We start from the raw sequence: 57,154 nt of genomic DNA, 5'->3' as shown, positions 1-57,154 counted from the left end.
AGATCCTCAGGGAGTTTGTCCGGCAGCGGCGGCAGGCTGGATGCGTTCGCCGAAGTAACGGCTACACAGACGATGTCGTCGAAGCCGGCTTTGTATTTGACGGACGTATCCAGCACCTCGATCTTGAGATAGCGGAAGCAGTAGCGTCTAGGAAGCTTGACGACCGCCGGCAAAATGTCGACGAACAGCAGCTCCTCCTGCAGCCAAGAGCTGCTGAGCCATCCGTCGTAGGAGGAGAACGGCTCCGCGACCTCGCAGGGCATCTCGCCGAAGGTCAGCTTCAGCTTCATTGGAGCATCCGGAGGACTTCCCATGCTTCTCAGCGACAGCTGCATATAACCGACCCAATGGTCGCCGAAATCGAGAATGAAGCTGTCTCCTTTGCCGTAGGCCTGGTTTTTCCACTCCTCGATGGTGCCGCCGGTGCGGGTCGCCCACCCTTGGAAAGCGTTGTCATCTTGATGCACTTCAATTACCCGCACAGGCCTCTTGTCCTCGTGCGCCAATGCAGGTGTCAGCGCTTCCGCTTTGTCCACCCAATCCTGACGTATGTTCATCATGGAGATCCCCTCTTCCGGGCAGCTTGTCGAACTATCTCTCTCATTGTAAAGTGCGGAGACCCATTCGCATAACCGCCTATTTTTTCGGATGTCCGGCTGATTTTTCAGGTAAAGGTACAGGAACCTTCTGCTTGTAATACAATTGTAATATTTCCTTCAGCTAGGGTTCAGTAAGCGGTTTTATACTACTAACAGACCCCCCTTATTCATATATTCTCTCTGGGCCCGCGAGCAATCGCGGGCCTCTTTTTTTAGTTGGCGAGGCGGAGCCTTCGTCCATCGGTATTGCCGCCCCCTTCTCCCAAACCCCTAAAACCCGTCTGCATCGATCCGATCCATTCCATACGGCATTGACTCTCCTTCCATCAGCCTCTATCGGACTCTTCCGGCGCTCCACCTCTATGTTCCTCTCTATCTTTTCAAACACGCGCCGGACGGGTATTCAATTGGAACGGGACGGGAATGCCTGTAAGAGGCATCGCGGAGCAATGAAGGAGGCAGAGCAATGGAATCCATCAAGCCGTTTCCAAAAGAAGAAGGATTGGACCACAGCCTGAGCCTGCTCAGGGAAGGTTATCTGTTCGTGACGAGCAGAGCCGATGCTTTCCAGTCGGATCTGTTCGAGACCCGGCTGCTCGGCGAGCGGGCGGTATGCATGCGCGGGGAAGAAGCCGCGGAGCTGTTCTACGACAACAGCAAGTTCAAAAGGCATGGCGCGGCTCCGAAGCGCGTCCTCAAAACGCTGCTCGGAGAGACCGGCGTGCAGACTCTGGACGGAGAGGAGCACCGCCATCGCAAGGCCATGTTCATGTCTCTCATGAACCGCGGCGCGCTCGTCCGGATGCGGGCCATCGTCGGCAAGCAGTGGATGCTCGCTGCGGGGCGATGGGAGGCCGAACAGGAGATCAATCTGTATGAAGAAGCGCAGCTGCTTCTGTGCCGCGCCGCCTGCGAATGGGCAGGAGTTCCGCTCGACGCCGGGGAAGCCGGCCAGAAGGCGGAATGGCTTGCCGCCATGTATGAATCTCCCGCCTCGCTCGGGATGACCTACATAAAAGGGAGAAGAAGCCGCCGCAAAGCCGAGAAATGGATCGGGGAGCTGGTCGATTCCGTCCGTGCCGGCACCCTGCATCCGCCTGAAGGAGCCGCGCTCCATACGATTGCCCTGCATCGGGATCTGAAGGGAGAGCTGCTGGAGACGAAGACCGCTTCGGTCGAAGTGCTCAATATCCTTCGGCCCATCGTCGCCGTCGCGGTATACATCGCCTTTGCGGCGCTCGCCGTCATCCAGCAGCCGCAAGAAAAGGCGAGGCTCGCATCCTCCGACGAAGACGCGTTGAAAAACTTCGTCCAAGAAGTACGCCGCTTCTACCCGTTCTTCCCGTTTTCCCCTGCTAGGGCCGTCAAGGATTTCGAATGGGGCGGTTACAAGTTCCACGAAGGCATGCTTGTGCTGCTGGATTTGTACGGCACGAACCATCATCCCCGTTTATGGAGCAGCCCAGCTCTCTTCCAGCCGGACCGCTTCAGGGAATGGAGCGGCAGTCCGTTCCGCTTCGTCCCCCAAGGCGGAGGCGATCATGATGCCGGACACCGCTGTGCGGGAGAATGGATCACGCTTGAGATCATGAAGGAAAGCCTGGATTTCCTGGCGAACAAGCTTCGTTTTGAAGTTCCCGAGCAGGATGTCAGCTTCAGCTTCGGCGAAATGCCGTCCCTGCCCCATAGCCGGATCCGGCTGCAGAAGGTGAGGGCATTATAGACCGGGCCTTCAACATCCAGGATGGATTCTATCCAAAAGAAGAATGGGAACCAAAAAAGGCAGCGGGAGGCTTGAGCCTCAACCGTTGCCTTTTTTTCGTCAACTCCGCTGTGCCCGCACCGCTTCCGCGAACTGCCGCGCCCGCTCCTCCATGAGGTCGAACCGGCCTTCCCGGGCCCACTGCAGGTTGACGATCTTGCTGCCCAAGCCTACGGCATCCGCGCCCGCCCGCAGATAATTCCCGATATTGTCCAGATCGACGCCGCCGGTCGCCATCATGGGGATATGATTCAGCGGAGCTTTCAGCTCCTGCAGGTAGCGGTGGCCGAGGGAGGCCATCGGAAATAGTTTGACCGCTTCCGCCCCCGCCTTCCAGGCTCGGACGATCTCGGTCGGCGTCATGACTCCCGGCCATACGGATATGCCTTGGGACGCGCCGTAAGCGACCACTTCCTCGTCCAGGTTCGGAGAGATGAGGAACTGCGCGCCGGCATGAGCGGCTTCCCTCGCCTGCTTGAGGTCCAGCACCGTGCCGGCCCCGATATAGGCCTTGCCGTCGTAAAGCTCTCTCCAGCGGGCAAGAATCGGCAAAGCTCCGTCCGTATTGAGCGTTACCTCCATCAGGGATATGCCGCCGCGGATCAATGCCCCTGCCGCAGCATCCGCCTCCTGCGCTCCGATCCCCCGGAATATCGCGACAATCTTTTCCTCCAGAAGGACATCAAGCAGCCTGCTCATCCTCGTTACTTCCCTTCCCCGTCTTCGGCTTTGTCCCAATAGTCGTACAGGATCTTGGCAAATAAATTCGGAAAGGCATAGTGGCGCATATCGCCGGGGCCGATCCAGCGATATTCGGGCGGCAGCCCAGGTGCAGCTCCTTCAGCCGCGGCGCTCTCGCCGACCGGCGAGCTCTGCGCCGCTGCCGCTGTCTCCACGGAAGCCGCATAAGCCTCTCCCGTCTCGGCCGCGGCGCTTGATTCGCGAGGCCAGGCTGCCATGCCGGCTCCGCCTGAGCTTACGGACGAATCCAGCTCCGCCAGATAGACGCGCATCGTCCAATGAAGATGGCTGAACGTATGCTCCTCCGCTCCCCACCAGCGGCGGAGAACGGCCGTCAGTCCGCTCTCCTCGCGCAGCAGGCGCCGCAGGTCGCCCGCATCGGCCGCCTGGCGCTCCACCGGCGGCTCCGCGAGCAGGTCCGGCTTGCGTCCTCGCTTGGCGGGACCGGCTCCGGGCTCGTCCAGCAGCACATGCGGCAGCTCCCACAGGCTGGCCAGCAGGCCGGTATCCGGACGCTGCCGGATAAGGACGCGTCCGGCATGCTCGCCGATGCCTTCGATGACAGCGGCCAGCCGTACTTGGGGCTTGGGCGGCTTGGCCTTCGTCTTGACCGGCAGCTCCAGCTCGCGCCCGGCGATGCGGCCCGCACAGTGGACCATGACGGGACAGGTCAGGCAGCCGGGCGTCCTCGGGGTGCATACGAGCGCGCCCAGCTCCATCAAGCCCTGATTGAAATCGCCGGCGGCTCCGTCCGGGATGAGAGAAGCGGCAAGCTTTTCCATGCCCGCGCGTGTAGAAGGCTTGGCGATGTCCTCGTCGCGGTTGAAGTAGCGGGACAGCACGCGCATGACATTGCCGTCGACGGCAGGCTCCGGACGGTTGAAGGCGATGCTCATGATCGCCCCGGACGTATAGGGCCCGACACCTTTCAGAGAAGATACGGCCGTTTTGTCATCGGGAATCGAGCCTCCGTGGACGGCCATGACTTCCTTGGCTCCTGCCTGCAGATTGCGGGCTCTGGAATAGTAGCCGAGCCCCTCCCAGTGCTTGAGCACGTCCGCTTCCGGAGCCTCGGCCAGATCCGAAAGCGTCGGAAACCGGCTCATAAACCTCTCGTAATACGGAATCACCGTATCCACTCTCGTCTGCTGCAGCATGATTTCCGACACCCAGATCCGGTATGGGTCCCGATTGCGCCGCCATGGCAGCACCCTTCGATTCTGGCGGTACCAGATCAGCAGCTCCCTGCTGAAATATGCGGATGGACTTGCGCCCGTTCCGTCCTGGAGGGCGGCTTCGTATTCTGTCATTCTTGATTTGTCTCTCCTTATTTGAAGCTGTTTCCGCTTTTCCGTTGAACAATGGAATAGATGGCTGCCGTCCTCCCGCATCCGACCGCTTCCTCCAGCCAGCCGAACTCTTCGTTGAGGGGGGGGAAGCAGCCCGGGACCGAGCTGCTGTCCGGGTTTCCCTTCTTGATGGAACAACCCATGTGGTTGTCCTCACCCGGATTTTCCATCTTGATGGAACAACCCATGTGGTTGTCCTCACCCGGATTTTCCATCTTGATGGAACAACCCATGTGGTTGTCCTCACCCGGATTTTCCATCTTGATGGAACAACCCGCTTGGTTGTCCCCACCCGGGTTTTCCATCTTGATGGAAGAACCCGCTTGGTTGCCCTCACCCGGGTTTTCCATCTTGATGGAAGAATCCGCTTGGTTGTCCTCACCCGGGTTTTCCATCTTGATGGAAGAACCCATGTGGTTGTCCTCACCCGGTTTTTCCATCCTCAGCATCCGGGTTTCCTCCATCAGCTGCCTGTAGCGCCGCGGCGAGGTCCCGATCAGCTGCTTGAACATGCGGGAGAAATAAGGGCCTGTCAGGCCGACCTCGCCGGCGATGTCCCGCACCGGCAGCGCGCTCTCGTCCAGCAGCCTGCGGGCATGCTCCATCTTGCGCTGGTTCACGTATTGAATCGGCGTGCAGCCGGTGAAGCTGCGGAACAAGGAAATGAAGTAGTTCGGATGCAGATACATCTGCCTGGCGAGGTCGTCGACCGACAGATTGTCGGCCGGATGCCGCTCGATATAATCGAGAATTTCGGAGAATAGGCTCAGCTCGGTGGCGACGGAGGCGCTTGAATGCCCTTCCAGCCCTCTTTGCAGATAAGCGGCGACGAGCTCCATAATGATGGCTCTCGCCCTCAGCTCGTCCGTGATGTTCCCGGACAAGGAGATCAGGCGCCGGTATCGCGCTTCGAGCTGATCGGGCTCGTCCACCGCTGCCGACAAGGGAAGCTGCAGCGACTTGAAAAACTCCGTGCTGCCGGCATCCAGCTCGAATCTCACCCAGTAACAGCGGAATGGGCCGCCTTTGTCGACGGTATAAGTATGCTTGCTTCCCGGAGGGATGCAGTACATGCGTCCGGGACCGGCCTGGAAGTGCCCATCGGACGCATTCAAGCTCACGGAGCCGGTAATCGGCAACGCAAGGCAGTGATGCCCCTGGCTCGAATTTTCTATGACGCTCCCGGGCTTCCATTCGCTTCGCGCAGCCATGGCGTAGATGACCTGCATTTGCCGAAGCCGGGTTTGAAGGATTAGATTCATTGGTTTGTCCATTGCTGATGCTCCCGGAACTCGTGTTGGGCCGTCAGGTCCATGAAGCTGTTCCATTTCTAATTATACGGAAATCTTCCTTGGAGTGGAATCATTCTGGGAAAGGAAACGTCTGACAGCGATGGCTGGCCGTGCTTCGAGACGTTATAATGGAACCGATAAGGAGGAATGCGCCATGCGCCTGACCGGCCTGGCGGCCATAGCCGCCGCGCTGCTGCTGTTGTCCGGATGCGGGAGCTCCGGAAGCGGCAGCTCGGGCACCGCTCTGCAGGGCCCCAAAGAGACCATCACGCTGTACAAGTCGCATTGCCTTTCCTGCCACGGAGCGGATCTCAAGGGCAGGATGGGTCCCGAGACGGATATTCATGACGCGGGAAGCCGCCTTGCGCCGGAGAGGATCGCGGAGCAGATCGGCAGCGGCGGAAGCCTGATGCCCCCCTTCAAGGACAAGCTTACCCCGGAGCAGATCGACAGCTTGACCCAATGGCTGAAAGACAAGAAATGAGGCAAGAGAAAAAACGCCTGCCGTCCCGATCGGGGCGGCAGGCGTTTGCGGTCTAAAACGCAGGACGGAGGAGAAGCTGGGCACTCTCCAATACGGCAACGGCGGAGGCGAGCCCCCGCTCATGGGTGATGCTCGCATGCAGCAGCGGCTGTGCCTGAAGTCCGAGCGCCTGCAGCGTATGCGGCGACAGCTCGCAGACGGGCCTGCCCGCGGAGGAACGCAGCACGGAGATGTCGCGGAAGCCGCAAATGCCGCCGATGCCGCAGCCAAGCGCCTTGGAGACAGCTTCCTTGGCGGCGAAGCGGCCGGCGACGAACTCGGCGCGTCTGCGGCCCGCCAGCTCCGCCGCCAGCTCCCGCTCGGCAGGAGCGAGAATCCGCTCCTCGAAGCGCCTTCCGGACGCTCCGTTCAAAAGAGCCTCGATCCGGTCGACATCGCATAGGTCGTGGCCGATTCCGATAATCATGGAGGCAGAGCCTGTCCCTAGATTCCCGGAATCGTCGTGCGCTTATGCTCGGTCTTCAAATACTGCTTCTCCAGCAGCTCGCGGACTTCGGGAGCCACTTCCCGGCCTTCGAGGTAAGCGCTGTTGTCGTCGTATTTGATGCCGAGCTCGTCTTCGTCCGTCTGGCCTTCCCACAGTCCGGCTGTAGGAGCCTTCTCCTGGACGCTGGCCGGAACGCCGAGCGCGGCCGCAACCTGGCGTACCTGATGCTTGTTCAGCGTGCTGAGCGGCGTGATGTCGACCGCTCCGTCGCCCCACTTGGTATAGAAGCCGGTAATCGCTTCGGAAGCATGGTCCGTGCCGACGACGAGCAGGTTCAGCTCTCCCGCCAGCGCATACTGGGCCACCATGCGCGTGCGCGCCTTGATGTTGCCTTTGACGCCGCGGTTCACATGCCGGGACATGCCGATGGATTTGAGCCCGTGCTCCACCTCAAGCGCGATCTCGTCGACCGCTTCCTGGATGTTGGTCTCCATGCGGTGAGTGAGCTGGAAGGCATCCGCGACCTCATAGCTGTGCGAAATGTCGGCTTGCTCGCCGTAAGGCTGGAACACGCCGAGAGTGATGTACTCCCGGCCGGATTCCTGCGACAGCTCGTCGGTCGCTCTTTTGCACAGTCCCGCCGCGACGGCGCTGTCGATGCCGCCGCTGATGGCGATCAGCAGTCCCGAAGCGCCCGCTTTTTTCACGTAATCCTTCAGAAAGTCAACCCTGCGGCGGATTTCCTGTTCCGGATCGATGCTTGGCTTGACGCCCAGCTTGGCAATGATTTCCTGCTGAAGACTCACGGGAATTCCTCCTGGCGTAAGGGAAATGGATTAGCGGCAGAAACGGTCGAATGCGCTGGCGAGATCCGCGGAAATTTCAGCGGCGGAGCGGTTCTCGATCTGATGCCGTTCGATGAAGTGCACGAGCTCGCCGTCCTTGAGGAGGGCGATGGAAGGAGAGGACGGCGGGTAAGGCGCGAAGTATTCGCGGGCCTTGGCTGTCGCTTCCTTGTCCTGCCCGGCGAACACCGTGTACAGGTGGTCCGGAGTGATGTCATGATTCAGAGCGTCGGCAACGCCTGGACGGCATTGTCCGGCCGCGCAGCCGCAGACGGAGTTGATGACGACAAGCGTGGTGCCCTTGGCATCCGGAAGCTTCTCCTCCACTTCCTCGGGCGTGCGCAGCTCCTGGATTCCCAGACGGGTCAGCTCGTCGCGCATCGGTTGAACCATATCGAACATGTATCTTTCAAAAGACATTGACATCTTTGTTTACCACCTTTCGGAGAATAATAACCTTCTCCGCTATTATAGCGCATCCTGCGCCGATTGGGAAAACCCGCTCCTTGGCCTGCGTCTGCCGGCGCCAATAGGAAAAGGCCGCTTCGGCGGCCTCCATGCTCACAGCTCCGAAGCGGCGGGCAATCCCGGACTCCGGCGTTATTGTTCCTTGCCGGCATCCTCGTCGATGCCGCTCCGAACGTTGTGCTCCGGGTGCCCGAAGCTGCCCGGACGCGGCTCGATGCCCCGCTCGAAATAGTCCCGGTTCTCCTCCGTCAGGAAACCGACGTCCTTGAACGGATGCACCCATTCGTCCCCCGCCATCACGGACGGGTCCGTCTCCTCCGACCACTGTTCGAGAGGAGAAGCCGCCGACACGTACTCGTGGTCCCCGATCACGACTCCGTGCTCGTTGACGAACGGCTCCCGAGGTCCGCGGCCGCTCTTGAATTCGGGACGGAACTCCAGCTCGTAAGGATCGAGCTCCGGCCGGTCCTTGCCTGTCATGGCATCAAATGGAAGGACGGTTCGGCCCGTCCAGCTTTTTATCGTAGCCGGCCGCTTCCGGGGACTTGCTGGAGCGGTTCTTTGCCGCAGCGCTCTCCTGCTGCAGCTTTTCCTTGGATTCGTTCTCGTTCTTGCTCATGGCATCTCAGCTCCCGTCTCATGATGGGCAGCCCGCCTCAGGCCGGCCGCCTTCGGCTTATGATGCATCAAAGCATGCCGTGTTATGCCGTAGCGCCGCCGCTGTGGACGGATTCGGGAATTTCGAAGGTGATGATGAAGGAAGTGCCTTGCCCCGGCACGGAGTGGACCTCGATCCTGCCGTTGTGGCGCTCCGCGATGCTGAGGCACAGCGGAAGACCGAGTCCGGTGCCGCGGGCCTTGGTCGTATAGAACGGCTCGAACAGCCGCTCTCTCTTGTCCTCCGGAATGCCTTCGCCGGTATCCTCGACCCGCAGCTCGATGTTGCTGCCGCTCTGCCGGGTGCTCAGCGTCAGGACCCCTTTCTCGCCCATCGCCTCCATGCCGTTGCGGGCCAGATTCAGGATCAGCTGCTTGATCTCCTTGTCATTGAGCTCCAGCGGCGGAATCGTCTCGGCAAAATCCAGCTCGATGGACTGGCCCCTCAGATTGGCGTCCGCCCACAAGAGAGGAAGAAGCTCGTTGATGACATGATGCAGGGAACCGACCTCCTTGGCGATGACCCGGTTCTGGGCAAGCGAGAGGAAGTCGTTGATGATGGAATTGGCCCGGTCAAGCTCCTCGATGATGATCCGGAAGTATTCCTGCTGGCTGTCGGGGCTGCGCTCGCGCATCAGCTGGACGAATCCGCGTATGACGGCCATCGGATTGCGGATTTCATGCGTGATGCTCGCGGCCATCTGTCCGACGAGGCTGAGCCGCTCCATCTTGCTGAGCTCGTTGCGCAGCTGGTTGAGCTCGGATATGTCCTGGATCATCATCGCTGCGCCCGGAGCGTCTCCCGCCTGCAGGTCCAGGATGGGGAAGGCTGTCAGCAGGTAGACGCGTTCGCTCTCCTGGTGAATCTGGGAAGGAACCGGGGTTCCGTCCAGAGCCGAATCGAAGAGGCTGCGGCAGCTGTCGTGATCGCGGAAAAAGGATTCATAGCTGATTCCCGCAAACTCCAGCTTGTCCCTGCCCTTCATTGCTTGCCCGCTGAAACGTATTGCCGCATCATTGAGATGCGAAAGCCTGCCGTCACGATCTACGATGACGGTTCCCATGGACATCTGGTCGACGAATTGCTGGAGCTTATGGACTTCGTTCCTATAATTGGAGGACATCCGCCTCAGCTGGATCTGCAGCTGATGATGCTCCACGATGCTGCTGATCGTATACAGCGTCATCGCCGTCACGATGACGTATATGCAGGCGATTCCGGCGAGAGTCGCGAGCCCGCTGCTCAGCCCGTCCGGGTCGTATGTCCGCAAATACCCTATGTATGTGCCGGCATAATAAAGAAAAGCCAGCGCCATCAATGTAAAGGCGATGCGCAGCTTGTCCTTCATCCGCGCTCGCTGGAACGGGCGGACCGTGAGGAGAATGACCGGGATGAACAAGCCGATGAACAGGATGAAGCTGGTCGTTTCGTACGGGCTGTCCAGAATGGGGATCTGCAAGCTGCCATAAATCACGCTCAGCACCGCGACGGCGGGATAGCCGCCATACAGCGATCCCAGAAACAGAGGGAGCAAGCGCAAGTCGAGGTCAAATCCGTATTCGGTGCGGATGGACAGGGCAAAACATCCGGCAAGGGACAAGCCGTAGGCTGCGCAGAAGTAAGCGGCAGACTTCCGTTCGTGATTGATCCGGTACATCCACAGCTGGTAGACAAATATCGGCAGCAAGGAAACGAATGCTTGCAAAATTAGTTTGTCCCACATCAGAGCACGAGTTTCCCCCTTCCGCACCTTCGATAACTCCGATTAAAGCACAGGTGGCGATATTTGACAATCGACGATTGTAAGATTCTGGCTCATGCCGTCGATTTGAAGCATCGGCTTCATTTATTTGAGGCAAAATGGAGCTTATTTCATAGGAACTGCCGTCCTGCCCCTGGACTGTTTTCCAACTGATCGGGGAATCTGTTAGAATCAGTGAGAATCTGCGAACAGATTGAATACCCTGTCCGCATGCGGCAGAGAAGAAGGAGCTTTCATCAAGCCATGTCCAGCCAGGAATTTTATGAAGTCATCGTCATCGGGGGCGGTCCTTCCGGACTGATGGCCGCGGCGGCGGCCGGACACGCGGGAGCCGGCACGCTCCTGCTCGACAAGGGAAGCAAGCTCGGACGCAAGCTCGGCATATCCGGCGGAGGCCGGTGCAACGTGACGAACAACAAGGAGCCGGAGGAGCTGATCCGCTATATTCCGGGCAACGGAAAATTCCTCCACAGCGCTCTCTCCAGCTTCGGCAGCCGGGAAATCGCTGCCATGTTCGAGGGGCTCGGCATCCGTCTGAAGGAAGAGGACAGAGGCCGGATGTTTCCGGTATCCGACAAAGCCAAATCGGTGGTCGACGCCCTGATCCGCCATGTAGGCGAAGGCGGGGTCGCCGTCCGCATGAACGAGAAGGTCGCCGGGCTGCTGTTCAAGGACGGCAAGGTCAAGGGCGTCAAGCTGACGGATGGCCGGATCATCCGGTCGAGAGCCGTCATCGTCGCCGCCGGGGGCAAATCCGTTCCCCATACGGGATCGACGGGAGACGCGTATCCATGGGCAGAGGACGCCGGGCATACCGTGACGGAGCTGTATCCGACCGAGGTGCCCCTCACCTCGTCCGAGCCGTTCATCCGCAGCCGGGAGCTGCAAGGGCTCTCGCTTCGCGGAATCGTCATGACGGTGTGGAGCGCCAAGGGCAAGCGGCTGACCGAGCAGGAGGGCGACATGATCTTCACCCATTTCGGCCTGTCGGGTCCTGCGGCCCTCCGCTGCAGCCAATATGTCGTCAAGGAAAGGAAAAAAACGTCCGGTCAGCCGGTCAAGGTGACTCTGGACCTGTATCCGGACCGGTCCGCCGACGCCCTTTACGGCGAGCTGCTCGGCCTGGCGGCAAGCGAGCCGAAGAAGGCGGTCAAAAACGTGCTGCCCGCCGTCATGCAGGACCGGATGGTGGAATATGCCCTTGCCTGCGCGGACATCAATCCCATGACGACCTACGACAACCTGAACAGAGCGGCGTGGCTGGAGTTCGCGAGGCTGCTCAAGCAGCTGCCCGTCATGGTGGACGGCACGCTCTCGATCGAGGAAGCCTTCGTCACCGGCGGCGGAGTCCATGTGAAGGAAATCAGCCCCGCCACGATGGAGTCCAAGCTGCAGCAAGGCCTTTACTTTTGCGGAGAAGTGCTCGACATCCATGGCTTCACCGGAGGCTACAACATCACCGCCGCCTTCACGACCGGGTACCATGCCGGCCGCAGCGCGGCGGAAGCGGTGCTGCGGCAGCGCTGATGGTCTTGAATCGCCAAAAAGGCCGTTCCGCTCTCCGCCGCATTCGCGGGCAGAGATCGGTGACGGCCTTTGCTGACTGCGCCTGACGTGAAGTCTAATCCAGGGAATCCTTCATCCGCTCAGATGTGGACATCCCCCGAAAAATAGCTGAGCGAGGCGTCCTGTTCAGGAAATGCCTCCTCGCCTTCCGCCGCTTCGTCTCGGTTGCGGAGGCCGGAATCGGCGCTGCCGCCGGGCAAGGAGGAGCTCAGGGAGAAGCCCTCCTCCCAAGCGACCAGATCTTCATTGACCATATGCGCCGGAATGGTGATCGTGTCTTCCGGGACGTCCAGCTCGCCTCCATGGGCGAAGGCGATCTCAAGAGCGGACGTCAGGTCGTTGCCGTGGAGAGACAGGCGGAGTTCCGCGTTGTCCGCAGCGACGGCGTCGTATCCAAGCTCGCGAAGCGTCGATACGGCGACGGAAGCAGAGGCTGGATCCGTGAAGCGGAAGAGCAGGGAATGGTCATGGCGTTCGGTCATCGGGATCGGGTCTCCTTTTGGGTTGTTGCCGGGCAGCATTACGATAACCAATTGGCGATGAAAATATGAATGCTGCCGGGACAGCTCTCCGCCCGGCCGGTCCCTCGGGCCGTTCAGCCTGCTATTCGCCCCGATCCCGATCCGCAGCAAAAAGCCGCCGCTCTGGAAGATCGCATCTTCCAGAGCGGCGGCTATAGGCGCATCCAGCGCGTTCAGCTTCTGAACGTCATGAGCGCCTCGCTCAAGGACCGGGTCGCTCCGTACACCTGCTGGTATACCGGGAACAGCCGCTCATAAACTTCGGCTGCAGCGGCATTCGGCTCGTATGTCCGGCCTCGGCGTACGAAAGCCGCGGCGCATTCCCGCAGATCGCCGTACCAGCCGCAGCCGGCCGCAGCCAGCATCGCAGCTCCCATGCCGGGCCCCTGCTCATTGGCCAGCGCCGTTACCGGCACCTGGAAGATGTCCGCCTGGATCTGCAGCCACAGCGGATTGCGGGCGCCTCCGCCGATGGAGATGACGGCGCTCATCTCTTTCCCCGCCTCGCGGTACATATGAAGCGTCTCGTTCAAGGAGAACGTGATTCCCTCCATGACGGCCCGCGCCATATGGGAGCGGCCATGCGAGCCGTCCAGCCCGATGAAGCTGGCCCGGATGGCCGCATCCGCATGCGGGGTCCGCTCGCCGGCCAGATAAGGCGCGAACAGCAGTCCGCCAGCGCCCGCCGGCACCTGATCCGCGCCCTCGAGCAGCTCCTCGTAAGGCAAGCCGCCCATCAGCCGGCGGAACCAGCTCATGGAATATCCGGCGGCAAGCGTTACGCCCATAGAATAATAAGCGTCCTTCTCGCCATGGTTGAAGAAGTGAACCTTGCCGCCGTAATCGCGTCCGCGATTCGATTCGTAGGACAGCATGACGCCGGAAGTGCCGATGCTGCACAAGGCCTCCCCTTCCTGCAGAATGCCTGCGCCGATGGCGCCGCAGGCATTGTCCGCGCCGCCGGCGAATATCGCCAGCGGCCCTCGAAGCCCTGCCTCTTCGGCCAGCTTCGGCAGCAGCACTCCCGTCTGCTCGGCAGACTCCGCAAGCGGCGGGCATAGCGATGCGTCCAGACCGAATGCTTCCAGAATCTCCGCGCTCCATGCGCGCTCCGGCACGTTCAGCAGCAGCGTTCCGGCGGCGTCGGAGTAATCCATGCGGATCGTTCCGCACAGCCGGTAGCGGACGTAATCCTTCGGCAGCAGGAACAACGCCGCCTGCCCGAAGATTTCCGGCTCCTGCTCGCGCACCCACAGAATCTTGGGCAGCGTGAAGCCTTCCAGGGCCGGATTGCGGGCAATGTCCAGCAGCTTGCCGCCGAGCCTGGCCTCGATCTCCCGGCATTGCGCCGTCGTGCGCGTGTCGTTCCACAGAATGGCCGGCCGCAGCGGGCGATTGTCCTTGTCCAGCAGCACAAGGCCGTGCATCTGTCCGGAGAAGCTGATGCCATCGACAACTCCTGTCTTCAAAGCATCGGAAGCTCCGAGCTCGCCCAGCACAGCCAGCGTTCCCTCGACCCATTGCTCCGGATCCTGCTCGCTCCAGCCGGCCTTCGGGCTGTGCAGCGGATATTCGCGAGAAGCCTCTGCCGCTACATTTCCTTCCCGGTCGACCAGCAGCGCCTTGACGCTGCTGGTTCCCAGATCGATGCCGATGACGTACTCAGACACGGAAGATCACTTCGTTCAGCTTCGCTTTGATCGCTTCCAGACGTCCGGAGGCGTTGACGATCGGGTTGTTCTGGAGCGCGTACTGCTCCAGCGAGGCCAGCGTCGCCCGCCCCGATACGATCTCGGCGCCGATGCCTTCTCCGAAGCTGGCGTAACGATCCTCCACGACCTTGTCGAGAACCTTGTCCTCGATCAGCTTGGCGGCCGCCTTCAGCCCCCATGCGAAGCTGTCCATGCCGGCGATATGGCCGAGGAACAGATCGTCCAGCTCGAAGGAGCCGCGGCGCACCTTGGCGTCGAAGTTGACGCCGCCGCGTCCGAGTCCGCCTGCCTTCAGCACCTCGTACATCGTCAGCGTCGTGCTGTACAGATCCGTCGGGAATTCGTCCGTGTCCCAGCCGAGCAGCAGGTCGCCCTGGTTGGCGTCCAGCGAGCCGAGCGCGCCGTTGATCGCCGCGACGCGGACCTCATGCTCGAACGTATGGCCGGCCAGAGTCGCATGGTTCGCCTCCAGATTCAGCTTGAAGCGGTCCTTCAGGCCGTACTTCTGCAGGAACGAGAGCGTCGTGGCGGCATCGAAGTCGTACTGGTGCTTGGAAGGCTCCTTCGGCTTCGGCTCGATCAGGAACTGGGCGTCGAAGCCGATCTCGTCGGCGTAGGCGATCGCCATCTGGTACAGGCGGGCGAGGTTGTCGAGCTCAAGCTCCACATCGGTATTGAGGAGCGTCTCGTACCCTTCGCGGCCGCCCCAGAACACGTAGTTCTGGGCTCCGAGCTCTTTGCCGATCTCCAGGCTTTTCTTCAGCTGAGCTCCCGCATAGGCATATACCTGGGCGTTCGGAGCCGTGCCGGCGCCATGCGTGAAGCGCGGATTGGTGAACATGTTCGCGGTGTTCCAGAGCAGCTTGCGGCCGCTCGATTTCATGCCGTCCTTCAGCAGGGCGACGATGACGTCGAGGTTTTTGTTCGTTTCCTGGAGCGTGTCGCCTTCCGGAGCGATATCCCGGTCGTGGAAGCAGAAGAAAGGCAGATCCAGCTTGTCCATGAACTCGAAGTTCGCTTCCGCGCGCGCCTTGGCGCGGTCCAGGCCGGCGAATTTGTCCCATGGACGAACCGCCGTGCCGGAGCCGAACGGATCGGATCCGTCGGCTACGTACGTATGCCAGTAAGCGACGGCGAAGCGCAGATGCTCGGCCATCGTTTTGCCCAGCACGACTTCATTTGCGTTGTAATGCCGGAAAGCGAGCGGATTGTCCGTGTCCCTGCCTTCGTAGCGAATGCTGCCGATCCCATCAAAATATCCCATGAATGATTGCCTCCCCGAATGCGGAAATGTAAACGCTCTACGGAATCTAATTTACCATCGTTCAACTTAGTTTGTCTACTAAACAAACTAAGTTATTTTTGGTATACTTAAGCGGATTCGCATCCGGGCAGGTTTTGTTTCCTTTCTCATCCGATATATACTTGTCTTGACCAGCAACCGGCCGCAGGCCGCAACATAGAAGGAGAGCTGCACCTATGAAACCGACTACCGCCACCGGAGATCCGGCGATGATCCGGCGCATCAACACGGGCATCGCGCTTGAAGCCGTTCTGAGGCACGCCCCCTTGTCCAGAGCGGCGATATCCGAGAAGACCGGCCTCAACAAAGCGACGGTGTCCTCCCTCGTGCAGGATCTGCTGGACCAGCAGCTCGTCCTCGAAACCGGGCAGGGACAATCGAGCGGCGGCCGCAAGCCGGTCATGCTTGTATTCAACAACCGGGCCGGACATACGGTCGGCGTCGACGTCGGGACGAACTACATCCTCGGCGTGCTGACCGATCTGGAGGGCGCTGTCCTCAAGGAAATCAGACGCCCTCATGAAGCCCGGTCGGCGGCATCCATCATGAAGCTGCTGTTCGGGCTTATCGAGGAGCTGGCAGCTGCAGCCGAAGCCAGCCCTTACGGCCTCGTAGGCATCGGGATCGGCCTTCCCGGCATCGTGGACGAGACGGGATCCCTCCTGTTCGCCCCGAATATGGACTGGGAGCCTACCGAAGTGGCCCGGCTGACGGAAGCCGCCTTCGGCGTGCCGGTGCGGGTCGACAACGAAGCCAACTTCGGCGCCCTCGGCGAGCAGGTGTTCGGAGCGGGCTCGGGCATCCGCCATCTGGTCTACGTCAGCGCGGGCATCGGCATCGGAACGGGCCTCGTGCTCGACGGCAAGCTGTACCGCGGCTCCACCGGTCACTCCGGCGAGCTCGGGCATCTCTCCGTCGATTATGCCGGCCCGCCTTGCCGCTGCGGCAACCGGGGCTGCTGGGAGCTGTACGCCTCCGAGCAGGCGCTGCTGGACAACGCTCTTCCTCTTGGCTGCCGCACGCTGGATGGGATCCTGGAACGGGCCAACGCAGGCGACAAGGCGATCGTCGACGTCCTGGAGCGCACGGGAGCCATGCTTGGAGTGGGCATCGCGACCATCGCCAATGTCTTCAATCCGGAAGCCGTGCTCATCGGGAACAGGCTGAGCCGGGCCAAGCGCTGGCTCGAAGGCCCGCTCGCCCGGGAGCTGGAGAGCCGCGCGCTCCCTTACCACCGCAGCCGCCTGCGCGTCCTGTTCGCGGAGCTTGGCGATGCGTCGGCGGTGAGGGGAGCGGCGCACTTGGCCGCGAGCGCCTTTTTGGACCGGGTCAAAGCCGGCAGGGCCCAGCTTCTTCCTTCCATGTGAGCGAACTTCATGCCCGATGAACACCTGGTTTCCCGATGATCAAGCTCCTGCTTTTCCTGAAGCTCCAACCCATATAAAGAGGCTGCGCCCTGCGTCGATGGAATGACGAAGGGCGCAGCCTCTTTTTTTTCATTGCCGTTACACCGGCTTGACGAACAGCGAGTAGAGCAGCACCACCAGGATGAGGAGAGGAGCGACATAGCGCAGCGTGACCATCCACGCCTTGTACCAGAAGCCCGTAAGGCCGGCTTCTTCCCCGGCCCGCTTCCAGGCATACCCGGTGAACAAGGTGACGACGAGTCCCCCGATCGGCATGAGCAGATATGCGGTGGAGAAGTCGAACCAGTCGAACACGGTCTTGCCGAAGATCAGGAAGCCGCTCAGGGAGCCCGTCACGGACAGCGCCGCCGGAATGCCGAGCACGAAGCAGACGGAAGCCACGATCGCGGCGGCCTTCCGGCGGGACCATTTCCACTGGGTCATGGCGAAGGCCACGGGCACTTCAAGGATGGACACCGCCGACGTCAGCGCCGCGATGGCCAGCAGGATGAAGAACAAGCCCCCGAAGAAGGCGCCGAAAGGCATTTGCGAGAAGGCGGCCGGCAGCGCCATGAATGCGAGGCCGACCCCCTTGTCCGGCTGCAGTCCGTATGAAAAGACGGTCGGGAAGATGATCAGGCCGGCGATGAAGGCGTACCCGAGATCGCCGATGCCGATCGCGATCGTCGCCTTGCCGAGGGACTGCTCTTTTTTCACATAAGAGCCGTAGGTCAGCATGCATCCCATGCCCAGAGACAGGGAGAAGAAAGCATGTCCGAGAGCGACCAGCACGGATTCGCTGTCCAGCTTGGCGAAGTCCGGCTTCAGGAAGAACTCCACGCCTGCGGAGGCTCCCGGCAGCGTAAGCGAACGGACCATCAGAATCAGCAGGATGATCAGAAAGCCCGGGATCAGTATTTTGTTGAATTTCTCGATGCCGCCGGAGATGCCTCTGGCGACGACATACCCGCAGATGAGCATGACGGCGGCTTGCCAGAAGATCGGCATGAGGCCGCCGGCGAAATCGTTGAAATGCGCTTCGTAGTCCATTCCCTTGTGCGAAAGGCCGCCGGTAAGGGAATCGAGCGTATATTGGAACGTCCAGCCTGCCACGACGGCATAATAGGACATGATCAGGAACGCTGTCAGAACGGACAGGGCGCCGAACCATTTCCAATACTTATTGCCGGTCAGATTGAACAGCGACGTCGCCGCGTTGCCCCGGCCGCCGCGTCCGATCGTCATCTCCGCCAGCAGGACAGGCAAGCCGACCGCAATCAGGCAGACGATGAACAGAAGGAAGAAAGCCGCCCCTCCATGCTCTCCGGTAATGTACGGAAACTTCCACATATTGCCCAGCCCGACCGAGCTGCCGATCGCTGCCAGAATGAACCCTGACGAGGAGAAGCGCTCCGCCTTTTTCAAGGAGCCGCCGGGGGAGTTGCTTGATGACTTGCTCATGGATGATTTGCCTCCAGCTTTTCATGTTGGGAAGAGATTATTAATTTATCGAAAAAACGCTTTAATGTCCAGAAGCAATTGGTCTCATCTTTTTTTAGGCGGATCAACGTTTCCCTTATCTGGTATAGAAAGAGGTCAGATGGAAAAGGTAAGCGGGAACGAATAGATGAACACAGGAAGGAAGTTCTACATAATGAGTTCCCCTACCGAAAACAACGATCCGAAGGATATCTTGACCAACAGGCAAGGCCATCCCGTCACGGACAACCAAAACATCCGCACCGTCGGAAACCGCGGACCGTCCACGCTGGAGAATTATCATTTCATTGAAAAGATTTCCCACTTCGACCGGGAAAAGATACCGGAACGGATCGTGCATGCCCGAGGCGCCGGTGCCCACGGGTATTTCGAAGCGTATGGCAAGGCGGGCAGCGAAGCCGTATCCAAGTATACCCGCGCCAAGCTGTTCCAGGAGGCGGGCAAGCAGACGCCCGTATTCGTCCGCTTCTCGACTGTCGTGCACGGCGGCCATTCCCCGGAGACGTTCCGCGACCCTCGCGGCTTCGCCGTCAAATTCTATACCGAGGACGGCAACTGGGATCTCGTCGGCAACAACCTGAAAATCTTCTTCATCCGCGATCCGCTCAAATTCCCGGACATGGTGCATGCGTTCAAGCCCGATCCGGTCACGAGCCTGGGCAACCCGGAGCGAATGTTCGACTTCGTCTCCAATTCCCCGGAAGCGACGCATATGATTACCTTTCTCTTCTCTCCGTGGGGTATTCCGGCCAATTACAGGCAAATGCAAGGCTCCGGCGTCAATACCTACAAATGGGTCAACAAGGAAGGGACGGGTTATCTCGTCAAGTACCACTGGGAGCCTCTGAAGGTCGGCATCAAAAACCTTACCCAGAAGGAAGCCGACGAAATCCAAGCCAAAAATACGAGCCATGCGACCCAGGATCTGTACGAGGCGATACAGCGCGGCGACTATCCGGAATGGGAGCTGAACGTGCAGATTCTGAGCGACGACGAGCATCCCGAGCTCGACTTCGATCCGCTCGACCCGACCAAGCTATGGGACCAGGACAAGTTCCCCTTCCTTCCGGTCGGCAAAATGGTGCTGAACCGCAACCCGGACAACTACTTCGCCGAGGTGGAGCAGGCGGCCTTCGGAACCGGCGTGCTCGTCGACGGCCTCGACTTCTCCGACGACAAGCTGCTGCAGGGCCGGACATTCTCGTATTCCGACACGCAGCGCTACCGGGTCGGCACGAACTACTTGCAGCTGCCGATCAACGCGCCGAAAACGACGGTGGCGACGAATCAGCGGGACGGCCAGATGGCCTTCAATGTCGACAAGGGACAGCATCAGAATCCCCATGTCAACTATGAGCCCTCCTCGCTTGGCGGACTGAAGGAAGCGGCCCCTGCGGGCAAGGAGCATGAGCCGATGTACAATGCCGCTCTGGTGCGGGAGAAGATATCCCGGCCGAACGACTTCCAGCAAGCCGGAGAGACGTACCGGAAGTTCGAGGAGTGGGAGCGCGAGGAGCTCATCTCCAATCTCGTCGATGCGCTCAAGATCAGCGCGCCCGTTATTCAGCAGAACATGATCGCCCACTTCACCGAGGCGGATGCCGACTACGGCCGCCGCGTAGCGGAAGGGCTCGCCAAGGCGAAGGCCGACATGGAGCATGTCGGATCGTCCGGCATGCGCGAGGGAGCCGAGAAGGCGGAGCGCTCCGGACACAAGACAGACGGATACTGAAACAGAGCAAAGCGGCGGTCAGCCCGGCATGGAATGCCGGACGGACCGCCGCTTTTTCTTTCGGCTGACCGGGATATGGCTGCAACCGGCATCTGCTTGCATGCGGCCGCAATCGGCGCCATGCCTGCCGGCATCATGGCTGGAATCGGACCTTGAGGGCTAAGCGGACTCTTTCTCAGCCGCCAGCTCGCGCAAGGCTTCCTCCGATTGCTCGATGCGCTCCTGCAGCTGCGCATTCTGCCTCGTCAGCGTCTCGACCGTAGCCAGCAGCTCCTCCAGAGTAGCCGACGATTGCTGCATGACAGCGGCGAAATTCTCCACCTGCTCCTCCACTTCCTTGCTGGAGGCGCCGACATTGTCCATCTCTCCGCCGACCGTCCTCGCGTCCTCGTGCAGCCGCTGGACGGATTCCCCGATGCCGGCGAACGCGCTGCGCGTAAGGTCGACGAGCGCGAAGCTCTCCTCCATCTTCTGCACATTGGCATCCATGGACGAGGCCGAGCTTTCCGTGCGCGCGGCCGCCAGGTCGAGGCTGGCCGTTATGCGCTCCGCGGCTTCGCCTGCCGTTACGGCAAGCTTGCGGATCTCGGAGGCGACGACGCCGAAGCCGGCTCCGTGCTCTCCCGCCCGGGCCGCCTCGATGCTGGCGTTGAGGGAAAGCAGGTTCGTCTGCCTCGCGACCTCCTGGATGGAGGCGGTCATAGGCAGGACATCCCGTATCGTCCCGCTCAGCTTCTCGAAGTCGCTCTTCGACTCCTTCAAGCTGTCCTGGAAGCGCTGAATCGTATCCGTCAGCTGTTCCATGACTCCGGTGCCGCTCACGGATGCCTCTCTTGTCCGCTCGATGTTGCCGATCATCTCTCCGAGCGTGCCCATCATGCTCCCGAGCTGGCTGGTGGAATCCGATACTTTGGCTGCGATGTCGGAAATGGATTCGGCCTGGCTGTTCACGCCTGAGGACATTTCCTGGAAGGCGGTATTCATTTCCTGGAAGGAGGCCGCATTGTCGTGGCCGTTCATCCGTATCCCCTCCATGCCCTCGGAGAGGGTCCGCACGGACACCCGCATGACCTTGTCCCGCTGCCGCTCGCGCTCCAGAGTGCGCTCCGCCTCCAGCTGGAACTGGCTTACCCGCTTCAGGATGGAGCGGCCGACCTCGGACTGGCTGACCATCAGCCCGGCCACGATGATGTAGTAGAACAGGTAATAGACGAGATCGTTGGCATCGGTTCCCGTGCCGCTTGGGTAAGCCGTGAATTTGATGACGATCATTGCGGCTCCGCTAAGGCTGCCGTACAGCAGCGCGGGCCTGCTGTTGTACATGACGCCGAGCGCAAGCAGAAAGAACGCGGGCAGAGCCGACAGGACGCTGACGCTGTCGTATTGGAAGTTCGTAATCGTCATGTAGCCGATCAGGGCGATGCTCAGGTAGGAGACGACCCCTTCCAGCTTGCGCAGCACATGCCCCGCCCATAACAGGACGAGGATGGTGCCGGAAGGAATCAGCATCGTCCGCGTATACGAGGATCCCAGCCCGTATGAAGCCATCAAGCCTGCGATCAGGGCGAAATAGACGGTCAAGGTGGTCAATACGATGGCATTGCGCTTTCTTCTGTCCTTGTAGGCGAAGCGGCTCTGCTCGGCTGAACCTGTCTCGGCCGCCTTTCCGGAAGCCTTTCCGGAAGCCCTCCTGCCAGCCTCCTCCTTGCCTTTGCCGTCCTGAGACCGCATGCCCTGTTCTTTCGCTTGATTTGTTTCCGGCTGTCTGAATGCCATCTGATTGCCCCCGTCTTCAATATCGATAATCACTACTTGCCGTACAGTACACATCGACATTTTAGAGAGAGACGATTAGGGCGCATGTCTAAAAATCGCATAAAAAAAACGGGCCCGCAGACCCGCTTGTTTCTCGCAGAGCTTAAATTCTGCCTGCGGCCCACAGACTCGCCGAGCGGATCAGCCGCTGCACCTGGCCGCTCTCGAAGGAAGCCCGGTCATGGCCCGGCATGAGGACGGCGATCCGGCCTTCGCCGTACCGCTGCACCCAGGCTGCGGGGTAGCAGCAGCCTTCCAGCCAGTACTCCAGGATGACCTCGCGGTCCTTCGACCTGCTGAAGGAATAGCGGTAGGGCTCGTCGGGGGAATCGAAGGGCTCGATATTCTGTACGATCGGATGCGCGCCGCCCTTGCCTACGACCGGCTCGAAGGACAAGGTCTGATAAGGGGGATGCCCGAGGAACCGCGCTCCGATCATTTGCTCGAGCAGGGGATCGGCTGCGAGAGAGATCCCGGAATGGATAAGGACGAGTCCCCCTCCTTCGCCGACAAAATCGATGATGCCCTTGGCCTGCTCCGGCGTGACGGGATCTTTCCAGCGGTCGGTATACGCCGCTATCAATCCCGTTCCGGAAGGAGGTGCTTCGAGAACGCTGTAATCCTCCGTCGCTTCCGCATCGAAATCATCCTTCAAGGCGCCGAGAATCATTTCCTGCACAGCCTGCAAGGGATGATAAGAGGCGCCGGCGCCGTCTCCCAGCAGCACGGCGCCTCTTGCAGGCCGGGGCTTGACGCGCCCGGCGGCCAGCTGCCTCCCCATCGAGATGCCCATGCGTGGGCTACCGTCCCCCGCCATCCCTGTATCCGGCACATAGACTGTGCCTCCCCTTCCGACTTCGACAACCATGCCCTGTCTCTCCCTTCAGGTCGATTGGATGAAATAAAGCGATAAGCGTTTAACGGATCTTTTATCTAATCTATTCCACTTTTTGAAGCAAATCCCTTCCTGCCCCGCCAACATCTTGAAGCCGGTCCATAGGGACGACAAACCGGCAGCCGGCCGCAAAGCAGACATGCCCTGCGGCGCTGCCGGAATCCGGCAGGAACGCCGGAAGCTCGAACAACAATACGGCTTTTTACCCGCTTGGGCGCAAGGCGAAACAGGATTCCGGAGCGACGAGCGAGAAGTGGTCCCTGCGGCCGGCTACAAATGCCGTGTTCATGCATACTTGCCATATCTGCGAGGAGGAATAGAAATGGAACCGAAGTGGCTCGAATGGGCAAAGCAAATCCAAGCCATCGCCCAGACTGGTCTTGCCTACGGGCGCGACGTCTATGACATCGAGCGTTTTGAAGCCTTGCGGGAGCTGAGCGTGGAGATTATGGAGTCGCATACCTCCGCGGGCAAGGAAGAGATCCGGCTCGCTTTCGCCAGCGGCTCCGGTTACGCCACGCCAAAGGTGGACGTGCGGGGAGCCATTTTCCGGGAAGGCCGCATTCTGCTCGTCCGGGAAAGATCGGACGGCGCCTGGTGCCTTCCCGGCGGCTGGGCGGATATCGGCCTGACCCCGAGTCAATGCGTGATCAAGGAGATCAGGGAAGAGACGGGCTTCGAAGCCCGGACGGTCCGGCTGCTTGCCGTCATGGACAAGATCCGGCACGGGCATCCTCCCGATGCGCAACATATCTACAAGCTTTTTTTCCACTGCGAGATCACGGGCGGGCATGCTTCCGGCGGCGTGGAGACGAGCGAGGTCGAGTTCTTCGGCGAGGACGAGCTGCCTCCCCTGTCGCTCAGCCGCAACACGGAAAGCCAGCTGCGCATGATGTTCCAGTACGGTCGGAAGCCGGACATGCCGGTCTATTACGATTAAGGAGTGAAATTCCTCTTTCGCGAAGCGCAAAATCTGCTATACTGGCGGAAGTTGATTTCCAAAGGTAAGTCATTTCCTGCTATTTACAGTCAGCGCTTTCAGAAAGAAGGTCATACATTCATGCACCAGGATCAACCGTCGATCGCGGCCTCGCAAACCGACAAGGAACGATACCCGCTCTCTCTCTACTCCCTCACGGTCGGAGCCTTCGCGATCGGCTTGACGGAATTCGTCATCATGGGCCTGCTTCCCGAAGTGGCCGCGGACCTCGGCGTAAGCGTGCCGAAGGCGGGCAACCTCATTACCGGCTACGCGCTCGGAGTCGGCATCGGCGCCCCCGTGCTTGCGCTCGCAACGGCACGCTTCCCCAAGAAGCTGCTTCTATCCCTGCTGATGGTGCTGTTCATCATCGGCAACCTGGGCGCCGCGCTGGCTCCCAACTACGGCCTCCTGCTGGCGGCCCGCATCTTCACCTCGCTTGCCCACGGCACCTTCTTCGGCATCGGCGCCGTGCTCGCGGCGAGCCTCGTCTCGCCCAGACGCCGAGCCGGAGCCGTGTCGGTCATGATGGCCGGCCTGACGATCGCCAACATTCTCGGCGTGCCGTTCGGAACCTTCATCGGACAGGAGCTTGGATGGCGGATGTCGTTCTTCGTCGTCGCGGCGATGGGCGCCGTCACGCTGGTCGGCCTGATGACCATGATTCCTTCGATCAAGCAGACGGACGACACCAACGCGGCCAGGCAGATCAAGGCTCTCCTTCAGCCCAAGCTGTTCCTCGTGCTGATCACGGGCGCCTTCGGCTGCTGCAGCCTGTTCAGCCTGTTCAGCTACATCAAGCCGCTGCTCACCGGCGTAACCGGCGTCGCCGAGGGCATCGTGCCCTGGATCCTCGTCCTGTTCGGCTGCGGCGTCACGATCGGCAACATCCTGGGAGGCAAGCTGGCCGACCTCAAGCTGATGCCGACGGTCATCGTCTCCTTCCTGGCCCAAGCGGTCATTCTGGCGCTGCTCGGCTTCGCCGACGTTTCCTTGCCCGCTACGCTCGCCCTCATCTTCCTGTGGGGAGCGGCGAGCTTCTCCGCCATGCCGGGGCTGCAGGTCCGCATCATGAACCTGGCCAAGGACGCGCCCGCCCTGGCTTCGACATCCAATCACGCCGTCCTGAACTTCGGCAACGCCTTCGGCGCCTTTTTCGGCGGCTGGATCGTGCTGTTCTTCGAGACAGCTCCCGGAGCTTACGACTACGGCGTGCTGCCGTGGACGGCGTCGGCATTCTCCGTGATCGCCCTGCTGCTCGCGCTCTGCCTGGCGGCATGGGACCGACGGAGCGCCGCCGCCCGCTGAACCTGAAAGGACTGCTCCCGCCGTTGCAGCAACGGTACGGGAGCAGTCCTTTTTTTTTGCCATCTCAGCTGATCGGCCCCGATCATCGTTCCGGTATCTCCGGCATCCTTAAGAGCGATTTTCGAGATGGTCCAGCATCCGTCCTTCTCGAACCGCTCCGCCGTCAGGACAGCCTTGCCCGTGTCGATGGATTCATTCATGACGATGAGCGGATACTCAAAGCTGATTTGCGTCTTATCCTCTCCCAAGACCTTGAACTCGAGCTTGCCGGCCTCTCCCATATGGGGACTGGAGCCCCCCGTCACCTCGTAATGATCCTTGAACTCCTGCAAGGCAGCTTGTCGCGGAGACGGCGACATGATTGCGTACTGCATCGCTCCGCTGCGCTTCTGCACGCCCCGTATCCAAGTCCGGACCGCTTCCTCCGGCGTATCCGCCTGGAGAGCTTCTTCCCGCCTGTCGACCTGATGGCTCAAATCCGTCGCATCCGGCATCGCAATGCTTTTCCTGCTTCCGCCTTCCGGTTACTCCTAGGCATTTCCATATGGGAAAAAGTTTCGTCCATCGCTATTTTCTCGACAAAAAAACGGCATGCTGGCCGCATGCCGCTGACGCGATTGGAATAAGTGGGATCGGAAAAACGTTTACAGCAATTCCATACAAGTCTGAAGGAAGCCTCGCTCGGCGTCCTTCAGAGAAGCGGTTCCCGGCGTCCTCCGCAAGCAGGAGGCTTTACGCCGCCGCTTCCTTCCGGTCGCGGGGGAGCAGGAACGCAAGCGCGCCTGCGACCGGCAGCACGCTGGTCCAGTACATGACGCTCTGCAGGCCGTAGATGTCTCCAAGCTTGCCCAGAACGACGGCGCCGAGCGCGCCCATCCCGAAGGCGAAGCCCGTGATGAGTCCGGATGCCATGCCGACCCGGCCCGGCATCAGCTCCTGCGCGTAGACGACGCTGACCGAGAAGCTGGCCTGGATGATCAGGCCGATCAGCGCGGCGACGGGATACATCCACACGAGCGGCAGATGCGGCAGCAGCAGCGTGAACGGCGCCGCTCCCAGGATGGACAGCAGCATCGTGCGCTTCGCCCCGATCCGGTCCGAGACCATCCCGCCGAAGAAGGTTCCGACGACTCCCGCGATCATGAACAGCAGCAGCGGCACCTGAGCGGCCTGCTTGCTGAGGCCGTAGTCGTGGATCAGGTAGAACTGGTAGAACGTGCCGATCGCCGCGCCGTACCAGGAACGGGCGAACACGAGAAAGATGAGCACGGACAGCGCGAAGGCGACGACATTTTTGCGCTTCCGCGCATCGAAGGACAGCTCGCCTCTGGGCACAGCCGCTTTCTTCACCGGCTTGCCATGCTGCTCCAGCTGCTTGCGGTACCACGGCACCACCTTCAGCAGGATGATGATCGCCGCGACTGCCAGCAGCGTGCCCCAGACGGCGCCGCGCTGGCCGAGCGGGATGAAGATGAAGATCGTCATGAGCGGCGCCAGAGACTGGCCGAAGTTGCCCCCGACCTGGTAGATCGACTGGGCGAAGCCGCGCCTGCCCCCGGCGGCGAAATAAACGACGCGCGAGCCTTCCGGATGGAAGACCGCCGAGCCGAGCCCGACGAATACGATGAAGAAGATAAGCATGCCGAAGCTCGGGGCGAACGCCATGCCGGCCATGCCGATCATGCTCATGAGCATGCCGACCGGCAGCATCCAGGGAGAAGGCTTGCGGTCGGAGACGAGTCCGACGACCGGCTGCATCACCGATGAGGTCATCTGCAGCGTGAACGTCAGCCACCCGATCTGGGTGTAGCTGATGTTCAGCGTATCCTGGAAGATCGGATAGAGGGCGGGAATGACGGATTGCATGGAATCATTGAGCATGTGGACGGCGCTGATGGCGATCAGAATCGCATAGATGGTCCCGGTGCGGGCTGCGCCGATCCGGGCCGATTGCGAAGCGGACATGGACAGGACTTCCTTTCGTCGCTTAGATGGAGGCAAGAATGGAACATTCGGCAGCCCTATGAGGGGAACGTGGGCATGCAGCGCCGTCTGGGCAAGGTCGGCGCGCCGCCGGCGCCCAGAGAGAGGTCAGTCCCTCAGGCGAAGCAGACGCATACCGGGGCCGGAATCCGCAAGGAAGCAGGCGCGGGAGCCAGCTTGCCGCTGTCCGCATCCCTCCGGAAGGAATGGATCGTGCCGCTCTCCTGGTTGGCGGCGAGCAGCCAGCTGCCGTCCGGAGAGATGGCGAAGTTGCGCGGCGTGCGGCCTCCGGTCGGGCAGTGTCCCGCCGCCGTCAGCGTCCCGTCGCCGGCGTTGACCGCGAACACGGCGATGCTGTCATGGCCCCGGTTGGACAGGTACAGGAACCTGCCGTCGGGAGAGAGATGGATATCCGCCGCCCAGCTGGTGCCGTCGAATTCCTCCGGGAGGCCGGAAATCCGCTGCACGATTTCCAGCGCGCCCGTTTCCTTGTCCATCCGAAGCACGTTCACGTACGAATCCAGCTCTCCGGCTACATAGACATAGGGAAGGCCGGCTGGAATCGCCGCATGGCGGGGGCCGGTTCCCGGCTCCAGTCTGGCGGTCCCGGTCTTGAGCAGGGAGCGCCCGTCGGCGGACTGCCGGTACATATAGACCGAGTCGGTGCCCAGATCGCATATGTATACAAAGGGAGTGCCCGGAACCGGTCCGGCGCTGTGGATATGAGGCTTCTCCTGCCGGTCGGCTGCCGGTCCGAGCTCGCCTTCCCCGGATATCAGCGCCGAAGCCGGCTCCGACAGCTGCCCGTCCGCTTCAAGCGGAAAGACGGCCGCATTGCCTCCGCTGTAATTGGAGACGTACAGGCTTTGACGGTCAAGGGACAGGCTGACATGGCAGGGATGCTCACCGTGGGTCAGCTGGTCGCCGAGCACCTCGAGCTCCCCGCTCTGCGGATCGATGGCCAGCGCATGGACGGAGCCGCCGGGCTGCCCTCTCGTCTCGCCGGTTTCGCTGGCGGCGTATAGCATGTTGCCTGCGGGATGGACGGCCAGGAACGAAGCCTGCTCGATTCCGGCGAGCTTCTGGAATACCGACAGCTCTCCCGTGACGCCGTCGAGCCGGCATGCATGGACGGTCGGATCCTGGGCTTCACCGTAAGAGCCTATGTACAGCGTATAAGTGGTGGATGCTTCTGCCATTTTCTCTCCTCTTTTCCGGCCTGGGCCTTTTTGTCAGTGAATATACCTCATTTCCTCCGTTCAGACAATGCCGCCCAGCAGTCGTAAGCGGCGCCAAACCATTCGATTCGTTGTCTTTTCGAGCTCTAGAACGACATCTCGCAGCAGCAGGATACGGATAAGCGCTCTGCAAGGTCCATGATATTCCGACAACTGTCCCCAGTCTCTTACAGCAGCATCCGACTCTTGCTATACTGGGTAATAGATCGTGAAGAGCGCCGGAAGAGGGGATGGGTCCATATGAGGTCGAAACGGATCAAGCGGACAAGCCTGGCTGCCGCAATACTCATCGTCGCCTTGGCCGGAGCCGGCTGGCCCGGGCAGGCGCATGCCGGCATCTGGGACAATCTCAAGGACATCTATGACACGCCGGCCAAGGTGGACGAGCTGCAGAAGCAATATACGGAGTCGATTGCCCGTCTGGAGCAGCAGCAGGACCGGCTGAAGCAGGACTACGAGCTGAAGCAGGCGGAGTTCGAAGCGAGACAGCAGGAGCTGCAGCGGCAGAACGAGGACTTCCGCAAGCAGAACGAAGTCCTGGCGGAGCAGAACCGGCAGCTGGAGGAGAGCATGGCGGCCGCAAGGCAGAAGCAGGCTTCGCTGAAGCACGGCATCGCGGTCGCCGTGCTTGTGGGAGCTTCCGCCCTGCTGGCCTATATCGCGGCCGTACGGGTATGGCGCTACCGCGTCTACCGCGCCCAGCGGCGCGACCAAGGGAAGGCAGCGGGCTTATGATCGTGACCGCCCCGCCGCCACACGGGCATGTGCGGATCGAGCTTGAAGAAGCCGACAAGCTGCAGGTGCTGCACCCGAAGGCCATCATCGCGTTCCGCGGCCCGGCCGGTGCGCGCGAGGACCGATTCATGGATGTCGCCGGCGTCTACCGCAAGCGCAAATGGATCCGCTCCCGGATCCAGGGACCGAGCGAGTTCCTGCTCGGCCTGCCGCCCGGCTGCGGCCTGGAAGCGGTGGCGCTGCCCGAGGACAGCGACCTGCTGTTCGACTTCCGCCATATCGTCTTCTACAGCGACGGCATGGCGATGAAGACGCGCATCCACAAGCTCAAGACCGCTTGGATCACGCGGGAGCTGACCCGGATGCGCTTCACCGGCCCCGGCACGCTCGGCATCCTTACCGCGGGCGGCCTTGCCTCCATGAAGCTGTCCGAGGAGCAGCCGCTCTACGTCGATACCGCCTCGCTCGTCGCTTTCCCGGAGTCGGCGCGGGTCAAGCTCGCCGTCTACGGCAATCCGCTGGCTACCCAGCATATGAACGTGCAGTGGGAGCTGCGGGGCCGCGGCTCCGTGCTGGTGCAGACCGGATCGCTGGATCCGGGGCTTATCGAGCCTCTGCAGCGGGACGGCTTCCTGCGGAGGACGCTGCGGGAGCTGCTGCCGTTCGGAGGCGTCTACATCAAATAAGACCGGAACCATCCGCCCATGGGCAGGATGGTTCCGGTCTTATTCGCATTCTGGATACGTTCCCGATCTCTCCGGACGCGCTACCGCTGCACCCGGACCTCGGACGGCGCCAGCCCCCGATAGCGGCGGAATGTGCGGCTGAAATAGCTGAGGTCGTTGTAGCCCGCCGCCATCGCGATCTCGGCGATCGTCTTCTCCGTATTGCGGAGCAGATCCTCGGACTTGTTGATCCGGATCCGGTTGACGTAGTCGGTCACCGTGCGCCCCGTCAGCTGGCGGAACAGCCGGCTGAAGTGGAAGCGGCTGAGCGAAGCGAGCCCCGCCAGCGAATCCACCGTCAGCTCCTCCGTATAATGCGTCTCGATATGATGGAAGATCGGCCGGAACCGCTCCAGGTTGCGCAGCCGCGCGCGCGACTCCGGCTCGGTCAGCCTGACCTCGACATAACCCCGCAGCAGCAGCGTCAGGAGCCGGTACAGCAGCGATTTCACCGACAGCTCGAAGCCGGGCTGGCGCCAGGCGAACTCGCCCTGCAGCTGCTCCATGCAGTCGTTCAGCTGCCCGTCTCCGCGGATGACGTTGCGGAACAGGATTCGGTTCTGAACGATCGGCGTGATGTATTTGGTTTCGGCCGCGTCCGGAGACAGGCTCTGCAGCAAGCCCAGATCGGCGATGAGGCAGTCGTATTCGATCTCGTCCGACAGCAGGATGCCCATATGGATATCGTTGCTGTTCACCGCGATCAGGTCGCCGGGTCCGGCTTCGTAGGAAGCGTAGTTGCATTCCACGACCGCATGCCCCTCACGGATGTAGAGAAGCTCCATATGATTGTGCCAATGAGCCTCGAACAGAATCCGGCCGCGTCCCGCGAAGCGCGAGGTGCACAGCTTGACCGGGAAGTTCGGGTCGGGCATGCTCATTTCCTCCAGTAGCGACAGTGGGCGTTCCATCGGCCGGTCCTCCTTCTAAGGCTGGTTCCCGCCGGCCGCCGGGGCAGCCGCGAACCGCACAATTGTACTAATAGAGCGCATGATCACCCATGCCGAATGGGGACGGCGCCGCTATACTTTCACTATATAAGGTTACCAAGCCAATGGGGAGTGAAGCAAGCATGAGTATCCGAATCGGCGTCATCGGAACCGGATCCATCTCCGAGTTCCACCTGCAGTCTTATGCGGCCAACAAAAACAGCGAGGTCTACGCCATCTGCGACATGAATCGGGAAAGAGCCCAATCCGTCGCGGACAAATACGGCGCCTCCAAGGTATATGCGGATTACCGCGAGCTGCTCGCGGATCCGGACGTGGACGCGGTCAGCATCTGCACGTGGAACAATACCCACGCGGAGATCAGCATCGCCGCGCTGGACGCCGGCAAGCATGTCCTCGTGGAGAAGCCTCTGTGCCGCACCGTCGAAGAGGCTCATCAGATTCAGGATGCGGTGAAGCGCTCCGGCAAGCAGCTGATGGTCGGCTTCGTCCGCCGCTACGATCCCAACGCCCTGATGCTCCATTCGTTCGTGGAGAACGGCGAGTTCGGCGACCTGTACTTCGCCAAAGCTTCGTATATCCGCCGCATGGGCAATCCCGGCGGCTGGTTCTCCGACAAGTCCCGCTCCGGCGGCGGACCTGTCATCGATATCGGCGTGCATGTCATCGACCTGTGCTGGTATCTGATGGGCCGTCCCAAGGTCAAGTCGGTCAGCGCCAACGAATACAAGCATCTGGGCAACCGCGCCAACATCAAGCATCTGTCCCGTTATCAGGCCGCGGACTACAACGCCGAGCTCAACGATGTCGAGGATATGGCCAACGCGCTCATCCGATTCGAGAACGGCGCCTCCCTGCTCGTCGACGTCAGCTTCTCCCTGCATACGGTCAAGGATGAGGGCATCGTCAAGCTGTTCGGCACGAAGGGCGGCTTCGAGATCGATCCCGAGGTCGTCATGGTCACGGAGAAGAACGACATCATCCTCAATACCTACCCGCAGACGGACAGCAAGGGCATGCAGATAGGCCGCGCCTTCCAGAGCGAGATCGACCATTTCGTCGACTGCGCGGCGAGCGGCAAGGAGCCGATCAGCCCGGTCGAGGACGGCGTCGAGATCATGAAAATACTGAGCGCGATCTATGAGTCGGCCGCCCAAGGACGCGAGGTGACGTTCCCATGAAGCTCGGACTCAGCACCTACAGCCTATACCAGGCGCTCAGAGCGGGAGAGATGACCGTCCTCGACGTCATCGACTTCACTGCGGAGCATGGCGGCGAGCATGTGGAGATCGTTCCTCTCGGCTATGAGCTTACGGGCAACCCCGAGCTCGTCGGCCAGATCGTGGAGCGGGCAGCTCAGCGCGGAATCGCTGTCTCCAACTATGCCATCGGAGCTAACTTCCAGGGCCTGTCGGAGGAGAACTACCGTGCCGAGATCCAGCGGGTCAAGGAGCAGGTCGACATCGCCGCCGCGCTCGGCGCGCGCTTCATGCGGCATGACGTGGCCAGCGACACCGATCTGTCGATCGCCAACTTCAACCGTTCCTTGGATAAGCTCGCTGCGGCCTGCCGCGAAATCGCCGATTACGCCGCAGGCTTCGGCATCACGACAAGCGTGGAGAACCATGGCTACTTCATCCAGCACAGCGACCGCGTCCAGGCGCTCGTCACAGCGGTGGACCGTCCCAACTTCCGCACGACGCTCGATGTGGGCAACTTCATGTGCGCCGACGAGAACTCCGTCGCGGCCGTGAAGGCCAATCTTCCTATCGCCTCCGTCGTCCACTTCAAGGACTTCTACCTGCGTCCCTCCTACCGCAATCCAGGCGAGGGCTGGTTCCGCACGGCCGGCGGCAGCCACCTGCGCGGCGCGGTAATCGGCAACGGCGATATCGACATGCCGGAGGTCGTCCGCATCGTCAAGTCGTCCGGTTACGACGGGTACGTATCCGTCGAGTTCGAGGGCCTCGAGGATTGCCGCCTCGGCGCCAGAGCCGGGCTCGCCAACCTGCGCCGCCTGTGGGAAGAAGCCTGAGCATCTGCAGAAGCAACAGCCTAAGCTGAGGCAACAAGAAAAGCGCCCTTTTCAGGGCGCTTTTTCGTCATCGCAGCGGACTGTCGCCGCACAGCGTCACATCCGGCTTTTCTCGTCTCATGAACGCGCGGCTTGGAGAGAGGCGATCGCATTGAGCAGATGAAGCTGCCGCACCGGCTTGGCGACGGCCGAGCTGAACAGCTGCCGTACCTCATCGGGCAACGGCTTCCCGAGCGGAGCCAGCAGCACGAGAGGCAGCTCAGGCTGATGAGCGCGCAGCCTTCCCGCGAGCTCCGCTGCCGCCATCGATCCCGGCATATCGTCGATCAGAGCCAGGTCGAACCTCTGCCCTGCATGAAGGCAGTCCAGCGCTTCTTCGGCCGTCCGAACGGCCTTGACCGACATGTCCCAGCGCCCGGCCAATCTCGACAGCGACTCCAGCGCTCCTGCATGGTCGTCGACGATGAGCAGGGACTTGCCCCGCAGCATTCCGCTGCCGTAAGAGCTCGAAGGCATGGACTGCTTGGTCAGGTCGAGCGTGAATCCGACCTCGGTGCCTTGGCCCGGCACGCTGCGCGCCTCAAGGCTGCCTCCGAGCAGCTCCACCAGGTTCTTGCTGATGGCCAGCCCAAGCCCCGTGCCCTTGTAATCCCGATTCGGGCGGGATTCATGGACCTGGGCATATTTGCCGAACATCTCCTTGATCCGGGACTCTTCGATGCCGATACCGCTGTCCTTCACCGAGATGGCCACGGACAGGCTGTCCCCGGTTGTTCCCGGAGCCGTCCGCACCGACACGGCAATCTCGCCCCTGTCCGTGAACTTGATCGAGTTGCTGAGCAGATTCGCCAGCATCTGCTTGATCTTGCCTGAATCGCCGTAAAATACCGGCAGATCCGGAGGCAGGTCGATGATCAGCTCCAGCCCTCTGGAGGAGGCTTTGGATGCGTACATATAAACGGTTTCCTCGATGAGCGAGACGAGATCGAACGGCTGCTCCTCCAGGCTCATCTTGCCTGCCTCCAGCTTGCTGTAATCCAGAATGTTGTCCAGCAGCGTCGTCAGCGTGCGGTTGCCGGCTTCGATCAGCTTGAGATAGCCGGCCTGCTCCTCCGACAAGGCCGTGTTCTGGATCAGCTCCGTCATGCCGGCGATCCCGCTCACGGAGTTGCGGATCTCATGGCTCAGCATGGCCAGCAGGTCCGAGCTCCAGCTCAGCTTGCCGCGCGTCAGATCGTTCTCCTGCTTCAGCCATCTGGACAACGATTCGGCGTACTGCTTCTCGCGGAGCAGCGACTCCTGGAGCTTGCTCTGATCCCGGACCTTGCTTTCCATTTCCACGATGTAGGACAAGAATACAGCCATGGCGCTGATAGCCTTGATATCCGCCTCGCTGAAAACATGCCCCGGCTTGTGCAGGCCGCAGACGGTTCCGTAGGACCGGCCGCTCGCCAGCACGATCGGGACGCCGATGAAGGAGCGGTTGCCCATAACGGCCGTAACCTCCATATGTCTGGCGAGGCCATCGTTCATCGTATGGGGAATATACAGAGGCACGGCGTTGTTCTTCACGACAAGGCTGCAGTAGCTTTCCTCGAACGGCAGCCTCGTTCCTTCGCTGACGAGCACCTCGCCGCGGTTGAACGCCTTGATGATTTCGTTGACCTTGCCGTCGTTGGTGGCGATGAAAATGGAATCCAGCATGAGAAGCCGGCTGAGCACATCGATGATATAAGCCGACGCTTCTTCTATATTGGCAAAGAATTTCTGGGGAATGGTCATGGTTCACCCGATTTCTGTTTAGCTTGCATCTCTATTCTACAGGAAGGCTCGAGCGCTGAACAGGCGTTCGCCATTTAATGAAGCCGAAACAATGTCCGTTCCTTGCCCGACTGCGTTTCGAATCCCATCCTTCCCAAAACCTTCGCCCTATGCTATGATATGAAAGCGTTATCAAACGCCACTTTCTTACCAAGCAAGGGGGATAACGGAATGATTAACGTGCCATCAAACGACCGCAACGTGTACGAGGACTTTGATGTAGAGACGGACATTCTGTATTACAGGCTCGGCTCCTTCGGACTTGTAAGCTTCCACGGCAGCAACTACAACATAAAAAAGAAAATGTCTGCCGACCAGATCAACCGGTTGTGCCGGAACGGATTGTTCTATCCGGTCGCTTCGGGATGTTACGTGAATACAGCCAAGATCAGCGGAATCGAAGAGGGCGCCGTCTACTTCGGCAGCACCGGCCCCGAAGCGAAGCGCGTGTCCCTCTCCCGCTGGAAGGCCTACCAGCTGCGCAGCCATCTGTCGCAGGCGCGCAGCAACCCTGCCCAGTAATCGGCCGCTGCCTTGGCCGGCCGGCCAAGGAAAAAGCCTCTGCTTCCGCAGAGGCTTTTTTTCATGGAACCGCCAGCTAGTCCTCGTCGCGCTTCACGCCGAGAATCTTGTATTCCGGCTCGGGGCCATACAGCTTGGATCGGACCATGAACCACTGGAACAGATGAGTGACGAATACCTTGAGCACCGCATAGCCCGGCACGGCGAGAATGATCCCTAGGAAGCCGAACAGCTTGCCGGAGGTGAGGATGACGAAGATGATCGTAATCGGGTGGATGCTCAGCGTCTTGCCCATGACCTGCGGCGAGATGAACTTGCCTTCGATCAGCTGCACGCAGGTCCATACGACGACCATCTTCAGCAGCATGATCGGAGAGGTGAACGCGGCTACGACGAGCGCCGGCGTGATGGCGATGGCAGGACCGATATAGGGAACGACGGCCGTGCAAGCCGCTACGATGGCGAGCACAAGCGCGTAATCCAGTCCGATGATCAAATACCCGATGAACAGCAGCGCTCCGATGCATAGGCTCACGATGATCTGGCCGCGGATGTAGGAGCTGATCTGATGGTTGGACTCCGTCAGGACGCGGCGTGTCTCTCCCCGCATCGTCGTCGGCAGCATGGCCGTGAAGAAGATCGGCAGCTTCTTGCCGTCCTTGAGCATGTAGAACAGGATGAACGGCAGCGTGACGAGCGCCAGGACGAATTCCGTCACCGTGCCGAGGAAGCCGCCGATGTTGTTCAGCGTGCTCTGGAGGATTTTGCCGGCTCTGCTCGACAGCTCCTGTGCGATCTTTTGCGGATCGTAATTGAGGTTCGTCTGGAGCTGGGTCACGAGGTCGCTGCCGAGATAATAAGTCGTCTTGTCTTGGACATACTTCGTATAGATGGGGATATTGTCCACGAGACTCGTCAATTGCTCCCGGATGATCGGAACGACGATCGTGATGAGCAGCGCCAGCAGGCCGATGATGATGACGTACAGCGCCGCGATGACCCAGCCGCGCTTCATGCCCTGCTTCTCCATCCAATCCACGAGCGGATTGAGGAGGTAATAAGCGACGCCCGCCAGCAGCATCGGCAGCAGCACCGTCTTTGCCAGCACGAGCAGCGGAACAAAGATGAACGTAATATGCGCGAACACAAGAATGTTGATCCCGACAAGCAGCAGGACCAGCAGGAACAGCACGAATTTGTTGTTGATGAAGAACTTCTTGAACCGGTCCAGTCTGGCTTCCGACTGGCGGTCTTCCTGCGTCAGGTCCACTTAAAGTCCCTCCCGAGAGTCAGCCAATTATTGCCTTCCTCCAAATGATAATCTTCCCCGCCTCCAACTGCAAATACTAAGGCGGCCCCACCAACGTTCATACGCAGCAAGAGCCGTTTGGATTCCGCTTTCTTCCCTTTACGTTCTTTTCTTTTCAGTCTATAATGAGGATATAGCGGTTTTGAAATGAAGTTTCAAGGAATGAAACCCTAACTGCGTCGCGATCAAGCGCCGTTTTTTGCCGCGTCTCATTCCGGGAACCCAGCTGCGGCACATTCTGTTCCCGCAGCCGTACTTTTCGTTTCCTAATTGCAAATTGCCTGAGGGGAGCAAAGCTAGATGCCATTGCAAAATCAATACTCGGTCCGTTCTACGCTTGAAGTCGGCGGTAAGTCCTACACTTACTACAGCCTTCAAGGTCTGGAAGAGAAAGGACACGGAGCCATCTCCAAGCTTCCGGTCTCCATTAAGGTCCTGCTCGAAGGCGCCGTGCGCCAGTTCGACGGACGCGGCATTACTGCCGACCACGTGAAACAGCTCATGAGCTGGGCTGAGAAGCGCGAAGACAAGGAAATTCCGTTCATTCCGTCCCGAATCGTCCTGCAGGATCTCACCGGCGTGCCGGTTGTCGTCGATCTTGCGGCTATGCGCGAGACGGTCAAGAAAGCCGGCGGAGATCCGAAGAAGATCAACCCGCTCGTGCCGGTCGACCTCGTCATCGACCACTCCGTCATGGTTGACGCCTTCGGCTCGCCTGACGCTCTGGAAATCAACCAGAAAATCGAGTTCGAGCGCAACGCCGAGCGCTACAAGTTCTTCCGCTGGGCCCAAACCGCGTTCGACAACTTCCGCGCGGTACCGCCGGATACGGGCATCGTCCACCAGGTCAACCTGGAGTACCTTGCATCCGTAGCCACTACGAAGGTGATTGACGGCGAAACGGTCGTCTTCCCGGACTCCCTCGTCGGTACAGACTCCCATACGACGATGATCAACGGCCTCGGCATCGTGGGCTGGGGCGTCGGCGGCATCGAGGCGGAAGCCGGCATGCTCGGCCAGCCGCTCTACTTCGTCGCTCCTGAGGTCATCGGCTTCAAGCTGACCGGCATGCTGGCAGAGGGCGCTACGGCGACCGACCTTGCCCTGACGGTTACCGAGATCCTCCGCAAGCGCGGCGTTGTCGGCAAGTTCGTCGAGTTCTTCGGCGACGGCCTCTCCAACATCAGCCTGCCTGACCGCGCGACGGTGGCCAACATGGCTCCGGAATACGGCGCCACGGTCGGCTTCTTCCCGGTCGATGCCATCACGCTGAACTTCCTGCGCCAGACTGGCCGCACGGAGGAGCAGATCGAGCTGGTCGAGGCTTACTACAAGGCTCAAGGCATGTTCCGCACGGACGACACGCCGGATCCGACGTTCACCGACGTCATCGAGCTCGACCTGTCCACGATCGTTCCTTCCCTGGCCGGTCCGAAGCGTCCTCAGGACCGCATCGAGCTGACCGCCATGAAGGAAGCCTGGAGCAACACGGTCCGCACGCCGGTCGACAAAGGCGGCTACGGCCTGTCCGACGCCAAGATCGAAGAAATCGTCGAAGTGAAGCACAACAACGGCAAAGTGAGCCGAATGGGCACAGGCGCCGTCGTTCTGGCCGCCATCACGAGCTGCACGAACACGTCCAACCCGAGCGTCATGCTTGGCGCCGGCCTCGTAGCCAAAAAAGCCGTTGAAAAAGGCCTCGTGAAGCCGGAATACGTGAAGAGCTCCCTCACTCCGGGATCCCTTGTCGTAACCGACTACCTCACCAAGTCCGGCCTGCTTCCTTACCTCGAGAAGCTCGGCTTCTACGTGGCTGGCTACGGCTGCGCGACATGCATCGGCAACTCCGGCCCGCTGCCGGACGAGATCAGCCAAGCGATCGCCGACAACGACATGACGGTCGCTGCCGTCCTGTCCGGCAACCGGAACTTCGAAGGCCGCATCCATGCCCAGATCAAAGCCAACTACCTGGCGTCTCCGCCGCTCGTAGTCGCTTACGCTCTGGCCGGCACGGTCGACATCGACTTCGCGAACGATCCGATCGGCCACGACCAGCAGGGCGAGCCGGTCTACCTGCGCGACATCTGGCCTTCCTCCGAGGAGATCGCGAACGCGGCAAGCTCCGCGATCACGCCACAGATGTTCCGCGACAAGTACGACAATGTCTACACGCACAACGAGCGCTGGAACCAGATTCCGGTACCGCAGGGCGAGCTGTACGAGTGGGATGAGAACTCCACGTACATCGCCAACCCGCCGTTCTTCGACAGTCTGGCGGACGGCATCCGCGATGTCGAGGACATCAAGCACGCCAAGACGCTCCTGCTGCTGGGCGATTCCGTCACGACGGACCATATCTCCCCTGCAGGCAGCATCCGCGCCGACTACCCGGGCGGCAAGTACCTCATCGAGCACGGCGTCGAGAAGAAGGACTTCAACTCCTACGGCTCCCGCCGCGGCCATCACGAGGTCATGGTTCGCGGTACGTTCGCCAACATCCGTATCCGCAACCAGGTCGCTCCAGGCACCGAGGGAAGCTACACCACTTACCTGCCTACGGATGAAGTGACGTCCGTCTACGAAGGCTCGATGAAATATCAAGCCGACAAGACGAACCTCATCGTCATCGGCGGCAAAGAGTACGGCACCGGCAGCTCCCGCGACTGGGCAGCCAAAGGCACGTTCCTGCTCGGCGTCAAAGCCGTCATCACCGAGAGCTTCGAGCGGATCCACCGGGCGAACCTGGTCGGCATGGGCGTTCTGCCGCTCTGCTTCCAGGACGGCCAAGGCTGGAAAACGCTCGGCATCACGGGACGCGAGACCTTCGACATCGAGGGCCTGAGCAACGATGTGAAGCCTGGCGACAAAGTGACCGTCGTCGCTACGCGCGAAGACGGCAGCACCTTCCAATTCCAGGTCACCGTCCGTCTGGACTCCCTGGTCGAGGTCGACTACTACCGCAACGGCGGCATCCTGCAGACCGTTCTGCGCCAGATGCTGAGCGAGCAGAAGTAATTTAGAATGACAGCACAAGTTTGAAGCAAAAAACAGGAGGAAACCGAGCCACGCTCAGTTTCCTCCTGTTTTTTTGCTGCCATGACACCGAATCTAGGCTTGTTTGTTCAAGCCTCAGGTACAGTCTGGGATGCCCGGTTTTGTATAATTTGTCCAGTTCTTTTTTTATTTATTTTATATTCCTTTGTAATCAAATTTGCGCAGCAGCTCGTAGAAGGATTTCTCCAACTCGTCAAGCCGCTCCCTGATCAACGCATTCAGTTATTCATCTGACGAATCCATGCCGACTGCCGCATTCGTAATGAGACAGCCCTTTGGCGACTCGCTGTTCAAGGCGGAATCGATGTGTATCTCGAAGTAATCCCGAATTCCCGATTTTGCGGATGTCGCATTGGCGAGGATGTCCCGTTTGGCTTGCTTCCACTTCTTGTACCAGTTGATCGCCTCGATATAAAGCGTTTGTTTGTCCCCGAACGTTTCGTACAGACTTGATCTGCTAAGATCCATGGCTTCCAGCAAATCGGGAATGCTTGCCGCTTCGTAGCCCTTTTTCCAAAAACGAGCATCGCTTTATGAAGCACCGCTTCTTTATCAAACTCTTTGTTGCGTCCCATGGTTCTCCCTCCGTTTCCGTAGGTATCTATTTCCGGAACGATAAGTCCAGTATTTCTTGCTGATATGACAAGGCAAACGAAAACAGGAGCAAACCGAGCCCACGCTCAGTTTCCTCCTGTATTTTTTGAAAAAAGAACATAATGATGATTGATCCGTACGCGCAGCGATACCTTTTCAGCACCCTTCCCCTCGGGAAGATTCTTTTAAACCGAGCTTCATTTCCCCGTCTTGAAGGCCGCATCATGCGCCTTGGCGAAGTCGTCCGGGGTGATCTCGTCTCCGAACAACGCCTGGATCTGGTTCAGGTGAACCTCGGCGGCGGCGCCCGCCATCTGCACGTCGGCGAACAGCGTAATGCTCGTCGCCTTGTTCACTTCCTTGAGCAGGTCGACGTAGAGCTGCGGCAGCTCGATCTTGGACGTGTCCACCTTGGTGGCCGGGATGACGCCGGCGCCGTTGACCGACTCCTCGCCCCACCGCTTCACGAAATACTTCACGAATTTCTTCGCTTCTTCCCGGACCGGAGAGTTCTCGGCGACGAACAGGCCGACGCCCGGACCGCCTACCCAGCCGTCGATATTGCCTTTGCCGCCCGCTATCGCCGGGAATTTGAAAAAGCCCATGCTGTCGCGGAAGTCCTGCGGAATATTGGCGCTCGTCGTGTAGTTCGGGAGCTCCCAGGTGCCCATCAAGTACATGGCCGCCTCGCTGTTCATATATTCCGCTTTCACTTCGTCGTTCGACAGGCCGTTGAAGCCTTTGTTGAAGGCGTTCATGGCCACCAGATCCTGCACGCGCCTGGCCGCCTCGACGAGGCCGGGCTCGGTGAAGGAGGCGGCGCCCTTGATCGCGCTCGCCAGCTTCTCCGTACCGGCGATGCGGTCCGCCAGGTACATGTACCAGAGAGAGCCCGTCCAGCGGTCCTTGTTGCCCAGCGCGATCGGCACGACGCCATGGTCCGCGAGCGTCTTCACGATGCCCAGGAACTCGTCGTAGGTGGCGGGAGGCTGCAGGCCGTATTTCTCAAAGATGCGCTTGTTGTAATAAACGGGAGCGATATTGAACTCCAGCGGCAGCGCGTAGGTTTTGCCGCCTACCATATAGGCTTCCGTCGTGCCCGGAATGAACGAGTCCTGGAGCTCGCCGTGCAGCAGGTCGTCGAGCGGCGTGAACAGCTCGCCCCGGACGAAATCCTGCAGATAGCCGGCCGCCCAGGTGAGGCCGACATCCGGCAGCTCGTTGACGGCGGAAAGCACTCTGATCTTGGCCTTGTACCGCTCATTGTCCAGCACTTCCTGCTTGATCGTGACGCCGGGATTCTCCGCCTGATACTCGGCGATGATCTTGTTCACGATCTGGTGCTGGCCCGATGCGCCCGCCTCCGGCCACAGATGCATCATATTGATCGTCACCTGCTCGCCGGCTTCCCCGCCCGTCACGGCGGGATCGCCCCCCGAGCTTTTTACGCATCCGGACATCATGAGAGCCAGGGCGGCAGCGACAACCGCGACCGCCCGGATTTTTTTGCCCACGTTCATCGCCTCCACCAACCCGCCCGCAGGATGAGCTCCGGACGGAATGAGCGCCTTACTCCTTCACTCCGCCAAGCGCTACGCCTGCGATAATATATCTTGACAGCAGGAAGTATATCACAAACAGCGGCAGCACGGTCAGAGACAGTCCCATGTAGATCGAGCCGAACTCCGTCTTGTATATATCCCCCTTGAGCAGGCTGACCATGATCGGCAAGGTGTACTTGCTCTTGTCCGTAAGGAGGATGAGCGGCATGAACAGGTTGTTCCAGCTCGCCACGAAAGCGAAGATCGCCTGAGTCGCGATCGCCGGGACCATGATCGGCAGGACGATGCGGTTGAAGGTGTAGAACTCGCCCGCGCCGTCGATCCGCGATGCCTCCACCATCTCGATGGACAGCGTCGCAAGCAGATACTGCCGCATGAAGAACACGATCGCCGGCGCTGCGATGGACGGCAGGATGAGCGGCAGGAAGTTGTTCGTCCAGTGCAGCTGGTACATCATCTTGTAGAAGCCGATCGCGCTCGCCTGGGCCGGAATCATCATGACGAGCATGATGAAGGTGAAGAACGCCTGGCGCATCCTCCAGTTGTAGGCGACCAGCGCGTAAGCGGTCAGGGACGAGAAGTAGACCGCGCAGATGGTGGAGAAGCCCGAGATGATCAGCGAGTTGAAGAAGCCTTTGAGCGGATCGAAGCTCTTGCTGAGCAGCACGTCCAGATTTGTCTTCATGTGGACCGAAGGCAGCAGGGATAGGCCGCTCTGGATTTCCGCCGTGGAGCGGGTGGCGTTGACGAACATGATCCAGAAGGGCAGGATGCTCAGCAGCGACAGGATGATGCAGACGACATAGACGATTGTTTTGTTGATGCGTAGGGAGACTCCCGCGCTTTTTTGAAGGTTGGCCACGTCTTACATCCCCCTTGCCGCCGCTTTAGCAGCCTTATTCCGATTTTTAGCCGCTTTTTTGGCTTTCGCCGCTTCGCGGTCGCGCATGAGGTAGAACAGCAGGGCCGACAGCACGGCAGCAATGATGAACATGATCATGCTGGCCGCTGCGGCGCGGTTGTACATGTAGCTGCCCTTGAACGCCTGCCCGTAGATGAACACGGAGGTCGTAAGCGTCGCGTCGTCCGGCCCGCCGTACAGGAACAGCTGCGGAATATCGAACAGCTGCAGGCCGCCGATCATCGACGTGATCAGCGTATAGAGCATGATCGTCCGCAGGCTCGGCAGCGTCACGCGGAAGAAGATCTGCCATCCATTGGCGCCGTCGATGGAAGCCGCCTCGAACAGCGCGGGGTTGATGCCCATGACGCCTGCGATGAGGATGATCATCGTGTTGCCGTACCACATCCAGAACTGGATGAACGCGACGATTCCCTGCGCCGTCGTCTTGTCCTGCAGGTAATTGACAGGAGAATCGATCCAGCCGAGCGACTCCAGCAGGCTGTTGATCGGTCCCATCGGATACGAGAACAGCGAGTTGAACAGGACGGCGATCGTGCTCGCCGTAATGATGTTCGGCATGTAGAGCAGCACTTTGAAAATGCCCTGCCCCCGCACCTTTGTGCGCTGGCTTGTGAACCAGGCGGTGAGCAGCAGCGCGAGCAGCATCTGGGGAATGAAGTTCAGGATCCAGATCAGGGCTGTGTTGGACAGCGACTTGCGGAAGGAGACGTTGTCGAAGAGAAGATACCTGAAGTTCTCGAACGGCTGGTCCAGGAAGTGGACCGGCTTCGGGATGACTCCCTTCATATCCGTAAACCCGATGACCGCGGTATACAGAACGGGATAGAACGAGAATACCAGGAACGCAAGCAGGAATGGCAGGCTGAACAGATAGCCGAATTTTGAATAGCTGACGCCCTTGCGGCGCATGGCTCTCACCCCATATCAATCAAATTCAGATAAGGGGCGGGATAACCCGCCCCTTAGGCGCTATTGCTCGCTTTCGATTCCGAGCTGATCCTGGACCTTCTGCTTGAAGTCCTTGATCGTCTGCTCCCGGCTCTTCTTGCCTTCGGAATATTCGCGCACCTGATCGCGCCAGATGAGATTGATCGATTCGTCGTATTGGGTAAGGTTCTTGCCTGTCGCATTGGCGTTCGCCGGAACGAAGACGTCGAACATGTTCTGTCCGCCCAGCAGGTCGACCTTGCCGTCCGATTTGGACATGACGACGGAGGAGGCTACGCTGTCCTTCGTGCCCTGCTCGCCTGCCTTCATCGTGCCGTTCGCCCAGTAGTACTGGAGGCCCGTCTCGGAGGAATCAAGCGTGACCCACTTGACGAAGTCCGCCACGGCCGCTTTTTTGGCGTCGTCCTTGGCCGCTTCCTTGTTCGCGAGCAGCCAGGTGCCGCCCCAGAAGAAGCCTGTCGTCGGCTCCGTTACGGCCCAGTCGCCGCTGGTGTCCTTCACCTGGCCGTTCATGACGTAGTTGATGAGCCATGCGGGGCCGAAGAAGCCGAAGATCGGCTGCTTGCCGGTGCCGGACATGTCCGCGTACCAGCCCTCGGTCCAGTCCTTCGTGTCGTTGGAATAACCGTTGTCCTTCAGCTGCTTGGAGAAGTCGAGGAACTGCTCGCGCTTCGGATCGATATGCAGCTTGCCGTCTACGAGCCAGCCCTTGTCGGAGCTGTTCTCGATGGGATGCCAGATGTCGCCGTCGCCGGAGACGATGCCGTAGCCTTTGGCCTTCAGCTTCGCGGCCGCATCGAAGAATTTATCCCAGCCGGGACCGATCTCGCTCTTGATCGCGGCGGGATCGTCCGTGCCGAATACGTCCTTCGCGAGCGAGCGGCGATAGATGAACGCCCCTCCTGTCGCTTGATATGCGAGCGCCTTGAGCTGGCCTTCCTTGCTGCCGATGTCCACGGAATATTGGGCGATGCCGGCATCCTTCACCAGCTGGTCGTCAAGGCCCAGATCGGCATAGTTGGCCGCGTAGTCGGAGGCGTCGCCCTGCGTGTACTTGAGGACGAAGGCCGACTCGGCCGCATAGATGTCCGGAGCGTCCTTGCCGCCGCCGGCGAGCGCCTGGTCGAGGGCCGGCTGGTAAGCTCCGTCCGTCGTCGCGATGACCGTCGTCTTGAAGTCGACGTTCGCGTCGGGGTGGGTTTCAAGGTATTTTTTCGTCATGTTCGGAATTTCGTCCGTGAAGCTCCACAGATTGATCGTGACCTTCTCCGCAGGCTTGCCCGCCGCAGAGCCCGTATTGGAGTTTGTGCCGGAGTTGCTTGCACCTGCATTGTCGGCGGGCGAATTCGAGTTGCCGCCGCATGCAGCGAGAACAGATGACAACAGAACGATTGCCGTCGTGGTCGATAAAACGCGCTTCATGTGTGTTTCCTCCCCTTTTTGTGACGCACTGTTCTTGTAACCGCATACATAATTATAAAATTTGCCATGTAAGCGCAACAGTAACAGCGATTGGGAGAAATTCCACTTTTATCGGATCGATGAATCGGCGTCCAGCACCTGGCTCCGGTACTGTCTCGGACTCGTCCCCTCGTTGTCCTTGAACACCTTGATGAAATATTTGGCCGTGCCGTAGCCGACCTTCTCGGCGATCTCCGAGATCGGCATGCGGGTCGCCACGAGCAGCTCCTTGGCCCGCTGCAGCCTTAGCCGAGTGAGATAATCGCTGAAGGTGACGCCGGTCTGCTCCTTGAACAGCACGCTGAAATAGCTCGCATTTAGATGCGTCAGCTCGGCCACCTGCTTCATGCTGATCGGCTCCTCCAGATGGGCGTCGATAAAGCTGATGGCATCCTTGATCGGCGTGCCGTAACGCGCTTCGCCGCGGCCGACCTCAAGCAGCTTGGCGTCCACGAGCTTCTCCATCGCATCGATGCGGTCCCGGCCGTCGTCGAGCGCGAACGCTCTCTGCACCGTTTCCGCCAGAATATCCTTGTCCAGCGGCTTGAGAATGTAGTCGAAGGCCCCGAGCTGCAGCGCCTTCCGCGCATAGTCGAACTCGGCATAGCCGGAAACGACAATGATGACGGGCAGAGGGCCGCGCCCCGCCAGCGTCTCCAGCATCTGCAGCCCGTCCACCTCCGGCATCCGCACATCCGTGATGATGATATGGGCTGTATTCGCTTTCAGCCATTCCAGCGCCTCGACTCCGCTCGCAGCCGTCTCGATCCGGTGCCGCCCCGCCGACCAGGCGGTGAGCGTCTTCTGGATGCCCAGCCGCGTGCGGGGCTCATCGTCCACAATCAACAACGTTTTCATACCCGTTCGTCTCCTCCCGAAGGAATCGTGATCTCGAAGCTTACCGTCGTGCCCGAGCCTGCCCTGCTCTCGATATGCAGCCCGCCTCCGCGCTCCGCAGAGCCCGGATAATGGAGCTTGAGCCGCCTTTGGACGTTGGACATGGCCACTCCCGCCCCTTTCTTGGAATCCTGGGGAGCGACGGCATCCAGGCTCTGCATGAGCCGGATGACCGTCTCGCCGTCCATCCCGATTCCGTCGTCGATGACGGCCACGGTCGCGAGGCCGGGCTCGGGAGAATGAATCCGGACCTTGACGGATCCCGGGACGATGCGGCTCTCCACCCCGTGCAAAATCGCGTTCTCCACGAGCGGCTGGAGGATGAGCTTGGGAATCGGCACCTGAAGCAGCTCCTCCTCGACGTCGATGTCCCAGCTCAGCCGGTCGATGAGGCGCATTTTCATGATTTGCAGATAGCGCTGCGTATGCTCCACCTCGTCCCGGACGGTCACCCACTCATCGTCGGCCGCCGAGCTGCCGATGACATAGCGGAACAGTCCCGACATCGCGAGAATCGTCCGCGCCAGCTCGCTTTCCTCTTTTTCCTCCAGCGACCAATAAAACGCTTCCAGCGTATTGAACAGGAAATGCGGATTGATCTGCGCCTGCAGCGCCTTGAGCTCGGTGCGGCTCTGGGTGAGCTCCTTCTCGTAGACGACCTGGATCAGCTCGTTCATATGATCGACCATCCGGTTGTACGTATGGTTCAGCTCGTTGATCTCCATCGTCCGCAAGCGGTTGTCGCTGGCCGGTATCGGCTTGAGTCCCCCGAATCGGGCGCTGCGCATCGTTCTCATTAGCTGCTGGATAGGCCGCGTGATCATCGTCGACAGCAGCAGCGTCAGCAGCAGGAAGGCAAATGCGGCGATTCCGATCGACACATAGATCGCCATGCGCAGCACCGAGATTCCCTCCGTCGCCGCCTCGACCGGCAGGAGCAGCACGAGCTTCCAGCCCGTGACGCCGGAATGCTGGCGGACGGCGAGCATCCTCTCCTCGCCGACCGTCACGGTGCTGCCCGTCTGGGCGATGACCGCCGACGCCGTCCCGTCATCCATATCCGACAGGATCGGATTGCCCTCGGCGTCGCTCAGCAGCATGGACTCCCTTCCTTTGGAGGGATCTCCTCTGCCCTCCGATTGATCCATCTTGAAGTAGTCCCGGTTGACGTGGACGACCACGTAGCCGCCGGGCGAGTAGGCATGGTCGAGCAGGTTGATGCGGCGGACCGCGAGCACCGTGTCCGGCGACCGCGGATCGATCCCGATCCAGGCGAGGCGTCCCTTCTTCCCGTCCGCTGCGGCCAGCGCATCCCCGGAGATGCGGTTCAGGCTCGTATCGTCGAGCGGGAACAGCCGTTTGTTGCCAATGGTGTAAAGCTCGAGCGAGCTGATGCCGGAGGAATAGGCCATGTAATTGTTCGCGATCTGCAGCAGCGACTGGCGCTCGTTGAAATTGGAGAGGATTCCCTGCACCTCCTGGGAGAGCAGCTTCTGCACGTAGGAATCCGCAGCGACCTGGGTCGTGAGCGAGTCGATTCCCTTCAGCAGCGCATCCAGCCGCCCGTTGGCCTGAATGGCGGTCTGCTGGATATGCTTTTCCGCGCTTTGCTTGAGGAGCACGGACACCTCGCCGTATATAAACGCTCCTGCAAAGGTCAGCACGAGAATCATCGTCAGCGTAAAGCTGATGAAGATCTGATTTCTCAGCGTGTTGGTTTCCCGCAGCTGGCCCAGCAGCCGATTGGCCCACCCTGTCACTGGCAACAGTCCTCGCTTCCGTACATGCTAGAATGCTAGGATCAACGTAATGGATTCGGTTAAGCGTGTCAAATGGTTGTCGATCCCCCGAAAACCAATTTTAACGGTATTTTTCACAAGCATCTGAGACTGCCGGGGACGGGGAAGGGTCTGCTAAAATAAGGAGAGGACTTGATTCTATGCATCGGGGATGACTGAAAATGAAAACGGTTAAATACAAGGAACCTATCGCAACCCACATCTATACCGCCGATCCGTCGGCGCATGTATTCGAGGGCAGGCTGTACATCTATCCGTCTCATGATCTGGACCATGAGCAGGTGTCGAACGACAACGGCGACCAGTATGACATGGAGGACTACCACGTCCTGTCGATGGAGGATGAGGGCTCCCCCTGCATCGATCACGGCGAGGCTCTTCATCTGCGGGACATTCCTTGGGCCAAGCAGCAGCTGTGGGCTCCGGACGCAGCCTGCAAAAACGGCATCTATTACCTGTTCTTCCCGGCTAGGGACCATGATCATGTGTTCCGCATCGGCGTCGCGACCGGCACCTCGCCGGCCGGCCCGTTCGAGCCGCAGCCGAGCTATATTCCCGGCAGCTTCAGCATCGATCCGGCCGTGTTCGTCGAAGGCGGCGAGGCCTACATGTACTTTGGAGGCCTGTGGGGCGGCCAGCTCGAGAAATGGCAGACCGGCGAATTCCTCGCCGACGCCGAAGGCCCGGCGCCGGACGCCCCGGCGCTAGGCCCGCGGGTGGCCCGGCTCAGCGCCGACATGCTGTCGTTCCAGGAGCCGCCGAGCGAGATTTCCATCGTCGATGGGGAAGGCCGGCCGATTCTCGCCGGCGACGAGGACCGGCGGTACTTTGAAGGTCCGTGGGTGCACACATACAACGGAAAGTATTACCTCTCCTATTCGACCGGCACGACGCACAAGCTCGTCTATGCCGTAGGCGACAGTCCTTGCGGACCGTTCACCTTCCAAGGCACGATCCTCACCCCGGTCATCGGCTGGACGACGCATCACTCCATCGTCGAATTCCAGGGCAAATGGTACCTGTTCTATCACGACAGCTCCCTGTCCGGCGGCGCCGACAACAAGCGCTGCGTGAAGTTCGCCGAGCTGAAGTACAAGGAGGACGGAACGATCGAGACGATCGATCCGTACGAGTAAAGGCGGCGTGCCTGCCTTCGCCGAAGCTTCCTCGGGCAGGCTCATGAACCGACAGAAAGGCACCCGTCCGGGTGCCTTTCCTCGTTTATGCTCCTTTAACGGCCGACGCCTCTGGCTCATTCTTGTTCTCCCCGATAGGAGCTGCCGTTCATCGGCCGGCAGATTTCAAGGCATGGACGTTCAAGGAGCTATCCGCTCACTCCGCCGCGGCCGCGGAGGCATCTCTCCTTTTTTTCATGAACAGGTTGATCCGCTCGGAGAACAGCATCAGTCCGGCGGCCATGACGAGAAGATACAGCGGCAGGAATCCGCTGGCCGACCATGCGGCGATGAAGCCGAACAGCGGCGGCAGGAGCGTGCTTCCCGTATAAGCGGCCGCCATCTGGAAGCCCATGACCGATTGGGACGAACCTTTGCCGAAGCGCACCGGCGTCTCATGCAGCATGCAGGGGAATATAGGCGCGAGCCCGAGTCCCACGACGACGAACCCGATCAGCGAGAATACGGTCGGCAAAGGCAGGAGCATGAGGACGATTCCCGTCACGGCCAGCAGCTGCCCGCCGCGGATCATGGCGCGGTTGCTCAGCTTGAAGGTGACGAATCCGGCCAGGAACCTGCCTGCGGTAATGCCCCCGTAGTAGAAGGAGATCCACTTGGCGGCATCCGTCGCGGACACGCCTTTCGATTCCGACAAATAGGTGCTGCCCCACAGGCCGAGCGTGGCTTCCACGCCGGAATAGAACAAGAACGAGAGCAGGGCCAGCTTGACGCCCTTGATTTTGAAGGGCATGACGCCTCCTGCCCGGTCATGCCCTCCCGTTTCCTCGGAACCGCCCGCTTGGTCCGCCCGACTTAATCGCGCGACCTTGGCCCATAGCGGCAGCGTCAGCAGCAGGACGAGAACGAGCCCGAACTGGATCAGCGAGACGTTGAGATAGCCGTTCCTCCACGACCGCTCCAAGATGGAATGGGCCATGATGACTGGCCCCAGCGTAGCTCCGACTCCCCAGAAGCAGTGCAGCCAGCTCATATGCCGGGCTTTGTAATGCTCCGCGACATAGCTGTTCAGCCCGGCGTCGACGCAGCCGGCTCCCAGCCCGAGCGGAACGGCAAAAACGAACAGCCATGCCGTCGCCGGAGCATAGGAAAAGCCGAGCAGGGCCGCCGCCGTGATGAGGCAGCTGAACAAGGTCACCTTGCCGGTGCCGAAGCGCTTCAGCAGGAAACCGGTGGCCAGGCTGGATACGATTGTGCCGGCGGTGACCGTCATGAAGATCAGCCCGGCCATGGAGACCGGCGCTCCGATATCGCGGTGGAGGGCCGGCCATGCCGCTCCGAGCATCGAATCGGGCAAGCCCAGACTGATGAAGGCCAAATAGATGATGATCAAAAAGAAAGCTGCCATCGTTTCACCCTTCCGTTCTTGTTGAGGATAAATCCTGAGAAATCATCGCTTCAAGGGAAAGGGTCTTCAGTCCGTCCAGATAATCGGAAGGCCAGTGGCTGTGGACAAGCTCGGGCAGATGCTCCGAGGGAACATAGCTGCGGCTCCTCTGCCCGATCCGCTCCAGCAGCGCCTCGTCGGCTTCGGAGTCGCAAAACACGATCCGCTTCGGGTTGAGGATGACCGTGAATGCCGCGACCAGCCGGGCGACCGCGTCGATATGGACCTCATCCAGCGTCCTCCCGTCCAGAAATCCGCGCTCCTGCAGCGCCTGCCCGAAATTCCGCCGCCCGTCCATCGGGACAAAGGAAATTTCTCCGGAGAAAGACGTGTTCCCGCGCAGAATCGTTCCATTCGCCATAATGCCGGCTCCCGGTCCGTTGTTGCCGAAGTACAGGTACACGAGCGAGGCCGATTCCGCTTCGTCCGCCTTGGCGGCAAAGCCAAGCGCCGCGGCGTTCATGTCGTTTTCGACCTGGACCGGAATCTGCAGCCTCTCCTCGAAATAGGATCCCAGCTCCAGTCCCTCGTAGTGCCCGTAACCCGGAATGAAGCCGATCCTTCCATCCTTCACCGAACCCGGAACGCCGATCGCCAGAGAGCGGATTCGGGGATGTTTGTCCATCAGCTCCTCCACCAGCAGCCGCAGCGCTCCGATGCCCTCGATGAGCACGGTTGGAGCGGCTCCCTCCTCCTTGATCGCTCCCATGCAATCGAAGACGGAGTAGCGGGTTTCATCCTTCTCGAGATAGACCGCCAGCCCGAGCATGAAGTCGGGATTGTACGCATACCTGCTTGCCCGCCGGCCGCCGCTTGACTCGTCGAGGCCTACCGAACGCAGCTCCCCTTCCTTCTCCATGAGCGACACGAACTTGCTGATGGTGGGAAAGCTGAGGGAAAGGCTTCGGCTCAGCTCGGCCTTGGTCGCGTGGCCCTTGGAAATCAGGCCGGATCGTATCGCTGCCGCAATGGTTCGGCGGATTTCATTGGGATCTGTCCGAGGCTCGCTCATCTGATCAATCGCATCTCCCTTAACTTATTAAACGCGTTTATTAAGTCGGTATGATCCTACCAGAGAATGAGCCTTTGGGCAATTCTTTTTCTTGCAATTGCCGATAGAGGCTTCCGTTCACTGGGGACAGCCGCATGGCTGCCCCCTTTGCTCATCTGATCCCAACGAGACCGTCTGCCGCTGAAGGCAGCTCCATGACCTCGAAATCGGTCGTTCCCGCCTTGAAATTCCCCACGATCCGAAAACCGAGACGTTCGTATACCTTTTTTGCCCGGAGATTGAATGATGCCACCGTAAGCCGCAGCAGAGAAGGGCTGCCGATCCGAATCGCTTCCGCGACGACATACGAGACGAAGCGTGTCCCTTCGCCTCTCCCGGCATGCTCCGGATCCATGCCCAGACCGATGTCGACAGCTCCGCTTTCTTCTCTGTAACAACCAAGCTCTCTCCCAGCGGGCACTTGAGCCCACGAACCGAGGCAATAGAACCCGAAAAGCGCGCCCCCTTTTAAAATGGCCGTATAGCGCATCAGCTCTTCGATCGTTTCGTCGTCTTCGCCCATATCGTAAAAGTCGTACGGAGGGGCGTAGCTCCATCCCGCGATTTCTCTGGCATGGGACACGGTCATCAGCGAGCTGCTCAGCTCGTTTTCCCCACCGGCTCCTTGTCCGGCCATTCGTTCCGGCATTGCGACGGCCTCCTTCTCTCTTTCCCGATTCGGTCCAGATTCAACATTCTGCACCTGCTTCTTCCTATAACGAAATCCATAGATCGCCATAGCGATGGATCATCCCTTCGCCTCCGACATCCAGTCCGGCCTCGAAGGAGGAGCTGCGATAGAGGTAACGGCACTCCTCCAGACAGGAGTAGGACTGCCTGAGCGGCTCTGCCGCGAGCGAAGGAAAGCGGACCCATGCCGCGGCCATCTCCGCCTCCTGCCCCTTGCGCAGTCCGAGCCTGCGGATCGGCAGCGTGTTCGTCGCGGGCGTCAGCTCGATATCGACGTCCAGGCAGCCTTGCAGCTCGGGCGCCTCCCGGCCGTCCATCAGCCAGTTTCCCCGGCCGTCCGCTTCCAGATGGAGGCTGGCCTCTTCGTCGCCATAAGCCAAATCGACCGACGCTTTCCGCGTAAGCCAATCCATGCAGGTGATGATCTGGTAGGTGCAGCTGACGGGCTCGGAGCCGAGCCTTCCGACGATGCTGCCTGCCAGCAGGTGGCTTTCTTGGCCGCGGAAGAGGCGGCAGTGCTCGAGAAACGGCTCGTCCAGCCGTTTCCACAGCCGGGATTGGAGCAGCAGATGCGGATTGGATTTCATCGTCATGGGGATTGTCCTCCTGAGCTAGAGAATGAACGGGATTGGATTCGGGCATTGATGAGGTAAATACGTTTACGACCCATGCAGGCAATCGCCGTTACTGGAAGGAGAATGAATGACATGCCGACGTCAAAAGAACCGGGAAGCATGCTTCCCGAGCAAGCCGTCAACGCCATCGAGCAAATCTCCGGCACTCATCCCGGCTGCAGGCGCGCTCATGCCAAGGGCATCTGCTGCGAGGCCGTATTCCGTCCCAGCGGAGCCGTCTCGGAGTGGACCGCGGCTCCCCATCTGCAGCAGGAGGAGACGCGCGCCATCGTCCGCTTCTCCAACACGAATCCCGATCCCGACAACCGCGACCTGCTCTCTCCCGCCAAGGGACTTGCAGTCCAGTTCCTTCTGCCGGACGGAGCGAGACCGGTCATCGTCGCCGCCACGACTCCTGTCTTCTTCGCCCGGACGCCCGAATCCTTCCTGGAGATGATGCAGGCTTTCCGGGAGGCGAAGCGCGGCGGGATCTCCGTCAAGGAGATTTTCACCGATCTGATCGGCCGGTTCCCCCATGCGAAGAGCGCCCTTGCCTCCATCTCCGCGCTGAAGCCGCCGGCCAGCTTCGCCAGCCGCCCGTATTATTCCATCCATGCGTTTTATTTTGTCGATGGGGCGGGCAAGCGGCGTCCGGTCAAGTATGAATGGATTCCCGATGCGGGAGAAGATCATCTTCCGCTTGTGAAGGCGCCTTTCGCCGGGCATGATTACCTGGAGAAGGAATTGGCCGAGCGGCTGGAATCATCGCCTGTCGGCTTTACGCTGCGCATCGTCCGGGGAGAGGAATGGGATCCCGTCGACGATCCGACTACGGAATGGCCGAGGGACCGGGAAACGGTCGACGCCGGCCAGCTTATCGTGACCCGCATCGTCGAGGAACCGGAAGGGCTGCTCATGGATCCGACCGTGACCGGGAATGGCATCGAGGTCAGCGAGGATCCGATTTTGCGCTTCCGCAAGGACGCTTACGCGGTCAGCTTCGAGCGGCGCTCGCAGGGAATCTGACGATCCTGGTTTGGAAGCCGGGGATGGCAAAAAAGCACCGGCCTCCGGCCGGTGCTTTAGTTCGTCTGCGGTCAGCTTTTCATCCGCGGGTCCAGCACATCGCGCAGGCCGTCCCCGATCAGGTTGAAGCCGAGCACGGTCAGCATGATCGACAAGCCCGGGAAAATGACCGTCCACGGCGCGTTCTGGATGAACTGCCGGGAATCGGACAGCATCTTGCCCCATTCCGGCTCCGGCGGCTGCGCGCCCATGCCGAGAAATCCGAGCGCCGCCGCCTCGATGATCGCCGTCGCGATGCCGAGCGTGCCTTGCACGATGATCGGGCCGAGGCAGTTGGGAAGGATATGCTGCCACAGAATGCGGGAATTCTTCATGCCGATCGCCCGCGCGGCCATGATGTATTCCTCCTCGCGCAGGCTGAGCACCTTGGCGCGGACGAGCCGGCCGAACACCGGCACGTTCACGATGGCGATCGCGAGCAGCGCATTTTGCAGCGAAGGCCCGAGCGCGGCTACGATGGCGATCGCCAGCAGGATGCCGGGGAACGCGAGCAGAATGTCGAAGATGCGGGAGATGAGCGCATCGAGCCAGCGGCCGTAATAGCCGGCGACGATGCCGAGCATCGTGCCGGCGATGATCGAGCCTACGACGGAGCTGATGCCCACCCAGAGGGAGATCCGGGTTCCGTAGATGATCCGGGACAAGATGTCGCGGCCCAGATCGTCGGTGCCGAACCAATGCTCTCCGCCCGGTTTGTGGAGCCGGTTGACCAGCTCTTGCTCCTTATAGTCGTAGGGAGCGATGAACGGCGCCAGCACGGCAATCAGCACGAAGAAGACGATGATGCCGAGACCGGCCATGGCCAGCTTGTTTTTGCGGAAGCTGCGCCAGCCGTCCCTCCAGGAGGAGGAAACCTCGGTCTTGGCCGGGGGCGGCGGCGCAAGCTTGACTGCCGGTTGTGACATGGGCTTTCCTCCTACTTGAAGTTGATTCTCGGATCAACCGCCGCGTACAGCAGGTCGACCAGAAGATTGATGAGCACGAAGATGAAAGCGATGATCAGGATGCCGGACTGTATGACCGGATAATCCCGGGAGGCGATCGCGTCGAAGATATACCGGCCGACGCCAGGCCAGGCGAAGATCGTCTCGGTCAGGACCGCTCCCCCGAGCAGCAGGCCGAACTGCAGGCCGATGACCGTCAGCACCGGGATGAAGGCGTTGCGCAGGGCATGCTTGTAGATGATGAACATCTGCGACAAGCCCTTGGCCTTGGCCGTGCGGATATAGTCCGACCGCAGCACCTCCAGCATGCTGGAGCGCGTCATCCGGGCAATGATCGCCATCGGAATCGTGCCGAGCGCGATTCCCGGCAGGATGAGATGCTTCACGACCGTCCAGAACTGATCCGCCCTGCCCGAGAGCAGCGAGTCGATCAGATACAGGTTGGTCACCGACTCCACCGGGTCGCGCGCGTTCACCCGGCCGATGGACGGAAGCCACTTCAGCTCCAGCGCGAACAGCCACTGCTCCATGAGGCCGAGCCAGAAGATCGGCATCGACACCCCGATGAGGGCGATCAGCATGCTGAGATAGTCGAACCAGGAGTTCTGCTTCCAGGCGCTGAGAATGCCGGCGTTCACCCCGAAGAACACGGCGAAGGCCATTGCGACCAGCGTCAGCTCCAGGGTAGCCGCCAGATAAGGCGTGATTTCTGCCGATATCGGCTCGCGGGTGCGGATCGACGTGCCCAGATCGCCGGAGGCGAGCTTTTTCAAATAATCCCCGTACTGCACGAGAAGAGGCTGGTCAAGCTTGAGCTCCTTGCGCAGGGCTTCCTTGGATTCGTTGCTCGCCTTCTCGCCGAGAATGACTTCCGCGGGATCGCCGGGAATCGCGTGGATGATGGAAAAGACGATGATCGTCATTCCCAGCAGAACCGGAATCAACATGAGCAGACGTCGAATCGTGTAGTTCAGCATCAATGTCTCCCCTTAATCCATTAGGCGTATCAATAGAAGAGACGGCAGGCCAGCCTGCCGTCCGCTTGATCCAGCACTCGAAGCGACGAGTCGACGGTTACTTGAAGTAGACCTCGGTGTACGGCTCGGAGCCTGTCGGCGAAGGCGTGTAGCCCGCCAGCTTGGCCGCTCCGGCCAGCAGCGGCGTCGAGTGGACGAGCGGGATCCACGGAGCATCCTGCTTGATCAGCACCTGCGCCTGCTTGTACAGCTCCTCGCGCTTGGCGTTGTCGGTCTCCGACTGGCCTTCGCTCAGAAGCTTGTTGACTTCATCATTGGAGTAGAAGCTGTAGTTGTTGCTTCCGATCGCATCCTTGTGCAGCAGCGTGAAGAGGAAGTTGTCCGGGTCGCCGTTGTCGCCCGTCCAGCCGAGCATGAACAGATCGTCCTTCTCGCCTTTTTTGGCGTCGTCGAGGTACGTGGCCCATTCCGGCGATTCGATCTTCGTTTTCACGCCGATTTTGGCGAAGTCGGCTTGGATGGCCTCGGCCACTTTTTTGCCGTCCGGCATGTACGGGCGCGCCACCGGCATCGCATAGAACGTCATCTCTTCAGGCAGTCCGTTCGGATAACCCGCCTCGGCCAGCAGCTGCTTCGCCTTGTCCAAGTCGTACGGATAGTCCTGCACGTCCTTGTTGTAGCCCAGCGTGGAAGGCGGCATCGGGTTGACCGCCGGCTCGGCCAGTCCGCCGTAGAACGCCTGGATGATGGCTTCCTTGTTGACGGCGTAGTTCAGGGCGACGCGGACCTTCGGGTCGTCGAACGGCTTCTTCTTGACGTTGAAGCCGACATAGCCGACATTGAAGGATGCGCGCACGATCTTCTGGAGGTCGGCGTTGCCTTCGAGCGTCTTGAGATCATCCGGGTTGACGCCTTCCATCAGGTCGATCTCGCCGTTCTGCAGCGCCGTGAAGCGGGCCGAGTTGTCCGGAATGACCTTGAAGACGACTTTGTTCAGCTTAGGCAGCCCTTGCTGCCAGTACGTCGGGTTCTTCTCCACGGTGATGGAGTCGTTGCGCTTCCATTCCTTGAAGACGAAAGGACCCGTGCCGACCGGCTCCGATTTGAATTTGTCCTTCTTTTCCTTGATCGCCGCCGGCGACGCTATGCCGAACGGAGGCATCGCGATGTTCTGCAGGAAAGGAGCCTGCGGCTTGTTCAGGACGAATTTGACCGTGCCCGGGTCGACAGCGGTGACTTCCTTGATGACTCGGGAACCGTCCGGACCGAACATGGAGTCATAGTAGTCGAAGGAGTCGCCTTCGAACTTGAACTCGCTCTTCGGATCGCTCCAGCGGTTGAAGTTGAACACGACCGCGTCGGCGTTGAAGTCGGTACCGTCCGAGAACTTGATGCCTTGCTTCAGCTTGAACGTGTACGTCAGGCCGTCCGGGGTGACCTCATAGCTTTCAGCCAGCTTGGGCTGAATCT

50 protein-coding genes and 1 pseudogene (2 of these 51 cut by a window edge) are annotated in these 57,154 nt (G+C 60.3%); 15 read left to right on the top strand and 36 right to left on the bottom strand.

Annotated elements, in window-relative coordinates:
* Window positions 1-560 carry the 5' end (the start) of an alpha-L-rhamnosidase-related protein gene (locus tag CIC07_RS05630; protein WP_234993117.1) on the bottom strand. Its footprint begins 988 nt before the window's first position, so 560 of the gene's 1,548 nt are visible here — the first part of the coding sequence; its start codon is at window positions 558-560; its stop codon lies off the left edge, out of view.
* Between the two features lie 505 nt (window positions 561-1,065).
* Here CIC07_RS05630 and cypC point away from each other — a divergent pair.
* Window positions 1,066-2,322, top strand: a complete 1,257-nt coding sequence (gene cypC, locus CIC07_RS05625) for a CYP152 family fatty-acid peroxygenase CypC (RefSeq protein WP_076359820.1) — start codon at window positions 1,066-1,068, stop codon at window positions 2,320-2,322.
* A gap of 99 nt (window positions 2,323-2,421) precedes the next feature.
* Here the strand turns inward: cypC and CIC07_RS05620 are convergent, their stop codons facing one another.
* From CIC07_RS05620 to CIC07_RS05610, 3 genes are read right to left on the bottom strand one after another with little or no spacing between them, the layout of a single operon-like run.
* Window positions 2,422-3,060, bottom strand: coding sequence for a bifunctional 4-hydroxy-2-oxoglutarate aldolase/2-dehydro-3-deoxy-phosphogluconate aldolase (locus CIC07_RS05620; protein WP_076359818.1), 639 nt, complete (start codon window positions 3,058-3,060; stop codon window positions 2,422-2,424).
* A gap of 5 nt (window positions 3,061-3,065) precedes the next feature.
* Window positions 3,066-4,412 carry an A/G-specific adenine glycosylase gene (mutY, locus tag CIC07_RS05615; protein WP_076359816.1) on the bottom strand — a complete coding sequence of 449 codons (1,347 nt, stop codon included), beginning with the start codon at window positions 4,410-4,412 and terminating at the stop codon, window positions 3,066-3,068.
* A 17-nt stretch (window positions 4,413-4,429) separates the two neighbouring features.
* Window positions 4,430-5,725, bottom strand: coding sequence for an AraC family transcriptional regulator (locus tag CIC07_RS05610; RefSeq protein ID WP_165895309.1), 1,296 nt, complete (start codon window positions 5,723-5,725; stop codon window positions 4,430-4,432).
* A 172-nt stretch (window positions 5,726-5,897) separates the two neighbouring features.
* Here CIC07_RS05610 and CIC07_RS05605 point away from each other — a divergent pair, with 172 nt between their 5' ends.
* A complete protein-coding gene (locus CIC07_RS05605; RefSeq protein WP_076359812.1) occupies window positions 5,898-6,227 on the top strand; it encodes a c-type cytochrome in 330 nt (109 codons plus the stop codon).
* A 52-nt stretch (window positions 6,228-6,279) separates the two neighbouring features.
* Here CIC07_RS05605 and acpS read toward each other — a convergent pair whose 3' ends face one another.
* The 6 genes from acpS to CIC07_RS05580 all read right to left on the bottom strand — a co-directional run bounded on the left by acpS (window position 6,280) and on the right by CIC07_RS05580 (window position 10,408).
* Window positions 6,280-6,693: a holo-ACP synthase gene (acpS, locus tag CIC07_RS05600; protein WP_076359810.1), complete on the bottom strand. Its 414-nt coding sequence runs from the start codon at window positions 6,691-6,693 to the stop codon at window positions 6,280-6,282.
* Window positions 6,694-6,710: 17 nt separating this feature from the next.
* Window positions 6,711-7,520: an NAD(+) synthase gene (gene nadE / locus CIC07_RS05595; RefSeq protein WP_076359808.1), complete on the bottom strand. Its 810-nt coding sequence runs from the start codon at window positions 7,518-7,520 to the stop codon at window positions 6,711-6,713.
* Window positions 7,521-7,550: 30 nt separating this feature from the next.
* Window positions 7,551-7,985 carry a BrxA/BrxB family bacilliredoxin gene (locus CIC07_RS05590; RefSeq protein WP_021878793.1) on the bottom strand — a complete coding sequence of 145 codons (435 nt, stop codon included), beginning with the start codon at window positions 7,983-7,985 and terminating at the stop codon, window positions 7,551-7,553.
* A gap of 174 nt (window positions 7,986-8,159) precedes the next feature.
* A complete protein-coding gene (locus CIC07_RS05585) occupies window positions 8,160-8,507 on the bottom strand; it encodes a DUF3905 domain-containing protein (protein WP_076359806.1) in 348 nt (115 codons plus the stop codon).
* Between the two features lie 4 nt (window positions 8,508-8,511).
* Window positions 8,512-8,646 carry a hypothetical protein gene (locus tag CIC07_RS25645; RefSeq protein WP_268802156.1) on the bottom strand — a complete coding sequence of 45 codons (135 nt, stop codon included), beginning with the start codon at window positions 8,644-8,646 and terminating at the stop codon, window positions 8,512-8,514.
* 82 nt (window positions 8,647-8,728) lie between these two features.
* Window positions 8,729-10,408 (bottom strand): two-component system sensor histidine kinase NtrB, encoded by a 1,680-nt coding sequence (locus tag CIC07_RS05580; RefSeq protein ID WP_076359804.1) that lies wholly within the window; start codon window positions 10,406-10,408, stop codon window positions 8,729-8,731.
* A 282-nt stretch (window positions 10,409-10,690) separates the two neighbouring features.
* Here CIC07_RS05580 and CIC07_RS05575 point away from each other — a divergent pair, with 282 nt between their 5' ends.
* Complete coding sequence (locus tag CIC07_RS05575) at window positions 10,691-11,974, top strand: BaiN/RdsA family NAD(P)/FAD-dependent oxidoreductase (RefSeq protein WP_076359802.1); 1,284 nt, start codon at window positions 10,691-10,693, stop codon at window positions 11,972-11,974.
* A gap of 119 nt (window positions 11,975-12,093) precedes the next feature.
* On the opposite strand, the gene CIC07_RS05570 is transcribed toward CIC07_RS05575, so the two are convergent.
* From CIC07_RS05570 to xylA, 3 genes are all read right to left on the bottom strand, one after another.
* Window positions 12,094-12,495 (bottom strand): hypothetical protein, encoded by a 402-nt coding sequence (locus CIC07_RS05570; RefSeq protein WP_076359894.1) that lies wholly within the window; start codon window positions 12,493-12,495, stop codon window positions 12,094-12,096.
* A gap of 212 nt (window positions 12,496-12,707) precedes the next feature.
* A complete protein-coding gene (gene xylB, locus CIC07_RS05565) occupies window positions 12,708-14,204 on the bottom strand; it encodes a xylulokinase (protein WP_076359800.1) in 1,497 nt (498 codons plus the stop codon).
* The gene (xylA, locus tag CIC07_RS05560; protein ID WP_076359798.1) at window positions 14,197-15,510 is read right to left on the bottom strand and encodes a xylose isomerase; all 1,314 of its coding nucleotides are present in this window, start codon (window positions 15,508-15,510) and stop codon (window positions 14,197-14,199) included. The genes xylB and xylA overlap by 8 nt, the downstream gene beginning before the upstream one ends.
* 215 nt (window positions 15,511-15,725) lie before the next feature.
* Here xylA and CIC07_RS05555 point away from each other — a divergent pair, with 215 nt between their 5' ends.
* Window positions 15,726-16,916: an ROK family transcriptional regulator gene (locus CIC07_RS05555; RefSeq protein WP_076359796.1), complete on the top strand. Its 1,191-nt coding sequence runs from the start codon at window positions 15,726-15,728 to the stop codon at window positions 16,914-16,916.
* 138 nt (window positions 16,917-17,054) lie between these two features.
* On the opposite strand, the gene CIC07_RS05550 is transcribed toward CIC07_RS05555, so the two are convergent.
* A complete protein-coding gene (locus CIC07_RS05550) occupies window positions 17,055-18,416 on the bottom strand; it encodes a sodium-dependent transporter (RefSeq protein WP_076359794.1) in 1,362 nt (453 codons plus the stop codon).
* 214 nt (window positions 18,417-18,630) lie between these two features.
* On the opposite strand from CIC07_RS05550, the pseudogene CIC07_RS05545 reads away from it, so the two are divergent.
* Window positions 18,631-20,187: pseudogene (locus tag CIC07_RS05545) on the top strand (catalase); the annotation flags it as partial.
* Window positions 20,188-20,346: 159 nt separating this feature from the next.
* On the opposite strand, the gene CIC07_RS05540 reads toward CIC07_RS05545, so the two are convergent.
* A complete protein-coding gene (locus CIC07_RS05540) occupies window positions 20,347-21,963 on the bottom strand; it encodes a methyl-accepting chemotaxis protein (RefSeq protein ID WP_076359790.1) in 1,617 nt (538 codons plus the stop codon).
* A 142-nt stretch (window positions 21,964-22,105) separates the two neighbouring features.
* Window positions 22,106-22,870, bottom strand: coding sequence for a ThuA domain-containing protein (locus tag CIC07_RS05535; protein ID WP_083688716.1), 765 nt, complete (start codon window positions 22,868-22,870; stop codon window positions 22,106-22,108).
* 349 nt (window positions 22,871-23,219) lie between these two features.
* Here CIC07_RS05535 and CIC07_RS05530 point away from each other — a divergent pair, with 349 nt between their 5' ends.
* Window positions 23,220-23,837, top strand: a complete 618-nt coding sequence (locus CIC07_RS05530; RefSeq protein WP_076359788.1) for an NUDIX hydrolase — start codon at window positions 23,220-23,222, stop codon at window positions 23,835-23,837.
* Window positions 23,838-23,957: 120 nt separating this feature from the next.
* The gene (locus tag CIC07_RS05525) at window positions 23,958-25,184 is read left to right on the top strand and encodes an MFS transporter (protein WP_076359786.1); all 1,227 of its coding nucleotides are present in this window, start codon (window positions 23,958-23,960) and stop codon (window positions 25,182-25,184) included.
* On the opposite strand, the gene CIC07_RS05520 is transcribed toward CIC07_RS05525, so the two are convergent.
* From CIC07_RS05520 to CIC07_RS05510, 3 genes are all read right to left on the bottom strand, one after another.
* The gene (locus CIC07_RS05520; protein WP_076359784.1) at window positions 25,082-25,678 is read right to left on the bottom strand and encodes a hypothetical protein; all 597 of its coding nucleotides are present in this window, start codon (window positions 25,676-25,678) and stop codon (window positions 25,082-25,084) included. The two genes, CIC07_RS05525 and CIC07_RS05520, sit on opposite strands and share 103 nt — an antisense overlap.
* A gap of 238 nt (window positions 25,679-25,916) precedes the next feature.
* Window positions 25,917-27,149 carry an MFS transporter gene (locus tag CIC07_RS05515; protein WP_076359782.1) on the bottom strand — a complete coding sequence of 411 codons (1,233 nt, stop codon included), beginning with the start codon at window positions 27,147-27,149 and terminating at the stop codon, window positions 25,917-25,919.
* Between the two features lie 134 nt (window positions 27,150-27,283).
* The gene (locus CIC07_RS05510; protein ID WP_076359780.1) at window positions 27,284-28,366 is read right to left on the bottom strand and encodes a lactonase family protein; all 1,083 of its coding nucleotides are present in this window, start codon (window positions 28,364-28,366) and stop codon (window positions 27,284-27,286) included.
* Between the two features lie 279 nt (window positions 28,367-28,645).
* On the opposite strand from CIC07_RS05510, the gene CIC07_RS05505 reads away from it, so the two are divergent.
* Window positions 28,646-29,140, top strand: a complete 495-nt coding sequence (locus CIC07_RS05505) for a hypothetical protein (protein ID WP_076359778.1) — start codon at window positions 28,646-28,648, stop codon at window positions 29,138-29,140.
* Window positions 29,137-29,826, top strand: a complete 690-nt coding sequence (locus tag CIC07_RS05500; protein ID WP_076359776.1) for an AIM24 family protein — start codon at window positions 29,137-29,139, stop codon at window positions 29,824-29,826. Before CIC07_RS05505 ends, CIC07_RS05500 begins: the two co-directional genes overlap by 4 nt.
* A gap of 80 nt (window positions 29,827-29,906) precedes the next feature.
* On the opposite strand, the gene CIC07_RS05495 is transcribed toward CIC07_RS05500, so the two are convergent.
* The gene (locus CIC07_RS05495; RefSeq protein WP_076359774.1) at window positions 29,907-30,776 is read right to left on the bottom strand and encodes an AraC family transcriptional regulator; all 870 of its coding nucleotides are present in this window, start codon (window positions 30,774-30,776) and stop codon (window positions 29,907-29,909) included.
* Window positions 30,777-30,937: 161 nt separating this feature from the next.
* On the opposite strand from CIC07_RS05495, the gene CIC07_RS05490 reads away from it, so the two are divergent.
* Together CIC07_RS05490 and CIC07_RS05485 are read left to right on the top strand one after the other, a co-directional pair.
* Window positions 30,938-31,996 (top strand): Gfo/Idh/MocA family protein, encoded by a 1,059-nt coding sequence (locus CIC07_RS05490; protein WP_076359772.1) that lies wholly within the window; start codon window positions 30,938-30,940, stop codon window positions 31,994-31,996.
* Complete coding sequence (locus CIC07_RS05485) at window positions 31,993-32,850, top strand: sugar phosphate isomerase/epimerase family protein (RefSeq protein ID WP_076359769.1); 858 nt, start codon at window positions 31,993-31,995, stop codon at window positions 32,848-32,850. Before CIC07_RS05490 ends, CIC07_RS05485 begins: the two co-directional genes overlap by 4 nt.
* A gap of 117 nt (window positions 32,851-32,967) precedes the next feature.
* On the opposite strand, the gene CIC07_RS05480 is transcribed toward CIC07_RS05485, so the two are convergent.
* The gene (locus CIC07_RS05480; RefSeq protein WP_076359767.1) at window positions 32,968-34,632 is read right to left on the bottom strand and encodes a hybrid sensor histidine kinase/response regulator; all 1,665 of its coding nucleotides are present in this window, start codon (window positions 34,630-34,632) and stop codon (window positions 32,968-32,970) included.
* Window positions 34,633-34,842: 210 nt separating this feature from the next.
* Here CIC07_RS05480 and CIC07_RS05475 point away from each other — a divergent pair, with 210 nt between their 5' ends.
* The gene (locus CIC07_RS05475) at window positions 34,843-35,193 is read left to right on the top strand and encodes a hypothetical protein (RefSeq protein ID WP_049869121.1); all 351 of its coding nucleotides are present in this window, start codon (window positions 34,843-34,845) and stop codon (window positions 35,191-35,193) included.
* Window positions 35,194-35,269: 76 nt separating this feature from the next.
* Here CIC07_RS05475 and CIC07_RS05470 read toward each other — a convergent pair whose 3' ends face one another.
* Window positions 35,270-36,463 carry an AI-2E family transporter gene (locus CIC07_RS05470; protein ID WP_234993116.1) on the bottom strand — a complete coding sequence of 398 codons (1,194 nt, stop codon included), beginning with the start codon at window positions 36,461-36,463 and terminating at the stop codon, window positions 35,270-35,272.
* A gap of 339 nt (window positions 36,464-36,802) precedes the next feature.
* On the opposite strand from CIC07_RS05470, the gene acnA reads away from it, so the two are divergent.
* Window positions 36,803-39,517 carry an aconitate hydratase AcnA gene (gene acnA / locus CIC07_RS05465; protein WP_076359765.1) on the top strand — a complete coding sequence of 905 codons (2,715 nt, stop codon included), beginning with the start codon at window positions 36,803-36,805 and terminating at the stop codon, window positions 39,515-39,517.
* 261 nt (window positions 39,518-39,778) lie between these two features.
* Here acnA and CIC07_RS25320 read toward each other — a convergent pair whose 3' ends face one another.
* The 7 genes from CIC07_RS25320 to CIC07_RS05430 form a co-directional block, all read right to left on the bottom strand.
* Complete coding sequence (locus CIC07_RS25320) at window positions 39,779-40,024, bottom strand: hypothetical protein (RefSeq protein WP_234993115.1); 246 nt, start codon at window positions 40,022-40,024, stop codon at window positions 39,779-39,781.
* 323 nt (window positions 40,025-40,347) lie between these two features.
* Window positions 40,348-41,664, bottom strand: coding sequence for an extracellular solute-binding protein (locus CIC07_RS05455; protein WP_442953370.1), 1,317 nt, complete (start codon window positions 41,662-41,664; stop codon window positions 40,348-40,350).
* A 55-nt stretch (window positions 41,665-41,719) separates the two neighbouring features.
* Window positions 41,720-42,574: a carbohydrate ABC transporter permease gene (locus CIC07_RS05450; RefSeq protein ID WP_076359759.1), complete on the bottom strand. Its 855-nt coding sequence runs from the start codon at window positions 42,572-42,574 to the stop codon at window positions 41,720-41,722.
* Window positions 42,575-42,577: 3 nt separating this feature from the next.
* A complete protein-coding gene (locus CIC07_RS05445; RefSeq protein ID WP_076359757.1) occupies window positions 42,578-43,546 on the bottom strand; it encodes a carbohydrate ABC transporter permease in 969 nt (322 codons plus the stop codon).
* A 60-nt stretch (window positions 43,547-43,606) separates the two neighbouring features.
* Entirely contained in the window at window positions 43,607-45,007 is a 1,401-nt protein-coding gene (locus CIC07_RS05440; RefSeq protein WP_076359755.1) for an ABC transporter substrate-binding protein, read from the bottom strand.
* Between the two features lie 108 nt (window positions 45,008-45,115).
* Window positions 45,116-45,904 carry a response regulator transcription factor gene (locus tag CIC07_RS05435; RefSeq protein WP_076359753.1) on the bottom strand — a complete coding sequence of 263 codons (789 nt, stop codon included), beginning with the start codon at window positions 45,902-45,904 and terminating at the stop codon, window positions 45,116-45,118.
* Window positions 45,901-47,703, bottom strand: coding sequence for a cache domain-containing sensor histidine kinase (locus CIC07_RS05430; protein ID WP_327205417.1), 1,803 nt, complete (start codon window positions 47,701-47,703; stop codon window positions 45,901-45,903). Before CIC07_RS05430 ends, CIC07_RS05435 begins: the two co-directional genes overlap by 4 nt.
* A 200-nt stretch (window positions 47,704-47,903) precedes the next feature.
* Between CIC07_RS05430 and CIC07_RS05425 the strand changes: the two genes are divergently transcribed.
* A complete protein-coding gene (locus CIC07_RS05425) occupies window positions 47,904-48,878 on the top strand; it encodes a glycoside hydrolase family 43 protein (RefSeq protein ID WP_076359751.1) in 975 nt (324 codons plus the stop codon).
* Between the two features lie 196 nt (window positions 48,879-49,074).
* Here CIC07_RS05425 and CIC07_RS05420 read toward each other — a convergent pair whose 3' ends face one another.
* The 4 genes from CIC07_RS05420 to CIC07_RS05405 all read right to left on the bottom strand — a co-directional run bounded on the left by CIC07_RS05420 (window position 49,075) and on the right by CIC07_RS05405 (window position 52,656).
* Complete coding sequence (locus CIC07_RS05420; protein WP_076359749.1) at window positions 49,075-50,283, bottom strand: MFS transporter; 1,209 nt, start codon at window positions 50,281-50,283, stop codon at window positions 49,075-49,077.
* 4 nt (window positions 50,284-50,287) lie between these two features.
* The gene (locus CIC07_RS05415) at window positions 50,288-51,334 is read right to left on the bottom strand and encodes an ROK family protein (RefSeq protein WP_076359747.1); all 1,047 of its coding nucleotides are present in this window, start codon (window positions 51,332-51,334) and stop codon (window positions 50,288-50,290) included.
* Between the two features lie 151 nt (window positions 51,335-51,485).
* Complete coding sequence (locus CIC07_RS05410) at window positions 51,486-52,022, bottom strand: GNAT family N-acetyltransferase (RefSeq protein ID WP_234993114.1); 537 nt, start codon at window positions 52,020-52,022, stop codon at window positions 51,486-51,488.
* A gap of 64 nt (window positions 52,023-52,086) precedes the next feature.
* Window positions 52,087-52,656, bottom strand: a complete 570-nt coding sequence (locus CIC07_RS05405; protein ID WP_076359745.1) for a putative glycolipid-binding domain-containing protein — start codon at window positions 52,654-52,656, stop codon at window positions 52,087-52,089.
* Window positions 52,657-52,770: 114 nt separating this feature from the next.
* On the opposite strand from CIC07_RS05405, the gene CIC07_RS05400 reads away from it, so the two are divergent.
* The gene (locus CIC07_RS05400; protein WP_157742022.1) at window positions 52,771-53,703 is read left to right on the top strand and encodes a catalase family peroxidase; all 933 of its coding nucleotides are present in this window, start codon (window positions 52,771-52,773) and stop codon (window positions 53,701-53,703) included.
* A gap of 71 nt (window positions 53,704-53,774) precedes the next feature.
* On the opposite strand, the gene CIC07_RS05395 is transcribed toward CIC07_RS05400, so the two are convergent.
* The 3 genes from CIC07_RS05395 to CIC07_RS05385 form a co-directional block, all read right to left on the bottom strand.
* Window positions 53,775-54,668 carry an ABC transporter permease gene (locus CIC07_RS05395; protein WP_076359741.1) on the bottom strand — a complete coding sequence of 298 codons (894 nt, stop codon included), beginning with the start codon at window positions 54,666-54,668 and terminating at the stop codon, window positions 53,775-53,777.
* Between the two features lie 11 nt (window positions 54,669-54,679).
* A complete protein-coding gene (locus CIC07_RS05390) occupies window positions 54,680-55,684 on the bottom strand; it encodes an ABC transporter permease (protein WP_076359739.1) in 1,005 nt (334 codons plus the stop codon).
* 97 nt (window positions 55,685-55,781) lie between these two features.
* Window positions 55,782-57,154, bottom strand: the 3' portion of a protein-coding gene (locus CIC07_RS05385) for an ABC transporter substrate-binding protein (protein ID WP_076359737.1). It continues 301 nt past the right edge of the window; only the last 1,373 of its 1,674 coding nucleotides appear in the window; the start codon falls outside the window, past its right edge; its stop codon occupies window positions 55,782-55,784.

The organism is Paenibacillus sp. RUD330, assembly GCF_002243345.2.
Taxonomy (GTDB): Bacteria; Bacillota; Bacilli; order Paenibacillales; family Paenibacillaceae; genus Paenibacillus_O.
This window is presented reverse-complemented; position numbering and strand designations above follow the sequence as displayed.

Coding starts and splice junctions, on each gene's coding strand:
- cypC (WP_076359820.1), top strand. CDS start 1,066: ATGGAATCCATCAAGCCGTTTCCAAAAGAAGAAGGATTGGACCACAGC.
- CIC07_RS05620 (WP_076359818.1), bottom strand. CDS start 3,060: ATGAGCAGGCTGCTTGATGTCCTTCTGGAGGAAAAGATTGTCGCGATA.
- mutY (WP_076359816.1), bottom strand. CDS start 4,412: ATGACAGAATACGAAGCCGCCCTCCAGGACGGAACGGGCGCAAGTCCA.
- CIC07_RS05610 (WP_165895309.1), bottom strand. CDS start 5,725: ATGGACAAACCAATGAATCTAATCCTTCAAACCCGGCTTCGGCAAATG.
- CIC07_RS05605 (WP_076359812.1), top strand. CDS start 5,898: ATGCGCCTGACCGGCCTGGCGGCCATAGCCGCCGCGCTGCTGCTGTTG.
- acpS (WP_076359810.1), bottom strand. CDS start 6,693: ATGATTATCGGAATCGGCCACGACCTATGCGATGTCGACCGGATCGAG.
- CIC07_RS05590 (WP_021878793.1), bottom strand. CDS start 7,985: ATGTCAATGTCTTTTGAAAGATACATGTTCGATATGGTTCAACCGATG.
- CIC07_RS05585 (WP_076359806.1), bottom strand. CDS start 8,507: ATGACAGGCAAGGACCGGCCGGAGCTCGATCCTTACGAGCTGGAGTTC.
- CIC07_RS25645 (WP_268802156.1), bottom strand. CDS start 8,646: ATGAGCAAGAACGAGAACGAATCCAAGGAAAAGCTGCAGCAGGAGAGC.
- CIC07_RS05580 (WP_076359804.1), bottom strand. CDS start 10,408: ATGTGGGACAAACTAATTTTGCAAGCATTCGTTTCCTTGCTGCCGATA.
- CIC07_RS05575 (WP_076359802.1), top strand. CDS start 10,691: ATGTCCAGCCAGGAATTTTATGAAGTCATCGTCATCGGGGGCGGTCCT.
- CIC07_RS05570 (WP_076359894.1), bottom strand. CDS start 12,495: ATGACCGAACGCCATGACCATTCCCTGCTCTTCCGCTTCACGGATCCA.
- xylA (WP_076359798.1), bottom strand. CDS start 15,510: ATGGGATATTTTGATGGGATCGGCAGCATTCGCTACGAAGGCAGGGAC.
- CIC07_RS05555 (WP_076359796.1), top strand. CDS start 15,726: ATGAAACCGACTACCGCCACCGGAGATCCGGCGATGATCCGGCGCATC.
- CIC07_RS05550 (WP_076359794.1), bottom strand. CDS start 18,416: ATGAGCAAGTCATCAAGCAACTCCCCCGGCGGCTCCTTGAAAAAGGCG.
- CIC07_RS05540 (WP_076359790.1), bottom strand. CDS start 21,963: ATGGCATTCAGACAGCCGGAAACAAATCAAGCGAAAGAACAGGGCATG.
- CIC07_RS05535 (WP_083688716.1), bottom strand. CDS start 22,870: ATGGTTGTCGAAGTCGGAAGGGGAGGCACAGTCTATGTGCCGGATACA.
- CIC07_RS05530 (WP_076359788.1), top strand. CDS start 23,220: ATGGAACCGAAGTGGCTCGAATGGGCAAAGCAAATCCAAGCCATCGCC.
- CIC07_RS05525 (WP_076359786.1), top strand. CDS start 23,958: ATGCACCAGGATCAACCGTCGATCGCGGCCTCGCAAACCGACAAGGAA.
- CIC07_RS05520 (WP_076359784.1), bottom strand. CDS start 25,678: ATGCCGGATGCGACGGATTTGAGCCATCAGGTCGACAGGCGGGAAGAA.
- CIC07_RS05515 (WP_076359782.1), bottom strand. CDS start 27,149: ATGTCCGCTTCGCAATCGGCCCGGATCGGCGCAGCCCGCACCGGGACC.
- CIC07_RS05510 (WP_076359780.1), bottom strand. CDS start 28,366: ATGGCAGAAGCATCCACCACTTATACGCTGTACATAGGCTCTTACGGT.
- CIC07_RS05505 (WP_076359778.1), top strand. CDS start 28,646: ATGAGGTCGAAACGGATCAAGCGGACAAGCCTGGCTGCCGCAATACTC.
- CIC07_RS05500 (WP_076359776.1), top strand. CDS start 29,137: ATGATCGTGACCGCCCCGCCGCCACACGGGCATGTGCGGATCGAGCTT.
- CIC07_RS05495 (WP_076359774.1), bottom strand. CDS start 30,776: ATGGAACGCCCACTGTCGCTACTGGAGGAAATGAGCATGCCCGACCCG.
- CIC07_RS05490 (WP_076359772.1), top strand. CDS start 30,938: ATGAGTATCCGAATCGGCGTCATCGGAACCGGATCCATCTCCGAGTTC.
- CIC07_RS05485 (WP_076359769.1), top strand. CDS start 31,993: ATGAAGCTCGGACTCAGCACCTACAGCCTATACCAGGCGCTCAGAGCG.
- CIC07_RS05480 (WP_076359767.1), bottom strand. CDS start 34,632: ATGACCATTCCCCAGAAATTCTTTGCCAATATAGAAGAAGCGTCGGCT.
- CIC07_RS05475 (WP_049869121.1), top strand. CDS start 34,843: ATGATTAACGTGCCATCAAACGACCGCAACGTGTACGAGGACTTTGAT.
- acnA (WP_076359765.1), top strand. CDS start 36,803: ATGCCATTGCAAAATCAATACTCGGTCCGTTCTACGCTTGAAGTCGGC.
- CIC07_RS25320 (WP_234993115.1), bottom strand. CDS start 40,024: ATGGATCTTAGCAGATCAAGTCTGTACGAAACGTTCGGGGACAAACAA.
- CIC07_RS05445 (WP_076359757.1), bottom strand. CDS start 43,546: ATGCGCCGCAAGGGCGTCAGCTATTCAAAATTCGGCTATCTGTTCAGC.
- CIC07_RS05440 (WP_076359755.1), bottom strand. CDS start 45,007: ATGAAGCGCGTTTTATCGACCACGACGGCAATCGTTCTGTTGTCATCT.
- CIC07_RS05435 (WP_076359753.1), bottom strand. CDS start 45,904: ATGAAAACGTTGTTGATTGTGGACGATGAGCCCCGCACGCGGCTGGGC.
- CIC07_RS05425 (WP_076359751.1), top strand. CDS start 47,904: ATGAAAACGGTTAAATACAAGGAACCTATCGCAACCCACATCTATACC.
- CIC07_RS05420 (WP_076359749.1), bottom strand. CDS start 50,283: ATGGCAGCTTTCTTTTTGATCATCATCTATTTGGCCTTCATCAGTCTG.
- CIC07_RS05415 (WP_076359747.1), bottom strand. CDS start 51,334: ATGAGCGAGCCTCGGACAGATCCCAATGAAATCCGCCGAACCATTGCG.
- CIC07_RS05410 (WP_234993114.1), bottom strand. CDS start 52,022: ATGCCGGAACGAATGGCCGGACAAGGAGCCGGTGGGGAAAACGAGCTG.
- CIC07_RS05405 (WP_076359745.1), bottom strand. CDS start 52,656: ATGACGATGAAATCCAATCCGCATCTGCTGCTCCAATCCCGGCTGTGG.
- CIC07_RS05400 (WP_157742022.1), top strand. CDS start 52,771: ATGCCGACGTCAAAAGAACCGGGAAGCATGCTTCCCGAGCAAGCCGTC.
- CIC07_RS05395 (WP_076359741.1), bottom strand. CDS start 54,668: ATGTCACAACCGGCAGTCAAGCTTGCGCCGCCGCCCCCGGCCAAGACC.
- CIC07_RS05390 (WP_076359739.1), bottom strand. CDS start 55,684: ATGCTGAACTACACGATTCGACGTCTGCTCATGTTGATTCCGGTTCTG.